The sequence below is a fragment of the Dactylosporangium sp. NPDC049525 genome (genome assembly GCF_040676755.1).
In the GTDB taxonomy this organism is placed as follows: domain Bacteria; phylum Actinomycetota; class Actinomycetes; order Mycobacteriales; family Micromonosporaceae; genus Dactylosporangium.
The window spans coordinates 58,493-104,383 of the sequence record NZ_JBFAPO010000042.1 but is presented as its reverse complement, the minus strand read 5'-3'; the positions used below and the strand labels follow the sequence as shown (position 1 = coordinate 104,383).

Sequence of the window (45,891 nt, the reverse complement as noted above, 5' to 3'; positions counted from 1 at the left end):
CGACCCGACCACCGCCCCGGGACCCGGCTGGCTCTACGCCGGCGTCGCCACGAAACGAACACACGACACGCCATGAGGTCCAGCCCCGTCACCGCGACTCGGTGTCGCCACGGGCGGCACCCAATATCCAGGGTCCGGTGGACCCGCTTCGCGTCACAGAAAAAAGTCCAGTCGCTCTGCTCATGGGTGCCCTTCCGGGGGGAGAGTGCGAAGCGCGACCGAACCGGCGAGGGCCGCTTCCCGTAACGCCGCCATCGCTGACTGGGAGCGGAGGACCGGCGTCGTTGTGGCGAGCTCGAACGCGGCGACCGGCAGGGAGTCGCTGCCGAGGATCGGCATCGCGACCGAGTCGAGTCCGGGGATCGGCGACCGCTCGGCGTGTGCGAACCCGTCGTGGAGGATGGCTCGTCGCTCCGACGCGCTGGGCAGGACCGCGCCCTGCCCGGCATCCGCTTCGGAGCGGCGCTGGCGGGGTGCGGTCCCTGCGGCGAACGCGAGCAGCAACCGGCCCGAAGGGGTCGCGCCGGCCGGTACCCGATCCGGTACGCCGGGGATGAGGGCCGCGTGCGCATGGCCGTGCAGCGTCTCGACGTACACGACCTCCTCGCCTCGCAGCAGGGCCAGCCTCGCGATGCCGCCCGTGTGCCGGTGCAGATCCAGCAGGTACGGCATGAGCCGCTTTCGCACGCCGCGCGGGCCGGACATCACCATGGAGGTCAATGCGTGCATCCGCGGTCCCAGCACGTACCGGTTCCCGCGGCGGGCCACCATGCCGTGCGTGCTGAGCGTCTGCAGGATCCGATAGGCGGTCGACTTGGGAAGCTCCGTGTCCCTGGCGAGATTGCTCAACGCAACTGGGTGGCCCGACGACGCGAGACGTTCGAGCAACCGGACCGCGCGGCCGATGGCGTCGGCGGATAACGCCGAAACCTCCGAAATCGGCGTCATCGGCGTATCAGCCACAAATGGCACCTTTCCGTGCGAGCCGCCAAGGATCAAGTCGGGGCAGACAGCCTCCGGCGATCACGAGGCGATCGACGGAAGGAGCAGTTCGACCCCGGCCCAGATGCGGCTCGAATTGTGCGAATGGAAGGCGGCACTCGGGTAGTACGTGCGGTTGCGGCCCTGGAGCGCCTGGAGCCGGCGGTAGAAGCCTGCGGCGATCGCCTGTGGCGGGACGTGCAGCGCGAACGGGACGTGGCCGGAGAAGACGGCGAAGTCCTCGAACACGACGGGATATGTGCCGGCCGCCGCGACCCTTTCGATCTCGGCTCGGATGCTGCGCCGGACCAGCGCTTCGGGGAGCAGCGACGGGCTGCCGAACTTGACGTTGTAGAGGCCGGGGATGCCGGTCGGGCCGACCCCGTACAGGCCCGGCAACCGCGGCAGGTTGAACGGGGTGCCCGCGGCGGCGTCGCTCAGGCTGAGGCCGGCGGGCAGGCCGGACAGGCGAACCACGCCGGTGTAGTACGCGCCGCTGATGAACTGGCCGAACAGCGACCGCTCGGCGGCGTCCAGGTCGAAGCCGGCGAGGTTGCGCGGCAACGGCGGGATCGCCACGACGAGCCGGTCCGCGACGATCAGGCGCGGCCCGCGCGGGGTGCTGATGCGGACGCGGACCCCGGACGACGACCGGTCCACCCGCAGCACCTGCGAGTTGAGCAGTACATCCGGGCCGAGAAAGCCGGCCGCCCGTTCGTACAGCAGGCTGTTGTCGTGCGCGGCGGTGGTGAGGAACGAATTGTTGAGGATGTTCCTGACGACGCCCTGGCCGACAGTGTTGATGGAGTAGAGGGCGGGCAGGTCGAGGATGTTGCCGAGGCCCTGGCCGTATCCGAACACCACCGGCACCACCGAGCCGAGGTCGTACTTGGCGACGAAATCGGCGAAGGGCGCCACCAGGTCCCTGGGGACCGGGTTGGGCGGGTCGAGCACCGTGTCGATCGGCCCGTACTGGCTGATCAGGTCGTAGTAGGCGGGCAACGCGGTGGGCGGGTGCGGTGTGTAGTCGACCGGCCGCCCGGTGCGGAAGTCGACGTAGCGGGTGGGTCCGGGCGCGCCGGTGAGCGGGGCGAGGGCGATGCCGAATCGGTCGAAGTAGGCGTGTACCAGCGGGTCGTCCTCGAACACGATGACGCCGATGTCGACGGTCCCGCCGGTGGCCGGGTCCTGGTACGTCTCGGTGTGACCGCCAAGGCGATCCTTGGCTTCCACGACGACCACGCTGCGGCCGAGGTCGCGCAGCCGAACGGCGGTGTAGGTGCCCGACGACCCGCCGCCGATCACGCAGACGTCTCTGCGGATGACGTGTTCGTCGTGCCGCTGCTGAGCCTCGGCCGGGGAGGGGTCGATGGCGGCGGCGACCGGGCCGACCGCCGCCGCGCCCATCAGCTTGAGCAACTGTTCCCGGGTCAGCCTCATGCCGGCCTCCTTCTGCAGAGAAAGCATTCGCGTGCCGCCGGAGACGGCGCGTACACCGGGAACAACGGTCGATCCGACCTAATGGTTTCGCCGCGATGCAGCGCGAAGCGGCACTTGCGCAAGGCGATCAACAAAACGTTCCACTCGCCGGAACAAATACCTTCGGTTGGCCAATCTGCTCACCAGGTGAATCTCAGTGATGTCTGGCTGGTGATGCGGGGATCGCGGCCGACGGCCTGGAGGACGACCGTGGCGGATCGTTCGTTGCCGAGGCGCGGCAAAGCCTGCACGTAGTATGCGTCGCCGCTGATACGGCCGAGCCAGATCGGCGTCCCGCGAGGGCGGGTACGGGTGATGTCGTAATACCAGACCTGCGGGTTGAAGTCCCACAGCAGCCGCAGTTCCGCCGACGTCCTGTCCCCGTTGACGGCGGACTTCGCGATGCGGAAGTTCCGCGGTGCGGGGAGGTGGCCGGAATGGTGCTTCGGGTCGGAAATGCCGAGACTGCCGATGGTGACGGAATAGCCGGTGACCGGCTTTTGCCGTTGTGCGAGCTTGACCCCGACCGAAATGGCCGCGATGTGCTTGCCGGTGTGTCCGGCGAGGGACACGGTGGCGCGGGTCCAGCCGCCGGCCGAGGTGATCTGCACACCGTCGTGGCGATCGAGACGGTGCCACACGGTCCGCTTGCTTTCCTTCAGGATCAGGCCGAGATACAGGTCGCCGGCGCGGGGCTTCGGGGACCGGTACACCAGTTCGGCCCGGGTGGTGCGGGTCACTTTCAGGTCGGTCTTGAACAGGCGTACCGCGGTCGGATTGCCGGCGGTGAGATCACCGGCGATGGTGAGCGAGGTGCCCCCGTCGTACGCGATGGTGTAGTCGTATCCGGCGGTGAGCAGTTGCGCCGTCGGGGACGCGTCGAACGCCTCGGTCCACCACTGCCAGGTAGGCAGGATGTCCTGGATCCCGGCGCTGAACCACGGCGTGGACGAAGATGCTGTACCGCCGAGATAGAAGGCGGTGCCGGTGCCGGTGTTGAAGCGGGAGAAGAACGGCACATCGCCGATCACGGAGCGCTCGGTGATGTAGTTGGCGACGCCGTAGGAGCCGGGGCTGGCTGGGACGGCCGGGTTACGGGTTCCGCCGGACCAGAACTGCAGTTCCGCCTCGTAGGCGGCGGACTGGAGATCTGGGAGTCCGGGCGTCGAAGGGTTGAGTGCTCCGGATGTTTGGGACAGCTCCACCGAGCGGCGTGCGGGATCGAACAACGCGACGCTGGCTTGCGGCGTGCCGGTGCCGTTGGTCGGGATGACCAGTTCGATGGTGTTGTCCGCCGGCGGGATGGTAGGCGCCGGTGTGATCCCGAGCCCGGTCCGGTCTTCGAGTTGCAGGCCGAAGAAACACACGCTGAAGGGGTCGAGGGGAATGGAAGCGCACTCTTGCACCGCTTCCTGCACGTGGATCTGCCCCCACCAGTAGTTGATAAACATCGAGTCCGCGCCGGCCTGCGTGATCCATCCCGCGTTCTGCGAGTTGAAAGTGTTCTGGTAGCCCGGGTAGTCCCCGTCGACCGTCACGGCGTCGTACCACTGCACGGTGAAGGTCTTCAGCCGCTGGGCAGCCGCACGCTGTTGCAGGTAGGTGATGAAGGCCATCATCGAATCGACCTGACCGGTGAGATCCTTCTCGACGTTGAGGAAGTAACCGTCGAACCCGAAGTACTTCGCTAGGTCGACCAGCTTGTCGGCGACCGGGAAGTGCCCCTTGGCGTCTTTCTGGAGGAGCCCGTCGTTCTCGTCGACGTACGGCTGAAAGAGGATGCCGATCGACAGGGCCCCGGTCCGGTGCACGAGATCGGTGTAGGCGGTGGTCGGGATCGCTTGCGCGCCCTGCCAGCCGCCGACGATGTCCTGGTACTGCTGGAAGCGCGTCACGAACGCGTCGATCGTGTCTCCGTAGCGCATGTACTGGTAATGCGCGTTGAACGGGTCCGTGCCGATGTCGGAGATCGATTCGTAGTACTGCGAGAGGTTCGTCGCCAGCGGCCGGGGACTCAGTTTCGGCTGCGCCTGCGTGGGAGCGAACGGCGCGATCCTGGCGGCGACCGGGACACGTGATCGGAAGTACCGCGCATCCGGGTCGGTCTCCGGGTCGTACGCGAGCAGAACGGCGATCGCCTCGGCGCTGTTCACGTCCAGACCCGAATGATTCTGGGCGACACCCGGAAACTGCGGTGCGATCGTCAGGTCTGGGGCGGAAACCGGTCGCGCACCGGCCGGCCGTGCCGGTGACAGCGCGAGAGCTCCGCCCACGGCGGAAGCGATCGTCAGGAACGTACGGCGATTGAGCCTCATGAAACACCTTCCTGATGCGCTGGTGAAGCACGCCGTGTCACGGGCGGGTGCCAGACCCAGGGCCGGTCCGGCACCCGCCTGTCGTGGTCAGCGGCGGGTGACGGTGATCGTGTCAATGGAGACGTTGTTCAGCGGGTGGGGGTCGGGGCTGGGCGACGCGGCCGCGGCCAGCACCGGAGCCCGGCCCGTAGCGCTGGCCTTGACGGTGATGGAGAACTGGGCCGAGGCGCCGCTGGCGAGCGTCGGCAGGGTCCAGGTGAACAGGTTGGCGTGCCGGACGCAGCCCGCGGTGCAGGACACCTCGGACAGCGCGGGCGGCAGCAGGACGCCGGTCACGACAGTGTTGGCGGTGGCGGGTCCCGCGTTCTTCACGGTCAGGGTGCAGGTGCCGGTGCGGCCCACGGTCAGGTTGTCCGGGCAGGACAGCACCGCCGAGAGGTCCGCGTTCGGCGACGGGGTGGTGACGGTGACCGTGTACGGGCCGGCGGTGGCGGCGCCAGCCACGTTCGTTGCGGTGACCGCGTAGCTGAACGTGGTCGTGCCCGCGGGCGGGGTGCCGGTCACCTGCCCGGTGTTGGGGTCGATTGACAGCCACGACGGGGCACCGGATGCCAGGGCGTAGGTCGGCGCCGGGGTGCCGGAGGCCTGGAAGGTGTAGTTGTAGGGCTGCCCGACCACCGCGGTCAGCGGCGGGTTGTTCATCACGAACGCGGGTGCCTGGTTGACCGTGATGGCGGCGGTGACGGTCGGCGCCGCGCTGTAGTTGGCGTTGCCGGCCTGGTTCGCGTCGATCACACAGGTGCCGGCGGCTGTGTAATTCACCGTTGCGCCGTTGATGCCGGACACCGTGCACACCCCGGACCCGGAAGATGGGTTGACCGTGAAGACCACCGGGTTGCCCGAGCCGCCGCCGGTGGCGGTCAGCGTCGCCGACTGGCCGACGGTGCCACTGGCCGGCGGGGTGAAGCTGATCGACTGGGATACCTGCGGCACGGTGATCGACAACGGCTTGGTCGCGGTCAGGTGCGGTGTGCCGGCGTCGGTCACCTGGACGGTGAAGTTGAACGCGCCCGCCGCGGTCGTCGTCCCGGAAATGACCCCGGTCGAGGCGTCCAGCGACAGCTCGTCTGGCAGCGACCCCGACACCACCGACCAGGTGTAGGGCGTGGTACCGCCGGTCGCGGTCAGCGTCTGGCTGTACGCCACGCCGAGCTGGCCGTTCGGCAGGCTGGTCGTGGTCACCGCCAGCGGGGCCACCGGCGTGAGCACGGACACGTTGTTGCTGCCTTCGTTGACCACGTAGGCGACATGTGTGTCGGGGTCAACCGCGACCGCGATCGGGTCAGCGCCCACAGGGACCGTTTCGATGACGGTGTTGGTAGACCCGTCGATCACCGACACGGTGTTGTCGAGAAGATTGGTCACGAAGACCGCGCCGGTCGTTGGGTCCACCGCTACCCCGTCCGGGTTGTTGCCGACACCGATGGTCGCGGTGATGGTGTTGGTCGCCGAGTCGACCACTGAGACGGTGTCGCTGAACGGGTTGGTGACGTAGACCTTGCCGATGCCCGGGCTCACGACCACATCCTGGGTGCCGCCCTGCGATGTGTTGCCCACGTCGATGGTGGTGGTGACGGCGTTGGTGGATCCGTCGACCACCGCCAGGTCACCGGTGTCGGTGGTCACATAGACGGTATTAGTGCTTTGGTCCACCCCGATCCCCTTCGGGAATATGAGGTCGATGCTGCCGGTGATGGCGTTGGTAGCCACGTCGATCACCGACACGGGCTGGTTGTTGTGGCTCACGTAAACCTTGCCGGTGGTCGAGTTCACTGCCACCGCGGTCGGGAAGCTGAACTCGTCGTGGAAATCGATGGTGGCGGTGACGGTGTTGGACGCCCCGTCGATCACCGAGACGGTGCCGTCCTCGGCGTTGGACACGTAGACCGTGTTCGTGACCGGATCCACGGCCAACCCCTGCGGGGTGCGGCCTACGCCGATGGTGGCGGTGACGGCATTCGTATCCGCATCGATCACGGACACGGTGTCGCCCTGGTTGGCCACGTAAACGGTGTCAGTGACCGGGTTCACCCCCACCGCGATCGGGCTCGCGCCCACACCGATGGTGGCACTGACGGTGTACGGGCTGGCAGCGGCCGCTGCGGGCACGGCCGTGAGCCCCACCACCGCCAGCGTCACGGCCAGCACCCCCACAACTGCCGCCGCCCGCCGCCGGCGTTCCTTGCGGGTACCAGCCAGACTCGGCAACTGAATCATGGCTTGCCTCTTCTTCCTCCCCGTAGCTGTCCGCCGTAGCTCGATCAAGACGTTCCCCTTTCCTCACGCCGCTCCAGACCTGGCTGCCTGATCACCGCACCGGCCTTCGATGAAATGGCCCGAAGCCAGGCCGAGACCGATCAAGCCGGCCAAGCGAACAACACCCGCCTGGACACCAGGAGCGACTATCGTGGGTCGACGGTGCGGCGCGACACCGAACCAGGCGGGACGGTACAACCGCCAACCGCTCCATATACAGGGGCATCGTTCCGCTACACGGAACGGCTGATGAACTGGCACGTGGGTGTGCCGCCTGACGGAACGTCCGGAGGCTGCGAACGTCCGAACTTCGGTTGAATGACCTTGCGAACCTCAGCAGTACGCAGCCGTCGCTGCCGGGATGAGCTGATCGATGACGCTCACCGTGATCACCGCGGCGGAGGGGGCGTGCGAGCAGGCGTCGGCGACAACGGCGCGCTCCGGCACGACACCAAGCCGGCGAAGCAACCGCTACGACACCGAGCTCGCCCGACGCTACCGCTCGCCGCGTGAGCGTCGGCTCGACCCGGCTTTACCCTGCGCCGGGTATGGATCGCCACGTGGTGCGCCGGCCACGGCTCGTAGGTGATGTCCCTGGCCAGGATCGAGGCGATCATCGACGCGCTGCGCGCCGAGCGCTACCGATGGCGGCCGGTCAAACGGGTCTACATCCCGAAGAAGAACGGGAAGCTGCGCCCGCTGGGCCTGCCGACCTGGTCGGACAAGCTGGTCGCCGAGGTGGTGCGTCTGCTGTTGGAGGCGTACTACGAGCCCCAGTTCTCCGACCGGTCTCATGGTTTCCGTCCCGGCCGGGGCTGTCACACCGCGCTGAGCGAGGTGGTCGACGGCTGGAAGGGAACGCACTGGTTCGTCGAGGGTGACATCTCCGATTGCTTCGGCAGTTTGGACCATCAGGTGATGCTGTCGATCCTGGCGGAGAAGATCCACGATGGCCGGTTCCTGCGGCTGGTGTCCAACATGCTCACGGCCGGGTACTTGGAGGACTGGCGCTGGCACGCCACGCTCAGCGGCTCGCCGCAGGGTGGCGTGGCTTCACCGATCTTGTCCAACATCTACCTGGACCGGTTGGACACCTTCGTCGAGCAGACCCTGCTGCCTGCCCACAACCGTTGCAGCCGCCGTCGGACCAACCGCGCATACGAGATCGTCGAGAACCAGATCGCGAAGGCCACCCGGCACGGCGACCGTGAGGTGGTGCGAGCGCTTCGGCGTCAGCGCCGCCGGTTGCCCAGCCAGGACCCCAACGATCCGGACTATCGACGGCTTCGCTACTGCCGGTACGCCGACGACTGGGTGCTGGGGTTCGCCGGACCCAGGCACGAGGCCGAGCAGATCAAATCGAAGGTTCAGGCGTTCCTGCGCGACGAGCTCAAGCTGGAACTGTCGGAGTCCAAGACGTTGATCACCCACGCCACCAGCCAGGCGGCGCGGTTCCTCGGCTACGAGATCAAGACGCAACACTGCGACACGAAGATCACCCGACGGCGGCGAGCGATCAACGGCGCCATCGGACTGTTCGTGCCCAGGGACGTCATCAGGCAGAAGTGCGCGAACTACATGCGCGGCGGCAAGCCGGCCCAACGGGGTCCGCTGCTTCACGACCAGGACTTCACCATCGTCGCGAAGTACGGCTCCGAGTACCGAGGGCTGGTCCAGTACTACCTGCTCGCCCAGGACGTGTTCCGCCTGGAACGCCTGCGCTGGGTCATGGAGACCTCGATGCTCAAGACCCTCGCCGGCAAGCACAGGTCCACCGTCACGAAGATGGCCGCAAAGCACCGCACGGTCATCGAGACCCCCGACGGGAAACGGACCTGCTTCCAGGTCACCATCCCCCGGGACCAGGGCAGGAAACCACTGGTCGCCTGCTTCGGCGGGATCCCGCTCAAACGCCGACGCACCGCGGTCCTCACCGACCTGTCACCGGTCATGGCCAGCACCAAGCGAAACGAGCTGATCCTGCGGCTCCTCGCCGACTGCTGCGAGATCTGCGGCTCACGGACAAACATCGAAGTGCACCACGTCCGCAAGCTCGCCGACCTCAACCGCCACGACCGGCCCGACAGACCCGCATGGGTACACCTCATGGCCAAACGGCGCCGCAAGACCCTCGTTATCTGCCGTGACTGCCACGAGGACATCCACGCAGGCCGCATCAACGCACCCACCCGGCACCGATCACTGGAGAGCCGTGTGTCGCGAAAGTGACCAGCACGGTTCGGGAAGGGGCCGACGGAAAAGGATCCACACCACGGGCACCTCGCCGGCGGCCTACTTCATTCGGCGAGCGGCCTGGGAAAACGGACCAGCGGCAACGCCGGCACCGCGTCCCAGGCCGACTCAACCAGGAACTCGGGTTCGGCTCCGGGATGACCTGCTGGCGGCGCCTCGAGGAATGGAACGCCGCCGGAGTGTGGCAACGGCCGCACGAGCTGCTCCTCGCCGAACTGCATGCCGCGGGCAAGCTCGACTGGTCCCGGGCGGTCATCGACTCCTCCCACGTACGAGCCGCGCGACGCGGCCCAAAAGCGGTCCGAGCCCGGTCGACCGCGCCCGAGCGGGCTCGAAGCACCACGTCCTGACCGAGGGCGCCGGCATCCCCCTCGCCGCATCACTGACCGGCGGCAACCGCAACGACATCACCGAACTCCTACCACTGATCGACAAGATCCCACCCGTCCACGGCCGGCGCGGGCGTCCCCGGCGGCGGCCCAAGGAGATCTTCGTCGACCGTGCCTACGACCACGACAAGTACCGCAGGGCCCTCCGCCGCAAAGGCATCCGTCCACGCATCGCCCGCCGTGGCACACCCCACGGCTCCGGACTTGGCGTCTACCGGTGGGTAATCGAACGAACGATGTGCGCCGCGAGGCGCTCTGTTGTATCCCCGGTTCAGCCGGGAGGAACTCGAAGGGAGGTTCCTGGGTCGACTGGCTGACCTGGATCCGAAAGGTGAAGGGGACAACAGCATGCCAGATTGCCCGACGGCCGGGCCCAGACGTCAGGGGCGGTGCGGTGGGAGGACCCGCGTGATATGGCGAAAGCTGGATTGCCTGAACCCCAATCTCCAGTCGATGCAAGTTCCCATCCATCGGAAAAGACGTCTGAAACCGGTGCCGTGCTCTGCGTCGGAGTCGATCGTGGCCGACGCACCCTCGGGGCGCGGGGCGACGCCCAGCGAGGGTGTCGAAGGAGATGAGTGGGGCGCCTACGTCACGCTGCAACGTACGACAGAGACGAACGCGGGATCGCTTGTCGGGCGCGAGCCCTATGGCGACGGAGGCCTCGTAGTAGTCGCCGGAGTCACGGCCGGCCGGGGAGGGCGGGAAAGCCGCCTACACGGGCGAAGGGGGCCAGGTGATCGGACACCACCAGATCGTGAGGTATGCGTAATGCAGAACGCCGCAACGGTGCTGAGTGTCCTGCGTGAGCGCGGCAGGCGTGGCCTGCCGGTGAACGAACTGTATCGGCAGCTGTTCAACCCGCAGTTGTATCTGCTGGCCTACGGACGCATCTATGCCAACCACGGCGCGATGACACCGGGGGTCACACAGGAGACCGTGGATGGTATGTCTCAGGAGAAGGTCGGCCGCGTCATCGACGCGATGCGCCATGAGCGCTTCCGATTCGCTCCCGTGCGGCGGGTTCACATCCCGAAGAAGAACGGGAAGACCCGCCCGTTGGGGCTGCCGACCTGGACGGACAAGCTCGTTGGCGAGGTGGTGCGCCTGCTCTTGGAGGCGTACTACGAGCCGACGTTCTCCGACCGGTCCCACGGGTTCCGTCCCGGTCGTGGCTGTCATACCGCGCTGCGGGAGATCGCCAACACCTGGACCGGAACAGCCTGGTTCGTCGAGGCGGACATCGCCGACTGCTTCGGGTCGCTTGACCATGACCTGATGATCGGAATCCTGTCGGAGAAGATCCACGACAACCGGTTCCTGCGGCTGGTGCGCAACATGCTCACAGCCGGATACCTGGAGGACTGGAAATGGGGTGCCACGCTGTCCGGCGCACCTCAGGGCGGAGTCGCGTCCCCGATCCTGTCCTCGATCTACCTGCACAAGCTGGACGAGTTCGTCGAGAACGTTCTGATTCCGGAATACACCCGAGGGGACCGCAGGGCACGGAACCCTGCCTACCTCGAACTACAAAACGAGCTGGCGAAGCCCGACGACGCGGCGACCGGCCACAGGCCCGGCAGCTACGGCGGCGGATGGTCGCTCTGCCCAGCGCCGACCCCAACGATCCGGGCTATCGGCGACTGCGGTACTGCAGATACGCAGACGACCACCTGCTCGGGTTCACCGGGCCGAAGGCCGAAGCCGAGGAGATCAAACAGCGGCTGGCGAGGTTCCTGCGCGACGAACTCAAGCTGGAACTCTCCCACACCAAGACGCTGATCACGCACGCCCGCACCAAGGCGGCGCGGTTTCTCGGCTACGAGATCACCGTCCAGCACAACGACCGCAAGACCACCCGACGCCGTCGGTCGGTCAACGGGCAGGTCGCCCTGCGAGTCCCACTGGACGTGATCAAAGCCAAGTGTGTCCCTTACCTGCGCCGCGGCCAACCCGTGAAGCAGAAGGCCCTGACCAACGGTGACGACTACACCATCGTCGCCACCTACGGGTCCGTCTACAGGGGCATCGTCCAGTACTACCTGCTGGCCGGAGATGTCCACCGACTTCACCGGCTGCGCTGGGTCATGGAGACCTCCATGCTCAAGACCCTGGCAGGCAAGCACCGCTCGTCAGTGTCGAGAATGGCCGCCAGACACAAGGCCAAAGTCCCGACACCGCAAGGGGTTCGCACCTGCTTCGAGGCACGTATCGAACGCGACGGCAGGCAACCACTGGTCGCACGGTTCGGAGGTATTCCACTTCACCGGCAACGAACGGCAACGGTCATCGACCGACAGCCGATCCGGGTCGATCATCCGCAGAAGGAGATCATCAAACGTCTCCTCGCGGACACCTGTGAGGTCTGCCAGCACAAGGGCGAGGTGCAAGTCCACCACGTCCGCAAGCTCGTAGACCTCGGCGCATCCGGGCCGCTCCAACCACTATGGGCCAAAGCCATGGCGAATCGGAGACGCAAAACCCTCGTGGTCTGCACCTCCTGCCACGACCGCATCCACAGTGGACAGCCTGGCCTACCGCACACGCAGTAGTCACTGGAGAGCCGGATGATCGGGAAACCATCAAGTCCGGTTCGGCGGGAGGCCGCGCGGAAAAGGACCAGCCCAGGCTGGCACCTCGCCGCGCGGCCGACCCATCCGCTGGTACCACGGAATGAAACGGCTCCGCATCCGCTGGGAACGCCGCGACGACATCCACGAAGCCTTCCTCAGCCTCGCGACCTGCATCATCACCTACCGACACGTCACCCGACTTTGTTAGGACCTCTTAGGCGGCCTTGGCGACGGCGCGTTCGAGCTCGTCGCGGGTCACGGTTGAGCGGCCCTTGATGTGCAGCTCGCCGGCGCGCTTGGCGAGCTCGGCCTTGGTCATGTCCTTGAGGCCCTTGCACGCTGGCTTACGGGCAGGCGTCTTCGGCGACGGTGCGGCCTTCGACGTCCGCGGCAGGGTCTCGCCGCGGCGCTGGCGGGCGGCTTTAACGCTGCGCCGCAGGACCTCCATGAGGTCCGTGACGCCGGTGGGCTCCGGTGGCTCCTCCGCGCGGGTGATCTCGTTGCCGACGACCTTGGCGTCGATGAGCTCGTGGACGCGATCGGTGTAGGTGTCGTGGAAGTCTTCCGGGCGCCACGGGCGGCGAGGTACTCCTTGCCCCGCATCACCAAGGTCGCGATCGCCGCCCGGTTCGTCTCGGCCATGGCCTCGCGGAGCAGTACGTACGTCTTCGTCGTCTCGTCGCTGCCCGGCTCCAGGTAGTAGCTCTTCTGGTAGTAGGCCGGGTTGATGTCGGCGAGGTCTACGAACCGGTGGATGTCGAGGCTGCGTGAGCGGCCCGACGCGATCTGGTCGAGCTCGTCGGGGTCGAGCATGACGTACTGCCCGCCGCCGATGTCGGCGTCCTTGACGATGTCGGTGAGGTCCACCTCCTTGCCGGTGCGCTCGTTGACCCGGTGATAGCGGATACGGTCGCTCGTACCCTGCTCGAACTGGTGGAATGACTCCTGCTCGTGGGTCGCCGGGTATATCGCCACCGGCACCGACACGAGCCCGAACGAGATCACTCCGGTCCAGATCGACCGCGCCATCGCTGCCACCTCCGTCTCAACCATGCGCATATCCGTGACCAGAGGCGTCGAACCGCCGCAGGTCACCGGGCGAGCCGTCGGCGGCGCTCGACGGCGTCGTGGAAGCGCCGCTCCGCCTCGCGGGTCTGCTTCTGAATCCGTCTCGCCTCGGACCGCAGGGCACGGACCGTCTGGTCGGTCTCGGCCTGTCGGCAACCGCTTCCTCAAGCCGGTCCCGCAGCTCGGCGACCCGCGAGGCCGTCTGTTCGGCGGTGCTCTGGGCCTCATGGAGCGCCTGCTCCGCCCGTTCGCGCTGGGCGGTGGCCTCCTCGACGGCGACGCGGGCCTCGGCCAAGTCGCGATCCGCCGCGGCGAGCCGCTCCTCGTCGGCGGACCTCGGCGCAGCGCGTTTCGTCCCGACGGGCGTCGCCGGTTTCGCTCGGGCAGCGGTCGACGGGAAGCCGCCGCTGGACAGCGTTGCCGTGAGCCGGCCCCCGCGGACCTCCTCGGCGGCACCCGGATCGGCCAGCGCTGCGTGCAGCGCCTCCTCCACGCCGCGGGCGGTGTCCTCAGAGACCGGGTGCCCGGCGGCGCGGCCCAGGCTGCGGCCCTGCTGGACCAGCGCGTGCACCACTCGCCGTTGCTGCCCGGACAGGTCCTTCAGCTGCTCAGCGTCCAGCGAAGCGGTCGCCTCACGCAACGCGGCGCCGAGATCGAGCAGCTCCGCCATCTCCGAGGGGTACTCGCGGACCATCTGGTTGACCAGCCACGCAGCCAGGTTCGGCTTGGCCAGTCCGCGGATCGCCTCGGCCAGTTGCCCGTCGCCGTCCTGCCTCGCCCGCTTGGCTTGAGCATTGCGCTGCGCGGTGGACTGCTCCGGCGGCAGCCGTGCAACTCCCCGGCGATCTCCTCCATCGTCACGCAACATCACGTTCCCGCCCACACCGCACACAAACTCCGGGCTCGAAGACCTCCGGGAGCTGCCACGCCACCATGCGCAGTACGCGGCGATCCGCGATGCCTGCGCGGGAACCACACGGGTGGAGTCGTCGATCATGCCTTGGCGGCTTGACGGCATCACCGTGACGTCGGCGCGTCGGGATGGATCAGCAGGTGCCACTGGACCGGCAGTGGTGGGTCGAGGTCGGCGCGGTAGCGCACAGCTTCAGCGCGCTGGTTGCCGGCGACTACGACATGGTCGGCCTCGCCTGCGAGTAGCCGTGCCGACGTCGGCCCGGGCCACCCGGCCACGACGTGATTCCAGGCCCGAGCGAGTTCTTCCGCGGAATGCGGCCAGGGCCGCTCGGTCAGCCACTGGGATCGACAACCCCGAACATCCGCACCGTTATCTCAGGCTGACAGAAAGTAGCGACGTCGTGCGTGCTGTGGGACACTGGCGACATGGCGCTCTCGTTCGAGGTGTATCGGCACGCCGCTGGGCAGGTCCTGCTCCAACTACGGGGTGAGCTCGACCAGGACACGGCTACGACGTTCCACCAGGCGTTGGCCACGGCACTGGAGACGGTGCCGAGCGAGCTGCTGCTGGATCTGAGCATGGTCACGACGGTCGGGATCGGCGGGATCAGCGTCCTGTTGGCTGCACGCCGCGCCGCAGATCAGCTGCATTGCGGGTTCCGGTTGTCCGCGGCCAGCCAGGCGGTCGATCGCCAAATACGCGCCCGGGGGCTCACCGACCAGTTCCCCGAATCCGGTGATCGCTAGCGGGGGGCCCGATCACGACCGCAACGACGCGGTCCAGTATTGGTGCTACGTCGTCTCCCGGGCGCATCCGGTGATAGCCGAGCGTCGATCGGCGGTACACGCCTACCGCAGCGCCGCCTGCCGCAACGTTCCGCTGTGGCGGCGCGGTCATACACGCCGCAGCCGGGTCGACGGTGGTGAGCAGCGCTGCGCTTCGCGCGAGCCTCGCCATTCACCGCACCCGGGCAGCGTCCCGGCCTGCTTGTGATGCTGGGGACCGTCGTGCTCGACAACACCGACTACCACAACCTCGGCGCCTTCTACTTCCTCACCCGCGTCGACCGGGTTAAACACGCCAGACGACTCGTCTCCAACTCAACCAACTGGGCTACCAGGTCAACCTCCACCCCATCCAATGAGGTTCGTTTTCGACTCAGACCCTCGCTTGGGGACGCGTTGGCTCGTCGCTGCGCGGCGCTGGCGCCGTTGAGATTCGCGCGTCTCGATGGCAACGTGTGTCGTTCGAGTCAGCAGACATCATGGCGTGAAGCAGCTTGGTCGCGGCCTCAGTGGTGGTCACGCCGCGTCGGCGGCGCTGGTGGCCGGATCGCCGGCGCCGTTGATTGGCGTAGCGGCTGGACCATGACCGAGCAGGCTCGGGGCTACAGGCGGGTCACCACACGCAGTGCCCAGCTCACGGTCGTGGCCATCTCCTCCCGCGCTGCTCGGAGATACTTCCGTGGATCGACCAATGTCGCATCCTGTTCGACCGTGCGCCGGATGGCGCCGGTGAAGGCCACGTTGAGCGCGGTACCGACATTGATTTTCACCAGGCCGCTGGTGACGGCCTCGTGCAGTTCGTCGTCGCCCACGCCGGACGAGCCGTGCAGTACCAGCGGGACGTCGACGGCGGCCTTGAGTCGTTTGATGAGATCGTGGTCGAGGCGGGCGTCGCGCGTCACCATGGCGTGGGACGACCCGACGGCAACGGCCAGCGCGTCTACGCCGGTCGCGGCAACGTAGGCCGATGCTTCGTCCGGGTCGGTTCGTGCGCCCGGCGCGTGGGTGCCGTCCTTGCCGCCCACCTCACCGAGTTCGCTCTCCACCCACAGGTCATGCGCGTGCGCGCGGCGCACGGCGTCGGCGGTCGCCCGCACGTTGTCGGCGTAGGGCAGCCTCGACGCGTCATACATGACCGACCCGAACCCGTTCGCGGCTGCCTGGTCGAAGAGCTCGTCGCTTTCCACGTGGTCGAGGTGCAGGGCGACCGGCACCGCAGCAAGCTCGGCGACGCGGCGGGCAGCAGCCGCGATCGGCCCGAGCCGGCCGTGGTGGAAGCGGACGGCGTTTTCGCTGATCTGCAGGATGACTGCGCAGCCGGCGGCCTCGGCGCCGGTGACGATCGCTTCGGCGTGCTCGACGGTGATCACGTTGAACGCGCCGATGCCGACGCCTTTGCGCTGCGCGTCGGCGATGATCTCACGGGTGGGGCTGAACATCTGGCTGCGCTCCTCCATGCTGGCGATAGCTTCGGTACCTGTCGATGTCAATGGCTCCCGCGACCGGGGCAGCGACCGCTGCGGCGGACAGCGCGACGGCGTCGGCGAGCAACTCGGGCCACGGGGTGCGATCCCGCTGGCCCCGAGCGAGGGCCGCGACGCACGCATCGCCGGCGCCGGTCGGGTTGCCGGCGACGACTTCGAGGGGCGTGGCCCGCCACGATCCGGCGCCGGTGTGGGCGATCAACCCGCGATGCCCAAGGGACACGACGAGCGCGGTCCCGCCGGCCGGCAGGTCCGACAGGTCGGCCAGCTCCTGCTCGTTGGGCTTGGCCACGTCCGGGCCGGCGGCGATCCCGTGGCGCAGCGGCGCTCCGCTGGTGTCCAGCACGGTCGGTACGCCGCGCTCGCGGGCCAGCCGGATCAGGATCGCGTAGGCGTCGTGCTCGAGCCCACCGGGCAACGAGCCGGACAACACCACCACGGTCGCACGGCCGAGCAGCTCGCAGAAGTGGCGTACGAACGCCGTCCACTCCGGCCCGGTGACGGTCGGCCCGGGCTCCCAGAGCCCGGTCGCATCGGCGGCGTCGACCACCGTGACCGTCCGCCGCGTCTCCCCGGCAATCGACACGAACGCGGACGGCAGGCCGCTCGCGTCGACCAGCGCCTGAACGGCGGCGCCGGTCGTACCGCCGAGGAAGCCGGTCGCGAGCACCGGCTCGCCCAGCGTGTGTAGGACGCTCGCCACGTTCAGGCCCTTGCCGCCGGGCCGTTCGGCGATCGCACGCACCCGGTGGGTGGTCTGCGGGACCAGCGCGTCGACGGTGTACGTCAAGTCGAGCGCCGGGTTCAGTGTCACCGTCACGATCACTCGGCACCTCCGGCAGCCGGGAGGGGGCGGCTGCCGCGCTGCCGCAGGTCCAGCTGGCCGGCGACGTCCGGCGGACTGTCGTTCATGCACGGGAATTATGCTCGTTTCTGTTCGGCAGACAATCTCTACCGACTAAGTGAGCAGTTTCTGTTGCGCGTTTGTCCGCACCAAACGGCGCTGGAGGCCGGCGGGAGTTCCTACCCCGACGGCCTATAGTTAAGAAACCGGCGTATTCCAGGGCATCATCTCCTACTAGGGCCCGGCCTGACGGTCACGAACACCCTTTGACGCATCGCGCGCAAGTGGCCTATCGTGACGCGCGTTCGATCAATGCTGGAGTTGAGCGTCCATGCCGCACGGTTCCCCGCGTCGCGCCGACCGTGTGTCCGCCATCCTCGAGCGCGTCTTCAGCCGGGGCTCGGTCGACGCCCGGCACCTCGCCGAGAAGTTCCAGGTCTCGCCCGCCACCATCCGGCGCGACCTGCAGGCACTGGAAGACCAGAACCTGCTTTCGCGGACCCACGGCGGCGCGGTCGCCGTCGACGTGGCCAGCGAGCTGCCGGTGCGCTACCGGGTAGGCCAGCACCGCGAGGAGAAGATGCGGATCGCCAAGCGCGCCGCCGCATTACTGCCACGCGGGCCACTGACCCTCGGACTGACCGGCGGTACCACCACCCACATCCTGGCCCGGCTGCTCGCCGACCGAGTCGACCTCACCGTGGTCACCAACGCGATCAACATCGCCTCGGAGCTGGCGTTGCGACCCCGACTCAAGCTGATCATGACCGGCGGCGTTTCCCGCACCCAGTCGTATGAACTGGTCGGCCCCATGGCCGACCAGGCTCTCGCCGGCCTCAACATCGAGGTCGCCGTGGTCGGCGTCGACGGCATCAGCGTCCGCCGCGGCCTGACCACCCACGACGAGATCGAGGCGCACACCAACGCGGCGATGATCCAGCGCGCGGACCAGGTGATGGTGGTCGCCGACGGTTCCAAGGTGGGCCGGAACTGCCTCGCCGCGATCTGCGCCATCACCGACGTGGCCGTGCTGGTGACCGACGAGACCGCCGACGCCGCGGGCATCGAGGCGATCCGCCGCGCCGGAGCCGAGGTCGTCGTGGCGACCCGGTGACCGTGCCGGACACGCGGGATACACCTGAACGCCGTCCCGGGCGAGACCGCAGCCCGCCCGGGACGGCGCCGGTCAGGTCAGGCGTGCGTTGTCGACGAAGGTGTCGCCGGACTGCTGCTTGTACGTTTGCAGCGAGACGATGGCCGACGTGCCCTGCGCGACGAAGGCGATCGTCTTGCTTTCGTAGCTGGCGGCGTTGTGCGAGCTCACCTCGAGTGTCTGTGCGCCGTTGTAGACCCGGGCATACACGTATGGCAGGCCCGGGGACGAGCTCTTGAGGTCGGCTGTGAACGTGTAGGTCGTACCGGGGGTCAGCCCGGTGACCGTTTGCGTGCATTCAGCGGTGTCGCGATCGGATGGGGTCAATTTGAGTGCGTTGCCGGGGATGCCGGCGCCGGTGGCGACGGTCGCGGCGGCCGTCGGGCCGGTGGCCGAGCAGGTCCATCCGGTGACGCCGGTGTTGCTCGCCTGGAAGTCACCGTTGACGATGCGGTTGGTCGCCGGGGGCTGGCTCGAGGTGGTCTGCGTCGGCGACGCGGTGGCAGTGGGCGACGATGTGGTCCGGGTCGGCGAGGGTGACGGCGCCGAGCCGAGCTTCGGGTACTCCAGCTCGTTGGCCCAGTCCAGCGGGTCGAGACCGTCGTGGTACCAGTCGACCGGTTCGGACGCGTATGGGGTGATCTTGACGCTGCTCACCTCGGCCTGGGCCGCGTCGAAGCTGGCCGTGCCGGCCCAGGTGTTGGGGAACCACGTCGCGATCCACAGGCGGCTGGCCCGGGTCGGGATGTGCGTGGTGCTGGTGGCCATCTTGACGCCGTCCACGTAGAAGTCGACCCGCTTGGCCGCTCCGCCGTCGGTGGCGTTGGTGTGCCAGTCGATGACGTAGTCGTGGAACTGGCCGTCGTTCTGCGGGTTGAGGACGTTGTGCATCATCTGGATGTTGGACTCGTTGGTGTTCTCGCCGGTCCACGTGTTGAACATCGCGCTTCGGAACGAGAAGTCCGAGGTGTAGGGGCCGCTGCGCCCGGGGAACTCGATGTCGATCTCGTGGTTGACGGCGTAGTACCCGTCACCGGGGTTGCTCGGGTCGGGGCAGCCGACCGGCAGGCACTGGAATGTGTAGTCCGGCCAGCCCAGTGAAGCCGGCTGCACCGGCTGCGACTGGCCGGCGTACAGCTCCTGGTAGTTGTAGGTCCAGATGGCGGTGCTGACCCCGGGCGCGTTCGCGACCTTCATGCGGATCTCATACCGGCCGGGTCCGTAGTAGTCGGCGGTAGCGATGGCCGCGCCGACCCGCTTGCCATCGGTACGGGTCGACGGTGGTCCACCCTTGACGCGTTTGTTGAGCCCCAGCGGCAGACCGTTGTACTCGTCGCCGTGTGCTTCGAGCACCACGTTGCCGTTCTGCAGCTTGACGTTCTGCGGGTGCACGCCGCCGTTGTAGCTCTGGTTGGCGTCGTACTGCCCGCCCCAGTTCTTCTTCGGCAGGACCCAGACCGCCGGGTCGAGCCCGTTGCCGAAATTCGCGTTGAGCGGTGTCTTCGCCGGGCGGTGGTAGGCGTTGGCCCAGCCGTCGTTGGGATAGGTCTCCTGGGTCCAGTGGTCGCCGATCTCCTGGGTGACTCGGCCGTTGGTCGCATCGCGGACGTCGGTGCCCCGCTCGTGGTACGGCGTGATCTTCACCGAATCGACTTCCATGACAGCGGTGTTGAACGTGGGTGAGCCGGCCCAGGTCGGGAACCACACGCCGAGCCACAGACGGCTGGCCCGGGTCGGGATCTGCTGGGTGCTCGTCCATTTCACGACGCCGTCGACGAGGAAATCCACCCGCTGAGCCGCTTTGCCGTTGCCGGGGGCAGCCGGGTCGTTGGTGTGCCAGTCGATGGTGTAGGTGTGGAACTGCCCGTCGGTGGGCAGCGGGTTGGTCAGCTGCTGGTTGGGCGCGGTGTCACATCGGTACGTGACGAACTGGCCGTTGACACTGCTCGCGTTCTTCCACACCGCTTCGATGTCGATCTCGTGGTTGACGGTGTAGTAATAGCCGTCGTCCTCGTTGCCGACCGTCGGGCAGGTGGACGCAACGTCGGACTGCCGTGGGTAGTACTCCTCGTAGTGGTAGGTCCAGATGGCAGATGTGACGCCGGGCACCGGGGGGAACTTCGCCCGGATTTCGTACTTGCCGGACGCGAAGTAGTCCCGGGTCGCGATCGCGGCGCCGACCCGGCGTGCGCCGCGCAGGTCGTTGTCGGAGTTGTCGCCGTTGAGTCCGATCGGCCCGGTGCCGGTGTACTGGTCGCCGTGCGCCTCAAGCCGGAGGTTTCCGCCGGAGACGGAGACGTTCTCGGGTACGACTCCGCCGTTGACCGGTGAGTCTCCGCTGGACCGGGGCCACTGCTTGGCGGCGATGAGCCACTTGCTGTTGTCCACCGTCGTGCCGTTGAAGTCGTCCTGGAACACGTTGCTGAGGCTTGGGTTCCAGTTGTACGCCTGGACCCGCGTCGCGGTGATGAGGCTTGCCGCGACCAGGGCGAGCACGGAACCGATGACCGTCGCCCTTCGCCGGCTCAGCGTCATCCGACCGATCTTCATGGTGCTCTCCTCGGGGTGTGGAGTCACCCCGACTATCCGTTGAAGTCGTCTCCACCGAGGGAGCAGTCAGCGCGTCGCCAGCCTACGAACGGGACGCCGAGGTGTCAACGGATGTAGAGGCATGCCAAATAATGATCTGAACATTGACTGAACTAGCAGTGATGAGCACACTTCTGGCATGTCCTGCCCGATTGGCAGGCAACGGGGGCGCCGCCAGACGACCTGGCGTCCCACCTTTGTTGGTCCCGACGAGACCGTGGAGGCCGATCGCCGATCCGAAGCAGCATCAGCGCATTCTGTCCGTGCGGACGGCCGGTCCGCACGGACAGAACCATGTCTGGGTGCTGGCGGAGCGCGATAACCGGCCGGTCGCCGAGGAGCCTCGGTGTCACCGGGACAATGTTGCAACTTTTGCAATCGCATGTTGACAAGTGACGTAAAGCTGCGCACGATCAGCATCCACATGCACAACTGAGCATCGCAAGCGCCTTCCGTGCCGCTGGATCGGATCCGGCCGGAGCGCACCCCTCATCCACGGACAGAACAGGTGGTATCGAAGATGCGGCATCACCACATGACGCGCCGGCGTTTGCTGGCCGCTGCCCTCGCCGCCGGACTGCTGGCACCACTGGCCGCATGCGGCTCGGACCAGACCTCCGACGGCGGCGCCAGCACCGAACTCGTGTACTGGTCGATGTGGAAGCAGGGCGAGGACCAGCAGAAGGTTCTGCAGGCAGCGCTCGACGACTTCCAGCAGCAGACCGGCATCAAGGTCGACGTGCAGTGGGCCGGTCGTGACGTGCTCAAGCAGGTCGCGGCCCGGCTCAACGCCGGCAACCCGCCGGACCTGACCGACCAGGACGCCGGCTCCATCAAGGGAACCCTGGGCAAGGTCGACGGCGCCCGCGACCTGTCCGAACTCTACAACTCCACTGTGGACGGTGAGACCAAGAAGGTCGGGGAGATCATCCCGTCCGGCCTCGTCAAGCCCTACCACAACGCCGCCGGCAACCCGATCGTCGCACCGTACGAGGTCATCGGCTCGACGATGTGGTTCAACGGTGCAGCCCACCCCGAACTCGCCACCAATCCCCCGAAGACGTGGGACGAGTTCATCAAGCTCCTCGACCAGCTCAAGGCGAAGGGCCAGACCCCGCTTGCGCTCGACGGCGACATCAAGTTCTACGACGCCTACTTCACGACGTGGTCGATCGTGCGCCACGGTGGCGTCGGGCTGCTGTCCAAGGCGGCCACCGACAAGACCGGCGCCACGTTCGACGACCCGGCGTTCCTCGAGGCCGCGAAGGACGTCGAGCAGCTCATCAAGGGCGGCTACCTGGTGAAGGACTTCAACGCCACCAAGTTCCCGGCGCAGCAGAACGCCTGGGCCTCCGGCAAGAGCCCGACCGACCTGCTGCTCATGGGCACCTGGGCGCCGAGCGAGACGGGGCCGCAGGCAAGCACGGGCTTCACCTACCGATCATTCCCGTATCCGACGGTCGCGGGCGGCAAGGGCAACACCGCAGCCGAAGCGGGTGTCATCGGGTTCGCCATCCCGAGCAAAGCCAAGCACGCCGACGCCGCGGAGAAGTTCATCGCCTACTTCCTCAACAAGGACCGGCTGGCGAAGATCGCCACGGACGCGAAGAACCTCACCCCGCGCAGTGATGTCGCTCCACCCGACGTGCTGGCGGACTTCAGCAAGGAACTGACCGCGGCCGGCGACAACATCTTCCTGCCGTACGACGACGCCGGAGCGGTGGCGCCCGACTGGGTCTCCAACGTCTGGGAGCCGCTCAACGGCGACTTCTTCAACGGCAAACTCGACGCCGCCGGCTTCATCGCGAAGCTCAAGGCCGAGACCATCAAGCTCCAACAGGGCGCGTGACAGCGCCATGACCACAACCACCGTGGCGGCCCGGCAGCAACGCTCCCGGGCCACCCGGCCGGCCCACCACCGCGACGGTCCACTGGGCCGCCAGCGCCGACGGCTCTACTGGCCGTTCCTCGCGCCGGCGTTGACCCTCTACCTCGCCTTCGTCATCGGCCCGGCGATCTCCGGCGTGTGGATCAGCCTGCACAGCTGGCGCGGCGCCGGCGACGAGATGAAGTGGGTCGGCCTGGCCAACTATCGCCGGCTGTGGAGCGACGACATCTTCCGTACGTCGTTCCTCAACTCCCTGGAGATCCTCACGATCTGCGGGGTCGCGGTCTTCGCCATCGCGTTCATCATGACCGTGGTACTCCGCGAGATGCGTGGTCGCTACGCGATCCGGTCACTGTTGTTCTTCCCGTACATCGTCTCGCCGATCGCCATAGGCGTGGGTCTCGGTCTGCTGCTCGACCCGCAGGGTCTGGCCAACGCATCGCTGCGGGCGGTCGGACTGGACATGCTCGCGCGGCCCTGGCTCGCGCCCGAGCATCTGTTCAGCACCATCCTGATCGGCATCGTCTGGGTGAGCACCGGCTTCTACGTCGTCATCCTGATGGCCGGCGTCGACCGGATCCCCAAGTACTTCTACGAGGACGCCGAACTGGCCGGCGCGAACCAGTGGCAGCGGTTCCGCCACGTGACGCTGCCATTGAGCTGGGACGTGGTCTCGGTCGCCGCCGTCCTGTGGGTGATCAACTCGATGAAGATCTTCGAGTTCATCTATGCCTTCGTCGGCACCGGCGACTCCCCGAACCCCGACACCCGCACCGTACCGATCCAGCAGTTCATCGTCACCACCGGCGGCCGCTCGCCGGCGTATCTCCTCGGGTACGGCTGCGCCATGGGCGTCGTGCTCGTTGCTGCCATTGCCATGTTCGTCGTCCTCCTGCGTCGGGTGATGCGTCGTGACACGATCCAGTTCTGAACCGCTTGTCGCCCCGAGCCCGCCGCCGCCTCCACCTGCCACGGCCGGTCCGGCCCCGACCGGTACGGCGCGCCGCCGTGGCTGGCGCCCGGTCGCCCGGCTGTCGCCGGTGCTGACGCTGGGCCGGGTGTTCGTCCTGTTGTGGGTGGCGTTCAACATCTTCCTGCTGGTGTGGATCGTGCTCACCTCGCTCAAGCGCAGCAAGGACGTCTTCGACGCGCCGTACCAGCTGGCCGCCGCACCGCAGTGGGACAACTACGTCAGCGCATGGAGCGTGGCCGAGTTCGGCACCGCATTCGCCAACTCCGTGTTAATCGTCGGGATCTCCGCCGTGCTGGTGGTGGGTCTTGCCGCACCGGCCGCCTACATGCTGTCCCGCGCTCGAACCAGGTCGGCCGGCCCGCTCACCACGTTCTTCGCCATCGGCATGGGCATTCCGTTGCAGGCGGTCATCATCCCGATCTTCGTACTGATGCAGAACATCAGCAGCTTCTGCAACGAGCAGTTCGGGTGGTGGGACGACCGGCTCAGCCTCGGCATGATCTACGTCGCCACGTCGCTACCGTTCGCGGTCTTCCTCCTCACCGGCTTCTTCCAGTCGCTGCCCGAGGAGCTCGAGGAGGCCGCAGCGCTGGACGGGGCATCGACGCTGCGCATCTTCGGGCGCGTGATGCTGCCGCTGGCCCAGCCGGGCCTCATCACCGCCCTGGTGCTCACCACCGTATCGCTGTGGAACGAGACCCTGCTGGCGCTGGTGCTCATCGTCGACACCGACCAGCAGACGCTCCCCCAGGCGCTGCTCGGCCTCTACGGCACGATGCAGTACACGTCGAACTGGGGTGGCCTGTTCGCGGGGCTCGTCGTGGTGGTGCTGCCAGTCGTCCTCGCTTACTGGTGGGCCGGTCGCCGGATCATCGAAGGTCTCACGGTCGGAGCCGGCAAATGACGCGGGTATTCCTTTCCACACTCACACTGCCGACCGCGCCGATGAAGGGCGACAACCCGCTGCCACCGCTGCGTCCGCTGCGCGACATCCACGCCGGTATCGACGCCGGCGCCGCCGACGCCGACATGGCCGCGAACCTGAGCTACGGCCATGTCACGTCGTTGCTGCCGTACACCAACCAGGACGGGTACGGCCGCGACCTCGCCGACGTCACCCACCGCACCGTGGTGCTGGAGAACGAGCACCTCCGCGCCGAGTTCCTGCCCGGCCTGGGCGGGCGGCTCTGGTCGCTGGTCCACCTCCCGACAGGGCGCGAGCTGCTGCACCGCAACCCGGTGCTGCAGCTGGCCAATCTCGGGCTGCGCAACGCGTGGTTCGCAGGCGGAGTGGAGTGGAACATCGGCACCATCGGCCACACACCGTTGGGCTGCGGGCCGGTCCACGCCGCCCGCACGCTGCGGCCGGACGGCACGCCGGCCCTGCGGATGTGGGAGTTCGAGCGGCTGCGCGAACTGGTGTACCAGATCGACGCGTATCTGCCGCCGGCGTCACCGGTGCTCTACGTGCACGTGCGCGTCAGCAATCCCGGGCCCGACGATGCACCGATGTACTGGTGGTCGAACATCGCGGTCCCACAGACACCCGACACCCGGGTCATCGCGCCGGCCACCGAGGCGTACCACCTCTCGTACAACTCGGTCCTGCGCAGGGTCCCCATCCCCGGCGACGACCAGGACGAGACCTACCCGGCGCGGGCACCGATCGCGGCCGACTTCTTCTTCGACATCCCAGCCGGCCGGCGCCGCTTCATCGCGGCGTTGCAGGCCGACGGGGCCGGCCTGGTCCAGACCTCGACCGAGCGCCTCGCCGGGCGGAAACTGTTCCGCTGGGGCAACGGCCTGGGCGGACGGAACTGGCAGAGCTGGCTCTCCGGGCCCAGCGCCGAATACCTCGAGATCCAGGCGGGTCTCGCGCGAACGCAGCTGGAGCATCTGCGGCTGCCGGCCGGGGAGAGCTGGACCTGGCTGGAGGCGTACGGGCTCCTGGCCGCCGACCCGACCGCGGTCCACGGCAGCGACTGGCAGGCGAGCCGGGACAGTGTGGCGGACGCGCTCGACCAGCTGGTGCCGCCGGCCGTGATGGAGGCGGAGCTGCGGGCGGCCGGCTCGTGGTCGCAGCAGCCGCCGGTCGCGCCGTTGCACCAGGGCACCGGATGGGGCGCGCTGCAGCGGCGACTCCATGCCCACCTCGGCGACCCGGCGCCGCACCTGCCGGCGACGCCGTTCGACGACCACACGCTCGGCCGCGACCAGCAGTCCTGGCTGGCGCTGTTGGAGACCGGCGCCATGCCCGCCCCCGCCCCGTCGCTACCGCCCTCCTCGTACGCGGTCGGCGACGACTGGCGGGAACTGCTGCAGAAGAGCACCGCCCAGCACGGCGACCACTGGTTCACCTGGCTGCATCTGGGCGTCGCCCTGTACCACCGAGGCGACATCGACCGCGCCCGCGACGCGTGGCAGCGCTCCAACGGGCTCGCCGAGAATGCCTGGGCGACCCGCAACCTCGCCGTGCTCGACGAGCTCGCCGGCGACCCGGCCGCAGCAGCGCAGCGGCTGCTCACCGCCCACCGCATGGCGCCGCGGCTTCGCCAGCTGACCGTCGAGACCCTCCAGACGCTGCTGCGCGCCGACCGGCCGACCGACGCCCTGACGTTGGTGGACCGCGTCGACCCCGAGCAGCGAATGCACGGCCGGGTACGGCTGCTCGAGTGTCAGGCCGCGCTGAACGCGGGCGACCTGGCCCGGGCCGGGTCGCTCCTCGACCGCGGCATCATCGTCGAGGACCTGCGTGAAGGAGAGAACACCCTCAGCGCGCTGTGGTGGACATACCACCAGCAGCGGTCCGCAGCGGCGGGCCTGGCAGACGTCCGGCGCGACCACCCGCTTCCCTGCCGCTACGACTACCGCATGCACGACTCGCAGTAGTCGCACACCCGACCAGTATCACCAGTGGGCCTTGCGCCCGCCTGAAGGAGCAACCGATGAGTCACGTCGAGCGAGAAATCGCTAGCCAACCCGAGTGCTGGAAAACCGTCATCGACACGGCCGGCCAGAGCAGCGCGGCACTGCCGTCACCCGGTGAACGGGTCGCCGTCGTCGGCGCCGGCACCTCCTGGTTCATGGCCATGGTCTACGCGCAGTTGCGGGAAGCCGCAGGGCACGGCGAGACCGACGCGTACGCGGCCTCCGAGTTTCCCACCACTCGCCGGTACGACCGTGTAGTCGCGATCACCCGGTCGGGGACCACGACCGAGGTGCTCGACCTTCTCGCCGGCCTGCCCGACGGCACGCGGACGACGGCGATCACCGCCGTCGCAGCGTCTCCGGTCTCGGCCCGCGCCGAAGCAGTGGTGGCACTGCCGTTCGCCGATGAGGAATCAGTGGTGCAGACACGCTTTGCCACCAGCGCTACGGCGCTCCTGCGAGTCCATCTTGGACATGACCTCACCGGGGCGATCGCCGACGCGGTCACCGTGCTCGACGAACCGCTCCCGGTGCATCCGGCCTCGGTGGAGCAGGTCACCTTCCTGGGCACCGGTTGGACCCTGGGTCTCGCCCACGAGGCCGCCCTGAAATGCCGTGAGGCAGCCAACCTGTGGACCGAGGCATACCCGGCGATGGACTACCGTCACGGCCCCATCTCGATCGCGGCACCCGGTCGCATCGTGTGGGCGTTCGGAAGCCTCCCCGACGGCCTGACGGCCGACATCCAGCGCACCGGAGCGACGTTCCTGCACACACCCGACCGCGACCCGCTGGCCGAGCTCGTGATGACGCAACGGGTCGCGGTCGCCGTTGCCGTCCACCGCGGGCTGGATCCCGACGCGCCACGGCACCTGACCCGCTCGGTGATCCTGCGATGACGGACCGGACACAGGTCGGCAACGGCGGCGACGTGGTCGTCGCGGTGGACGTCGGCGGGACCACAATGAAAGGGGCATTGGTCGACCGGTCAGGTACCGCACACTGCAGCACGCGCGTGCCGACCGATGCCAGCAGCGGTCCGGACGCGGTGCTGGCCCGTCTGCTGTCGGTGGTGGCGGCGCTGCGCGAGGACGCGGTGAGGCTGGGTCTGCGCACGGTCGCTGCCGGCGTGGCGGTGCCTGGGATCGTCGACGAACGCAACGGCGTCGCCGGGCGGTCAATCAACCTCGGCTGGCGGGACGTACCGGTTCAGGCGATCCTGCACGACACGCTGCGACTGCCGACGGCGGTTGGGCAGGACGTGCGGGCCGGTGCCCTGGCCGAGGCCCGGCTCGGCGCCGGCCGACGCGTCGGCAGCATGGTGTTCGTACCGATCGGCACCGGCATCGCGTCCGCGACTGTCGTGGACGGCCGGGTGCTCACTGGCGCCCGGTACGCGGCAGGAGAGATCGGCCACGGCACACGGGCCACCGGCTCGCCGTGCGGGTGCGGGAGCTTCGGCTGCCTGGAGCAGGTCGCGTCGGCCGCTGCCCTGGCCCGCCGGTACCAGGAACGGACGGGCCGGACCGCGACCTCGGAGCGGCTCAGCGCCGACGTCGCGGCGGGCGAGTCTGACGCGGTCGCCGTCTGGCGCGACGCCATCGAAGCGCTCGCCGATGTGCTTGCGATCACCATTGCCGTCGTCGATCCCGACACGGTCGTGCTGGGAGGTGGCCTGAGCGAGGCGGGAGAGACGCTGCTCACCCCGCTGCGTGCCGCCATCCGTGCCCGCCTTACAGCGGACCGCACGCCGTCCGTCGTCCGAGCCGAGCTCGGCGACCAGGCCGGCTGCCTGGGTGCCGGGCTGCTGGCGTTCGAGCTCCCGAGCGCCTCGCGCGGCACGACGACCTGATCACCGCAACGAGGTCGCTGTCCGTTCTGGCAGGAACGTTGCAGTATGTTTGCGATATTCTGCAACAACCAGAACGCCAGCGAGCAGGGAAACCAGTGAACCGCTACGAAAGATGGAACAAACTCGTCGAAATGTTGGCCGATGCCGGCCAACTTGAAATCGATGAGACAGCGGCACAACTGGGCGTCTCAACAGCCACCGTGCGGCGCGACTTCGACGAGCTCGCAACTCAGCAACTGCTCACCCGGACGCGCGGCGGCGCTGCCGCACACAGCGTGTCGTACGACCTTCCGCTGCGGTACAAGGTGGCTCGACACGCGCCGGAGAAGCAGCGTATCGCCGCGGCCGCGGCCGCAATGGTGGCACCCGGGTCGACGATCGGGCTGAACGGCGGCACCACGACCACTGAGGTTGCCCGCTCCCTCGCCATGCGAACCGACATCAGCGCCGACCAGCACCGGCCACCGATCACGGTCGTCACGAACGCGCTGAACATCGCCAACGAGTTCGTGGTCCGTCAGCACATCCGGGTCGTCGTCACCGGCGGCGCCGCCCGCCCCCAGTCGTATGAACTGATCGGCCCGATCGCGTCGGGCATGCTCGACACGGTCGCGCTCGACCTCACCATCCTCGGCGTCGATGCGATCGACGACCAGCACGGTGCCAGCACGCACAACGAGGGCGAGGCGGCGGTCAACCACATGCTGGCGGCCCGGGCCGGTCGGGTCGTCGTGGTGGCGGACGGCTCCAAGCTCGGCAAACGGGCCTTCGCCCGGATCTGCACGGCATCCGAGGTGGACACGCTGGTGACCGACAGCTCCGCCCCGGATGACCTTGTCGCCCGGCTCACCGACGTCGGCGTCAAGGTCATCACGGTCTGACCCCCCTCCAACGTGGGGCTGACCGCGTCGCCAGCCCACAACCTACGCACGTGCCCCGCCAGACCCGGCTTTCAACACGGCCAGCTCACCATCACCGCGCAACACAGCTGCGTCGGCTACCAGGCCTTCATCGGGCCGCAGGAGTGAGTACGGCTCGTGAAACGCGGTCTCCTCTCCGCCGACATCGAGCACGTGGAACCGCTCGGCCAGGCGCACGACCTTGGCCAACGGACTCGACTTGCCCATCCCGGGCCCGCCGGCGATGGTCACCACCGCGGCTTGCCCTTCTGGGCCGACTCGAGCGTTCGCCGCACCGCGCTCAGGTCATCGGCGTGCCACCTCATACTCGCTCCCGGCGTGCCGGTCAGCCCGGTGCCGCACCCCTGGCCCGGCGGGCATCGCTCGGTGCCCACCGGGACCGGGCTTGGCGGTTAGGTCGCACGACGTGACCTCGTCGCCGCACACTCCACATGCAACGACCGGTACAGCGGTGTGGTCGCCGTGCTGAGACCGGATCGGCGGGCCACCTCGGGGGTGCGCCACCGGTCGCCCCACGCGGTCAGCGCCACCAGGATCGAGACGAGCTGCTGCCCGGCCTCGGTCAGCACGTACCAGTCGCGCGGCGGACGATCGTGGTGGCGCTCACGCCGTAGCGCCCCGTCGTCGACAAGGCCGTTTGCGCCGCTCGGTGAGCAGGTTACGACGCACCTAGGTCTTCGGCAAGATCGGCGAATTGGTCGATGCCTAGGCAGACATTCCGCAAGATCAGCGTGGTCCACCAGTCGCCTTTTCACGGTCCGGGGCGACCACGCCGGTATGCGCCGTGCGCTGGCCCGGGCGTTGGAAGTGGTGGGGCGGCGGTCCGGGGTATTCCACAGCGGGCCGTCAACCGCCGCCTGCCGCAACTCGAACCGCGCGTCCGGCAGCAAGCGGAACAGCCTCTCCGACCACGCGGCCAACGCCGCCCGAATGCTGCACGTCGCACCCAGACTGGTGTCGCCCTGGAATGTCATACGAACGTCAGAAGCGAGTTGGTCGATGATCGCCTGACGTCGGCGGCCACCGTAGGGCCCGACTCCACGCAGTGCCGGCAGCTGTCGATTCCATGCCCATGTCCCGTCGGAAATGATCAAAGTCGGCTTGCCGCGGTCCAGGTCCCGTTCATCAACGGCGACGCCGCCGGCGGCGTGCCGATCGGCAGTGATGGGCAGCAAGCCGACCAACTCGTGTGCTGCGCGCGAACGCAGCACCGCCGCGGCCAGCGGCCAAAGCGCTCGACTACCGGCAGCACTGCTCCATGACGGCGTGGGTGCGCCTGAGTTCGGGGTCCCGACCGCAGGAACTGTTCGAAATGGCCAGGCGCTTTGCGCGCCGATCACTGTCAGGCTCGCGGGTACCGGGTTCAGAAGCCCGGGCTGGTCGTTCGGACGTCGGGCGGCCGAACTCATCGCAGAGAGGAGACTGCACCCTGAACGAACTCACGTCCACCCGGCGGACGCGGCGGCTGCTCGTCGCGTCGATCGTCGCATCGCTCCTGGCGATCGCACTCACCACCGTGGGCGGCGCTCCGGCACAGGCGAACACCACTGACTACGACGGCATCCCCATCACCTACGCCGACGTCAAGCGGTGGCGGGTCACGCCGATCCACGCCTTCGAGTACCAGCCCTATACCGCCGAGATTCAGATCCCATCGCCGGACTGCTACTACGGATTGCCAGGCATAATCCTGGGCTGTCAAGTCCTCCCGGCGGAGGGGACCGGGGTGACGGTCAGCACCACACCCGTGTGCCCGGGATGTACTGGGAGAAATGGCGTCCCGCAGTACAACAACACCGTACGCGATCAGGTATGGACGCTCATCCCGTCGGGCAAGACGACGGTGAAATATTACGGCAATGGTTCGGACTTCTACAACCCGAACACCTGGGGTGCCAAGCAGGTGGACACGTTCCGGATCGCCCAGGCCTGATTCACCTACATCGATAGAAACGACGTCGAACCCGACACGTCCGTGGCGGCTCTACGGTGCCTCGAAGTACCCGCGAACACCACGCCCGCCGTCGGGATGAACGTTCAGCAGAGCAACTGCGACAACATCTCCGACCCACAGGACAACCAGCTGTGGGTCCGGTGGGACGAGCCCGCCTATCCAGGCTACTCCCACCTTGTGCCCTTGAACGCGCTCAAGGACGGCAAGCAGATTCAGGACGCCGTACGCGTGTCGATGCCCACCGGCGCGAGCGCGCCCACACAGGGAGGTCAGATCACCCTCCAGAAGGCGTTCACCCCGTACACCGTCCAATCGTTCTCCTTCCCCTGGCTGGCCTTCCCCGACCTACCGGATCTCGGCCATGTCTATGACTACATGTATTTCGGGTGCGGACTCTGCGCGAGCGGAGTGTGATCCTCACGCCGACGAGTCGAATGCCGTAGATCGGTGGCGCCCGGAGAACCTTTCCCGGGCGCCACACGCTCGCCCGCCCGATCGTCTCCGACACGGACACCGAGCCGTCGAACGCCAACACCACTTAACTGCGCCGACCCAACCCCGCACGCCCTGGGACCGTCCTTGCCTGCTCGGCGCTGTGTTCCCTCAAGACGTCCCACTGCGCCGGTTGCGGCGAACGCCGGCAGTTGCGGTGACCTGGGTCGACGACGAGCTCAACACGACCGCCTCAAGTGCGCCGAACGTCCACGCCGCCACCCGGCCTATCTGTCGGCGGGTGCGGCCTTGCGGACCGGCATGAGAGTAAGCTCCGGAGGCTCCGTCTACTTGATCGCCCGGATCGATACTCCTCGCGTAGTAGTCGCCTTCACCGGCCTCCTCGGCTGTTTCACGTGGTGGTCCTGCTAGTCGCCCTGGCTGGACAGCGGTCTGACGGTCGCGGTGCAACGATCGACTTGGCGAAGTACAGGCCTACCTCGCGTCCGTTCTTGGGACGCCGGTTAATTATATGGCCTGTCAGACCCCGCTCGCCGCGTTCACCTTTGAGTGGGAAAGCGCATGCGCAGGGCATTCCGCAAAGCGCGTAACCTATGGCTTACATCGATCGTTGTTCTCGATGTCGCCCGTGCCGCATCGGGACGACGAGGTCGTCGTAACGATGAGATCTAGTGTCAGGCAGTGAGATCTAGTGTCAGGCAGAAGGAGACAGGAGTGGGACTGGTGCGGTCACGCCCCGGCTCGCTGGCTGGGCGAGAGATGACATTGATGAAGATTTGGAGCCGCACGTGGCCGATGCGCGGGCGTCGCCGACCTCGGATATTTCGTCGTTGTCCGCCGACGCCATCGGACGCGCGGTTAGGCTGATCGAGGGTCTCGCATCGTCGGGCCAGCCTGTTTCGTTGAGCAGTCTCGCCAGGGACACGTCACTTCCGAAGTCAACTGCCTATCGGTTGTTGCAGACTCTCAGCCGGCACGAAATGGTGGCCCGCAGCCAGAGTCGGTACATACTGGGGCCTCGGATGCACGCATTGGCCGCCATGGTGACGGCCGGCTCCCGTAGCGTGAGTCAGCATCTCATGCCGTACCTGCTGGATCTGCATCGGCATACGGGCGGCATCGTGCGATTGGCCGTTCTTCGGGGCAAGGACGTCGTGTACGTCGAGACGCTGCACGGTCATGCGCACGCGGCCCTCATCCCCGAGGTGCCCGATCGGATGCCAGCTGCCTCGACCGCCTCAGGTCGGCTGCTGCTCGCGTTCACCATGGGGACCGCACCCCGCCAGCGCCGCCTTGGCGCTGATTCCGCCAGCCGCGCCGATGCACCGAACGCGTCGGAGCGGGGCGCCATGCTCCGTGACGGGTTCGCTCACACCGAACGGTCGCCGACACCCGGACTCGACTCGGTCGCGGTGCCGGTGCTAGGTGACGGCTCCGTGCCCGTCGCCGCCTTGGAACTCGCCATGACCACACCTGTCCTTCGTTCCCACTCGGCCATGGCGGCGTTGCGGGAAGCGGCGCTCGCGGGCTCGGACGCGCTGCGTACCCTTCCCATGCGTCCGCCTCACCGGCGACGGCCATCATACGAGCCGTAGCCAGCAGTCAGTGCTTGCCAGCCCAGAACACGACCCGTCGGCCGATCAGGGCGACCGTTCTCCGTTGAGGAGCGCGTCGGGCACCACAAGGATGACGACGATGGCGGCAGTGTTCGCGCTGGTCCGAGCGACCCATCAGTTCCACGCCCAGTCCTTTCTGTCCATTGAGGAACTCGGCCACGATCGCGACTAGGAGTGCACAGACGATGCCGACGGAAAGGCCGGTGAATACCGGCGGCCAGTTTGACGCCGGGTTCGAGCCCGACTTCGGCGCCGCCGCGTATCGTCCCGGCCGCTGCTGTCGGCCGCGGTCCAGCTGGCAACGATTGCGATCACCTATCTGCGACGGGAGCCGGAGCCACCAGCGACTATTCGATCACCGGCTGGCAGCTGCGCTGGGATGTGCCGTGCGCGCTAACGACGCAGGGCCAGTCTCTTGCTCTGTCTGGTCGACGCGGCGCCGACAGAACCGGCCATTCGCTCATTGCCTTGAGCGCGGGCACTGGCGGTTACGCGGGTTGGTCCGGTCGTGACGTTCCAACCCGCGCATCACCACTCCGTGCCAGTTTGGCCATGCTGGCCTACGCGCAGTTTGTCGAGTCGAGCGGCCCTGTGTCCACAATGTACAGTAGGACAGCGCGCAGACCGGGTGGTCGGGATCGCGCACCGGGGCGAGAGTGGCCAGCCAAGCCGCACGTTCCGGCTTGCCGGCCCGTTCCTAGAACCCTTGGTGGCGAACGCACAAACCTCGGCGGGCTCCGCCGTAGCGGCAGCCTGTCACAGCGCAGACCGTGAGCTCCTTGCGTCCGAGCCCTTCAGGCAACGCCGTCGCGGCGAATGCCTCGACGTCCGGGCAGCCGTCGTCCTACCACTTGCAGTAGTGGCCCTTGCACAGCCCACGGGTGCGCGGTTGGCGGACGCAGCCGGGCACCCGGCACGGTGCGCGCGGTCCGGCGAAGTCTCGGGTGATGACCGATTTGTTTGCACGACCTTCGCTTCACCACGTTCACCACTACACCGGGATGCTCGCCGCGATGACGGTGGGGATGCTGGTCCTCGGCCGGTTCTGGACCCCTGCCCGGGTCGACCTGGCCGCCCTCTGGATGGCCACCACGATGTCCATGGGGATGGCGGTCTGGATGTGGCACCGCGGGCACTCCGGCGCCGCGATCAGTGAGATGACCGCGGCCACGTACGCGCCGTTCCTGCTCCTGCTGATCCCCTGGTGGGCCGGCCTGATCCCCGACGCGGCGGTGCTGATCGGCGGCCACCTGCCGATGCTGCCCGCGATGGTCGTGCCGCTGCTGCGCCACCCCAGTCCCCATGAGCCGCGCACCACCGGGTGTCTGAGCCGCTGGCCCACCGTGCTGGCTCTGCTGTGCACAGCGGACCTGCTGATCCATCCCGGTGCGCTGTCCCCCTGGACGATGCTGGTGCTACCACTCGGCTACCTGGTAATCGGCGCGGCCCGCCGGAGACTGCGCCCGCTGCTCCGGCTGGAACTCGCCGGGCTGGCCGCGTACCTCCTGCTGATCCTCGCCGCCGTGGTCGCCGGTCCGCAGCTGAGCAGCATCCTGGTCGGCGCCGGCTGGCTCGGGCATGCAGGCTGGGACCGGTGGCATCACCGCCGGGACGTGGCGGTGAACGAGGGCGACCTGCTCGACGGCGACGGCGGCGACGCCGACGTGATCCTCGCCGGCGACGCCTGCTACGACCCCGAACTCACCGTGCGGGTAGCGGGTCCCTGAAGCGCGCCGCCGCCCGCGGCGCGCGTGTCGTCGTCGGTGACCCCGGCCGCGGACATCTGTCCCACCGGCGGCTGAAGGTACTGACCAGCTACCGGGTACACCGCTTAGGCGCCGCCGAGGATGAGGAGTTCACCGAGGTGTCGGTGCTCGGCCCCGCCGGGTAGCGCTCAGCGCCTACCGCGGCCGAGCACCTCGATGAACCCAGGTGGATCGGGCCCCTTCCGCTGCCGGACAGGTGCTCGGCGGCGGTGAGGTTTGGCCCGGAGGACATCGGCCTGACCGGTCGTCAGCCTGCCACCAGGTCCATCCGGAGGAACTCGGTGATGCGCAGCAGCCTCGGCGGGCGTGCCACCTCATCGGGCAGTGCCTGGAACGCCTCGTCTTTCCCGATGAGGCGTGGGGCGGCGAGTTCCACCTCCCTCCCGCCGACCCGCAGCCGCGCACCGCCAGCTGCCAGGACGTTTTGCACCCAATCCGAGCGCGATCCGTACACCAGGACGAACAGGTAGCCGCCGTCGACATGACGCGCATCGAGCGGCGTGCGGTACGTCGCGCCGGAAATCCGACCGACGTGAATCAGCACCGACTTGAACCGTGTCACTAGGGCATTCCGGCGCTTCCGCTAGCCCGCAACGCCCGTACCAGCTGCGATACCGCCGAACGTGCCGTCAGACCACAGTTACCTGTGGAACGCGGGGGGTGGTGTGGGTGACTTTCAGGTCGGTTTTGAAGAGGCGGACGGCGGTCGGGTTGTCGGTGGTGAGGTTGCCGGTGATGGTGAGTGAGGTGCCGCCGTCGTATGCGGTGGTGTAGTCGTATCCGGTGGTGAGGAGCGGGGTCTTCGGGTGGGCGTCGAATGCTTCGGTCCACCATTGCCAGGTGGGTAGGAGGTCCTGAATTCCGGCGCTGAACCACGGTGTCGTCGAGGCGGATGTCCCGTCGAGGTGGAAGGCGGTGCCGGTGCCGGTGTTGAAGCGGGAGAAGAACGGAACGTCGCCGATCACGGAGCGTTCGGTGATGTAGCTCGCGACGCCGTAGGTGCCGGGGCTGGCCGGGACGGCCGGGTTTCGGGTGCCTCCGGACCAGAACTGCAGTTCCGCCTCGTAGGCCGCTGATTGCAGGTCCGGCAATCCGGGTGTTGCGGGGTTGGGTGCTCCGGGCTGCTGCGACAGCTCTACCGAGCGGCGTGCGGGGTCGAACAGTGCGATGCTGGCCTGCGGCGCGCCGGTCCCGTTCGTGGGGATGACCAGGTCGATGTCGTTGTTCGCGGGCGGGACTGTCGGGGACATGGTGATGCCCAGTCCGGTGCGGGCTTCGAGTTGCAGGCCGAAGTAGCACACGCTGATAGGGTTGAGGTGAAGGTCCGCGGACTCTTGGACCGCGGTCTGCACCTCGCTTTCCCCCGCCAGTAGTTGATGAAAATCGTGTCTGCGCCGGCCTCGGTGATCCATCCCGCGTTTTGGTTCTGTCGCTGATCTTGTGATGTGGACAGATCGCCCATGAAGATCGATGTATTCGCGATCATGCTCGGCGTGTTCTGTCCTGGAAGAGCTGTTGCCGCATCTTGCGGGCTTGGTGATCGAGCGGGTCGAACGCGGGCCCGGGGTGGTGGTGCTGCAGGCGCGGGTGCGGTCGGAGACGGCGGTGTGTGGTGGTTGTGGTGTGGCGTCGGGGCGGGTTCATGGCCGCTATCGGCGTCGGCTTCGAGACGCTGCGGCGGGTGGTGTCGGTGTCGAGGTGCGGTTGTGGGTGCGGCGGTTCCGGTGCCAGAACGTGGCCTGTGCGGCGGTGACGTTCGTCGAGCAGGTGACGGGCCTGACGAGGCCGCATAGGCGCTTTACGCCGCTGTTGCAGGGTTTGTTGACGCAGATCGGGTTGGCGTTGGCTGGTCGGGCCGGGGTGCGGTTGGCGGCCGCGGCCGGGTTGGTCGTCAGCCGGCACACGTTGCTGCGGCTGGTGCGGGCGTTACTCGAGCCGGTGCTCGGCCCGGTCCGCGCGCTTGGCGTGGACGACTTCGCGTTCCGGCGGGGTCGGCATTACGGCACGGTGCTGATCGATATGGACACGCGCCGGCCGTTGGACATGTTCGACGGCCGGGAGGGTGACGATCTCGCGGCCTGGCTGCGGCAGCATCCCGAGATTGAGGTCATCTGTCGAGATCGTGCGAGTGGCTATGGGGAAGGCACCCGCCAGGGCGCGCCGCAGGCGGTGCAGGTCGCTGACCGGTTCCATCTGTGGCCAGAACCTGGGCCAGGCGGTTGAGAAGACGGTGAACGAGTATCGCGCTCATCTGGGAGAACCGGCGCCGCCGGTCGCGGTCGTCGAGGCTCCAGCGACGGTCCAGCCGTTGCCGGAGAAGAAGATGGTGACCCGGTTTCGGGAGCAGTACGTCGCGGCGCATGCCTTGGCCGCGAGAGGGCTTTCGAAGGCCGCGATCGGCCGTGAGCTCGGGCTGCATCCGGCCACGGTCCGCAAGCTTGTCCTGGCCCGTTCGGTGGAGGATCTGATCGCGAAGTCCGAGCAGCGGGAGCATCTCGTCGATGACTACACCGAGCATCTGCACCGCCGTTGGCACGAGGGCGAACGCAACGCCACGGCACTGTTTCGGGAGATCAAGGAGCTTGGCTATCCGGGTGGTGAACTGGCGGTCCAGCGGTATCTGCGAAGGTTCCGCCACGGCCGCGGCCACGCTCCGCAGCCGGGCCCGAAACCGCCGTCGGTCCGGAAGGTCACATCCTGGATCATGACCCACCCCGACCATCTGAAAGAGGAGGAGAGGATTGCCCTGCAACGAATCCGCGGCCGCGACGTCGCGTTGCGCCGGCTCGTCGACCACGTTCGGGCGTTTGCCGTTATGATGACCGGCCGGCACGGTGACCGTCTCGAAGACTGGATTGTCGCGGTCGAACGCGACAATCTGGCACCGCTGACGTCGTTCGCCCGCAACCTTCGCCGCGACTTCGACGCCGTCCATAATGGACTATCGCTGGCCTACAGCTCCGGGGCGGTTGAGGGCACAATCAACCGGCTCAAGATGGTGAAGCGGCAGATGTTCGGCCGAGCACGACTGGACCTGCTCCGCAAACGCGTCCTGCTAGGTCGATGACGACGCAAGGGTGTCACAAGATCAGCGACAGAACCAAGATCAGGGACGGTCAGGTCGCGAACCGGCCGATCTACGTCGCCATGGCGGTCACCGTGGACGGGCACCGCGACATTCTCGGGATTGCCGGGGCGGTGCCGGGTGCGTGGTGGCGTTTCCGGTGCAGTGCTTACTCATGTAGTCGCGTTCGTGACGCTGGCTGTTGTGCGCACTCGCGTGAGCGGAAGAGGCCGGACGTCTTGCTGGCTACGCAGTCCAGGCTCGGCTGCTGATGCTTGACGACGTCGTTCCGGCCCCCTGCCACCTTCGGCCTCGCGGTCGTGCCGCAAGGAGACTGCATCCGATCGACCCCGGGGTTTATGGTGGCTGCTGAGACCGGTTACGTCGCAGCGGTCGCCGGGTCGGCGGCCATGACGGACCGGTCTCGCCGCTGACGGCCGGAGGTGCTGGCTGCCCACTTGGCCGGGTCGCAACGCTGCTGCGATCGGATCACCGCGAACGCGAGCCGGTGGGCGCGGTGCGCGACGGCGATGGCGGCCACCATCGGCTTCTTCCCCGCGTCGAGCATTCTGCGCTTGTAGGCGGCGAAATCGTTGTGGTGCAAGGCGATCCCGGTGCCCAGGGCGATCATCGCCTGCCGTAACTCGACCGAGCCGATCTTGCTGATCTTCACCTTGGCGGTGCGCCGTCCGGCCGACTCGTAGCTGGTGGGGGCCAGGCCGGAGTAGCGGTAGCGGTAGTGGGTTGACTTCGTTGGATGGTTGTACGGTCGGGCTGACGCAGGTGGTGGTGTTGGTCGGACTGTGTGAGGTGTTGGTGTCCGTTGACAGCGCAGTTGAACTTCGTGCCACTGAAGATGGTCCGCAGCCGTTTCATGCCATCGAAGTTGCACTACCGCTGGTCAGGGGTCCATCGTCAGGGCCGTCGGCCACGACACGTCGCGTAGGCGGCACTAGTCGGCGCTTTCTACGTTGCCATCCAATCTCGTCCGCGCTGGTCAGAGCCTTGAGGATGGATCAGGTCTGGTGTCAACGGACAGTTGGTGGCTCGGTTGGTGTGTCCACCGGCGGCGGGCCCGTTGGAGGCGTATGCGGCGTTGTTTGATGGGTTGTTCTCGCGGTTGGCGCAGCGGCGGGGGTTTCGGAGTATCTGAGTGGCCTGTTGGCGCCACGCGATCGGAACAAGACGTTGACCGGCCTGGCCGGCACCGAGCCGGTTGTGGGTGCGCAACACGCGGCGGCGCAACGGTTGCAGTACTTCCTGTCGGAGTCCACCTGGGACGCCGGTGCGGTCAACGGCCGGCGGCTGGAACTGCTGCAGGATGATTCTGCTACCGCCTGGCACGCCGGTGGTGTGTTGGTCATCGACGATTCCGGTGACCGTAAGGCCGGCCGGCGCACGGCCCATGTCGGGCGTCAATGGCTGGGCCGCTACGGCAAGACCGACAACGGTGTGGTCGCCGTGACCACGTTGTGGGCCGACGAGCAGGTCTACTATCCGTTGCACGCTCAGGCGTACACCCCGGCGTGGCACTTCTCGAAGGGGCGCACCGATCCGGGTTTCCGAACCAAGCCGCGCATCGCCGGGCAGCTGGTGGCCGAGGCGGACACGGCCCGTGTGGCCTGCCGGGCGGTGGTAGCCGACTGCGGTTACGGCGATCACGACGAGCTGCGCGGCGAACTGCAGCAGGCCGGCTGGGGATTCGTGCTGGCACTCAAACCGGCACGGGGCGCGTGGCAGTACGGCGCCGAGGCATACACCCCGAAAGACGCCGCTCGGGCTGTGCCGTGGAACGGGCCTGACGATCCCGGCAGGTGGAGCCGGGTGCAGCGCCGGTTCCGTGACGGGCACACCGAAACGTGGTGGGCGACCGACGCATCGTTGGGCTGGTGGGGACCGGACGGGCAGACCCGCCTCGTCGTGGCCACCACCGACCCGGCCACGTTGCCGGACAAGGCAACCTGGTACCTGGCGACCATCCTGCCCCGCCCCCGCGGCCCCCATGACACCCCCGACAGCCGGCACGAAGCCGCCGATCTGGCCGAGGTACTGCGCCTATACGGGATGCGGAACTGGATCGAGCAGAGCTACAAGCAGGTCAAGGACGAGCTCGGCTGGGCCGACTTCCAGGTCCGCTCCGCCGTCGCGATCGAGCGCCACCAGAACCTGGTCCACTGCGCGTTCTCGTTCTGCTGGAAGGCCTGGTTCGACCATCACTCCCATCAACTATCCACACTGGACACTCCCAGCGAACCGAACGCGGACCCGTCACCCGACGGGCCCGTAGAGAGGGGCCCTGCACCGCCCCGGCCGGTGACACACCCATGCTGGCCCAAGACCCTCCGCGCGGTCCGCGCCTGGCTGACCCCGTGGCTGCGGCTGCAACGCTGGTGGAAAGCCTGGTCCGACAAGCCCCCACCCACTGAACTCCAACAACTCCTCGATGCCTTGGCCCGCGGCCACGGCATCGACCTCTACCTACCCCCATGAAGTCAACAAACTACCGCTAGACGTGGCGCATGAGGGCGACGGTGGCGGCTTGGGCGACGAGATCGGGTTTCCCTCGAGTGGGTGTTGGCCCGCGGTAGTGTAGCGACAGGACGCCACGAACTGCGTTGTGGGCGGTCAGCAGGGGGTACGAGCGGACGGCGCGGGTACCTGCAGCGCGAAGGATATCGAGGGTGGGCTGACCGACGAAGATGGGGCTGCGAGTAACGTCGTCGATGAGCACGGGTTGCCGGGTCGCGAGTGCAGCTGCACAGGCTGTGGGCTGGGTCTGGTCGACGGTGGCGAAGGCCGTCAAGAATTCCTCGGTGAAGCCGTGATGCGCCTCGATCCGCAAGGCAGCAGCGGTGACGTCGTAAAGTTGCAGGTCGCAGGCGTCGGCGCCGCCCGCGATAATGCCGGCGTCGACGATCGCCGCCATGACTGTCGCCTGGTCGGATGAAGCCAAGAAGTTCTCGTCTAGCAGTACGAGGGGGTTGCGGTAGTGGTGGCCGTGCAGAGCTTGTAGGAGGGCCCGGCGGGTCCGCTGCGTCTGCGAGACGGCCGGGCGTTGGTGCCGCCGGGCAGGGACCGGCGACCGGACCGCCCATGGACCTGCGGGTGTAGTGCGGTTGGAATGTTGTGCCGTCGGGTCCGTCGGGGATGCCGGTGACGGATCGCGTTGCAGCAGGAGGGTGGCTCCGGTCAGGTCGAGGACCGATTTGATGTGGGGCGGAGGATTGTCGACGCGCAGAACTGCCGAGCGGGCTTGGGCCAGCCGAAATGCGCACAGCAGATGGCGCACGCCAGCGGCGTTACAGAAGTCGACGTCGGTCATGTCGATCACGATGTCAGCCACGCCGATGGCGAGCAGGTGGTCGACGAGTAGATACATGTCGGGCTCGGCGATCACGTCCAGGTCGCCGGTGAGCGCGATCGTGCACTGCCGGTCGGCGCCGGTGAGGCGTACGCCGGGATATATGCGGGCAAGCGCGGCGAGTTCAGCCGGCGAATGGGTCATGGTCGAACCACCGGAGTCTTCAGGGTGGCCCAGACGACCTTGCCTACCCGGCATGGGGTCGCGCCCCACGCGATGGCATGCGCGGCGACCAGGCGCAGGCCACGCCCGCGGTCGGCCAGTGGGCCGCCAGGATCGTAGGAACCCGGATTCATCAGCGTCGGCAGCATGCTGCTCTGGTCACGTACGGCCAGGTGGAGTATCGCCCCGCGTAGCGAGAGCGTGACGGTGAACGGAGTGGCAGCATGCTCGATCGCATTGAGCGCCAGTTCCGAGACCACCAGCCGGACCGTGTGCAGCAGGTGTTCTAACCGCCAGTCGCTACAGACCTGGCCAATCCAATCGCGGGCGAGCGCCGCCGAGACGTAGTCCGGGGGAAGGTCGATATGGTGCATGACCGGCACCAGCCCGGCGCTGCGTAATGCCATCCTGGCCTGGCGGACCGAGTCGAACGTAGGGATCCTCGAACCGGCCCGGACAGCATCCAATCGACGGCTGAGCCTCGCGGCCCCGGCACACACCATGAGCCGTACGGACGGCGTGACCGCGGCCGCCGACCGCTGTGCGTCCAGCAGTGTCGGAATAGACTCGCCGTGAGGGTCGATTAGGCCAGACAGATCCAGCAGCGCCGCCCGCGGAGCCTCGGCCAGCGCTTTGTCGACTCCTCTGGACAATTCCAGCTGCAATCGGCGGCTCCACCGGCCACGCACTCGGATCTCGATCGTGGCGTCGTCAACGTCGCTCAGATAATCCACGTACAGACCGTTCACAGCAACCCCTGCGGCGAAGGATAGAGGTGTTCACACTAACGATTGCTGCCCGGACCGTTGGCGCCCGCTAGCGTGAATACACTCAATCGTGTTGCTCATCCGTAGCGTCAATGAGGCGCCGCCTGCAGGTCGAGGAAGTCCTTCAACCATGACCTGGCCGACGAACCGGTTCGTCGTCTGCCGCAACCCGGCCGAGGCCGAACGCCAGCGCCGCCACCCCGACCCGCGGGTCCGTACCAAGATCGGTGTTTCCGGCTCTTTGGTTAGTAGGTTTCGGCGACCGGCCAGCGGTCACCGAACGTGATGGCGAAGGCGTTCAATACAGGCTTCCAGCGCATCGTCCATCGGGCGCGACCGACCCCGGTCGGGTCGAGGCTGCGAGTCACAAGATACAGGCATTTCAGGGCAGCCTGCTCGCTCGGGAAGTGTCCGCGAGCGCGGACAGCGCGGCGGTAGCGGGCGTTCAACGATTCGATCGCGTTCGTGGAACAGATGACCCGGCGGATCTCGACGTCATAGTCGAGGAACGGAATAAACTCGGTCCACGCGTTTCGCCACAACCGGATCATCGCCCGATATTTACTACCCCACTTCTCCTCAAGGTCGTCCAGTGCGGCCAGACCGCCTCGACGGTGTCCGGCAAGCCTTTCAGGCCGTCGCAGACGACGAAGAACACATCACGCACGCCCCGGTTCTTCAGGTCGACCAGGACGCTCATCCAGAACTTGGCGCCCTCGCCGCCGGTCCCGGCCCACAGGCCCAGCACGTCCTTGCGGCCGTCCACGGTGACGCCGATGGCCGCGTAGACGGGCCGGTTGGCGACCTGCCCCTCACGGACCTTGACGACGATAGCGTCGATGAACACCGCCACGTACACGGCGTCGAGTGGCCGGGTCGACCATTCGGTCATCTCCGCGACGACCTTGTCGGTATTCCGGGAAACCGTCTCCTTCGACACCGACGCCCCGTAGATCTCCGCGAAATGCGCGGAGATCTCCCCGGTCGTCATCCCTTTCGCATACAAGGACAACACGATCTCGTCGACCTCGGTCAACCGGCGCTGCCGTTTCTTCACAATCTGCGGCTCGAACGTACCCTCCCGATCTCGCGGCACATCGATCCGCACCTCGCCGGCGGCGTCCGAGATCACCGTCTTACCCCGGCTGCCGTTCCGCACGTTCGTCGACTCGCGTCCCGGATCGGCCTGATGCTTCTCGTGACCGAGATGCTCGGTCATCTCCTCGTTCAACGCCGTCTCGAGCACGTTCTTGGTGAACAGCTTCAACAAACCGTTCGGGCCGGTCAGCTCCAGCCCGCGAGCCTTCGCCTCGGCCACCATCGCCGCCGCGGCGGCCTGCTCCGGCGACAGCTGCCGCCCGTCACCGTCGGTCTTCTTCCGTGGACTCACGATCTCCGATGTCATCACTCACAGTGCCCATCCCGCCAGCCCTTCGGCCCGGCGTGTCGGGCCGGAAACACCGCTTCTGACACAGACCCCGACCCGCAGGTCGCGGGCGCTGGCCGAGCTGGTCGACGGCGCATGCATGCGGTAGGGCAGGTCGGCGGGGGATGTATCCGTCGTGTTCGCGCCAGCCGCGGAGCACGGCTTTGACCGGGCGGGGATGAGGCGTACGCCGCCTGTATTGGCACCTGCGGCACGAACACGTGCCGTGGCACTGTCTCCAGCGCCGCCACCACTGCGGGATCGGTCAGCCATCCCGCATCGACCAACGTCCGGACCAGCTCATGCCGGAGCCGGCCCGGCTCGTCGATCACCTCGATACCTGCGGTCATCGATTCGCCGCCGCGACCAGGCCGGCGGGCTCCGCCGCCGTGCACATGTCGACCAGCAGGTTCGTATCATCCTCGTCCGGCGCGCCCAGCCCGGCATGGCGCAGCGCGTCGGTGAACGCGGCGGCCGGGACACCGTGCTGCAGAACGACGGTGATCGCGGTCGCGAGCGCATCCGCGGACCCGGCCACGAACGAGCCATGTACGCCGGCTCGCAGCTCGATCCGGCGTGGTGCACCATCCGGGCCGTGCCCGACCGTCAACACGCCAGGCTGCCCGGCCACCGTGACGTTCACGGTATGTCCGACGGTCCTGCGACCCCGCGGATCCGGCACGCCCATCTTCGCCATTGCCCCACTCCGTTCCATCAAGGCCAGCCGTGCTCACGGGCTGGCGACGTTGCGTAGGTTAAGCCGCGGTGGGCGGTGACGGCGGCAGCCACACCGCCCATTTATCGAACGTGTGTATGACACGTCGAAGGGGGCCGGTGACACGCCGAGCGGCGGTGTGGAGGCCGGCACCCGTGTCGCAGCCCGAGGGTGTGTCGCGCAGTCTGCTGGAGGGTTCTCACGCGTCGGCGGCCTCGGGCGGCCGCTGGTTCATTTCTGCCGGTGGCGTCGCAGACCGGACGGTGGCGCTGATGAGGCGTTCAGCGGTGTCGGTCGCTTGCAGGAGACGGTTCAGGAGCGTCGGTGGGATGTCGCCTGCGCCCAGTCCGGCCTGCTGCACCGTCTCGGTCATGTCCTGCATCGTGCGGTCTGCGACGGGCAGCAGATGGGCGGCGGCCAGCACGTCCCGGGCGATGTAGGCGTCGGTGGTGCCGGTGGCGGTGCCCTCGACCCGGCCGAGGAGCTCGGCGGCGGCGGGGTGGCCGGCGGCGAGGGTGGCGGCTGTCAGCCCGAGCCGGACGTGGAAGACCGGGTCGGTCGTGTCGGGCTCGACCGTGTGGTAGGCGTCGACCATTGCCCCGATGTCCGCGTCGGTGCACTGCTGGAGACGGATGCGGCAGATGGTGGTGAGGCAGGCGGCGATGGCGCGTTCCCACGGTGCGGCCGTGTCGGTGGCGGCCAGCATGGCGAGCGCTGTCTGCGGGTGGGTGGCGATGATCGTGACCTGCCGGCCGTCGAGGAGTCGGGTGCCGACGCCGTGGTGCTGCTCGGCGTGCTGGCTGGCTTCCTCCCATCGGCCGGCGCGGGCCAGGGCGCGGGTGCCGTCGGCGAGCAGGACCGCCCAGAGCCATTGGACGAGTTCGGGGTGCTCGGCGTCGAG

General features: G+C 67.7%; 36 protein-coding genes and 4 pseudogenes (1 of these 40 running past the window's edge). 21 read left to right on the top strand and 19 right to left on the bottom strand.

Annotation, left to right across the window (positions count from 1 at the left end; genetic code table 11):
* Positions 1-180 precede the first annotated feature (180 nt).
* The 4 genes from AB0K00_RS40515 to AB0K00_RS40500 form a co-directional block, all read right to left on the bottom strand.
* The gene (locus tag AB0K00_RS40515; RefSeq protein ID WP_363532403.1) at positions 181-999 is read right to left on the bottom strand and encodes a helix-turn-helix domain-containing protein; all 819 of its coding nucleotides are present in this window, start codon (positions 997-999) and stop codon (positions 181-183) included.
* A gap of 24 nt (positions 1,000-1,023) precedes the next feature.
* Positions 1,024-2,421, bottom strand: coding sequence for an FAD-dependent oxidoreductase (locus AB0K00_RS40510; protein WP_363532400.1), 1,398 nt, complete (start codon positions 2,419-2,421; stop codon positions 1,024-1,026).
* A gap of 179 nt (positions 2,422-2,600) precedes the next feature.
* Positions 2,601-4,775 (bottom strand): hypothetical protein, encoded by a 2,175-nt coding sequence (locus tag AB0K00_RS40505; RefSeq protein ID WP_363532397.1) that lies wholly within the window; start codon positions 4,773-4,775, stop codon positions 2,601-2,603.
* Positions 4,776-4,862: 87 nt separating this feature from the next.
* Positions 4,863-7,052 (bottom strand): putative Ig domain-containing protein, encoded by a 2,190-nt coding sequence (locus tag AB0K00_RS40500; RefSeq protein WP_363532394.1) that lies wholly within the window; start codon positions 7,050-7,052, stop codon positions 4,863-4,865.
* A gap of 627 nt (positions 7,053-7,679) precedes the next feature.
* On the opposite strand from AB0K00_RS40500, the gene AB0K00_RS40495 reads away from it, so the two are divergent.
* The 4 genes and pseudogenes from AB0K00_RS40495 to AB0K00_RS40480 all read left to right on the top strand — a co-directional run bounded on the left by AB0K00_RS40495 (position 7,680) and on the right by AB0K00_RS40480 (position 12,285).
* Entirely contained in the window at positions 7,680-9,320 is a 1,641-nt protein-coding gene (locus tag AB0K00_RS40495) for a reverse transcriptase domain-containing protein (protein ID WP_363532391.1), read from the top strand.
* A gap of 143 nt (positions 9,321-9,463) precedes the next feature.
* Positions 9,464-9,969, top strand: a pseudogene (locus AB0K00_RS40490) (IS5 family transposase); the annotation flags it as partial.
* 595 nt (positions 9,970-10,564) lie between these two features.
* Positions 10,565-11,515 carry a reverse transcriptase/maturase family protein gene (locus AB0K00_RS40485; protein ID WP_363532388.1) on the top strand — a complete coding sequence of 317 codons (951 nt, stop codon included), beginning with the start codon at positions 10,565-10,567 and terminating at the stop codon, positions 11,513-11,515.
* Between the two features lie 128 nt (positions 11,516-11,643).
* On the top strand, positions 11,644-12,285 hold the full coding sequence (locus AB0K00_RS40480) for a group II intron reverse transcriptase/maturase (protein ID WP_363532425.1): 642 nt from the start codon (positions 11,644-11,646) through the stop codon (positions 12,283-12,285).
* A gap of 336 nt (positions 12,286-12,621) precedes the next feature.
* Here AB0K00_RS40480 and AB0K00_RS40475 read toward each other — a convergent pair whose 3' ends face one another.
* Together AB0K00_RS40475 and AB0K00_RS40470 are read right to left on the bottom strand one after the other, a co-directional pair.
* Positions 12,622-13,359 carry a Ku protein gene (locus tag AB0K00_RS40475; protein ID WP_363532385.1) on the bottom strand — a complete coding sequence of 246 codons (738 nt, stop codon included), beginning with the start codon at positions 13,357-13,359 and terminating at the stop codon, positions 12,622-12,624.
* Complete coding sequence (locus AB0K00_RS40470) at positions 13,352-14,371, bottom strand: hypothetical protein (RefSeq protein ID WP_363532383.1); 1,020 nt, start codon at positions 14,369-14,371, stop codon at positions 13,352-13,354. The genes AB0K00_RS40475 and AB0K00_RS40470 overlap by 8 nt, the downstream gene beginning before the upstream one ends.
* 344 nt (positions 14,372-14,715) lie before the next feature.
* On the opposite strand from AB0K00_RS40470, the gene AB0K00_RS40465 reads away from it, so the two are divergent.
* The gene (locus AB0K00_RS40465; protein WP_363532380.1) at positions 14,716-15,036 is read left to right on the top strand and encodes an STAS domain-containing protein; all 321 of its coding nucleotides are present in this window, start codon (positions 14,716-14,718) and stop codon (positions 15,034-15,036) included.
* A gap of 641 nt (positions 15,037-15,677) precedes the next feature.
* On the opposite strand, the gene AB0K00_RS40460 is transcribed toward AB0K00_RS40465, so the two are convergent.
* Positions 15,678-16,514, bottom strand: coding sequence for a class II fructose-bisphosphate aldolase (locus AB0K00_RS40460; protein ID WP_363532421.1), 837 nt, complete (start codon positions 16,512-16,514; stop codon positions 15,678-15,680).
* Positions 16,495-17,379, bottom strand: coding sequence for a 1-phosphofructokinase family hexose kinase (locus AB0K00_RS40455; protein WP_363532377.1), 885 nt, complete (start codon positions 17,377-17,379; stop codon positions 16,495-16,497). Before AB0K00_RS40455 ends, AB0K00_RS40460 begins: the two co-directional genes overlap by 20 nt.
* A gap of 388 nt (positions 17,380-17,767) precedes the next feature.
* Between AB0K00_RS40455 and AB0K00_RS40450 the strand changes: the two genes are divergently transcribed.
* A complete protein-coding gene (locus tag AB0K00_RS40450; protein WP_363532375.1) occupies positions 17,768-18,517 on the top strand; it encodes a DeoR/GlpR family DNA-binding transcription regulator in 750 nt (249 codons plus the stop codon).
* Positions 18,518-18,589: 72 nt separating this feature from the next.
* Here AB0K00_RS40450 and AB0K00_RS40445 read toward each other — a convergent pair whose 3' ends face one another.
* Positions 18,590-21,106 (bottom strand): glycoside hydrolase family 16 protein, encoded by a 2,517-nt coding sequence (locus AB0K00_RS40445; protein ID WP_363532373.1) that lies wholly within the window; start codon positions 21,104-21,106, stop codon positions 18,590-18,592.
* A gap of 574 nt (positions 21,107-21,680) precedes the next feature.
* Here AB0K00_RS40445 and AB0K00_RS40440 point away from each other — a divergent pair.
* From AB0K00_RS40440 to AB0K00_RS40410, 7 genes are all read left to right on the top strand, one after another.
* The gene (locus AB0K00_RS40440; protein WP_363532370.1) at positions 21,681-22,994 is read left to right on the top strand and encodes an ABC transporter substrate-binding protein; all 1,314 of its coding nucleotides are present in this window, start codon (positions 21,681-21,683) and stop codon (positions 22,992-22,994) included.
* Positions 22,995-23,001: 7 nt separating this feature from the next.
* Positions 23,002-23,964, top strand: coding sequence for a sugar ABC transporter permease (locus tag AB0K00_RS40435; protein ID WP_363532367.1), 963 nt, complete (start codon positions 23,002-23,004; stop codon positions 23,962-23,964).
* Between the two features lie 127 nt (positions 23,965-24,091).
* Positions 24,092-24,910, top strand: a complete 819-nt coding sequence (locus AB0K00_RS40430; protein WP_363532364.1) for a carbohydrate ABC transporter permease — start codon at positions 24,092-24,094, stop codon at positions 24,908-24,910.
* Complete coding sequence (locus AB0K00_RS40425; protein WP_363532361.1) at positions 24,907-26,895, top strand: DUF5107 domain-containing protein; 1,989 nt, start codon at positions 24,907-24,909, stop codon at positions 26,893-26,895. The genes AB0K00_RS40430 and AB0K00_RS40425 overlap by 4 nt, the downstream gene beginning before the upstream one ends.
* 56 nt (positions 26,896-26,951) lie before the next feature.
* Entirely contained in the window at positions 26,952-27,833 is an 882-nt protein-coding gene (locus AB0K00_RS40420) for a sugar isomerase (protein WP_363532358.1), read from the top strand.
* On the top strand, positions 27,830-28,786 hold the full coding sequence (locus tag AB0K00_RS40415; RefSeq protein ID WP_363532355.1) for an ROK family protein: 957 nt from the start codon (positions 27,830-27,832) through the stop codon (positions 28,784-28,786). The genes AB0K00_RS40420 and AB0K00_RS40415 overlap by 4 nt, the downstream gene beginning before the upstream one ends.
* Before the next feature lie 95 nt (positions 28,787-28,881).
* Positions 28,882-29,667, top strand: a complete 786-nt coding sequence (locus AB0K00_RS40410) for a DeoR/GlpR family DNA-binding transcription regulator (RefSeq protein ID WP_363532418.1) — start codon at positions 28,882-28,884, stop codon at positions 29,665-29,667.
* Positions 29,668-29,709: 42 nt separating this feature from the next.
* On the opposite strand, the gene AB0K00_RS40405 is transcribed toward AB0K00_RS40410, so the two are convergent.
* A complete protein-coding gene (locus AB0K00_RS40405; protein WP_363532352.1) occupies positions 29,710-29,940 on the bottom strand; it encodes a hypothetical protein in 231 nt (76 codons plus the stop codon).
* Positions 29,941-30,098: 158 nt separating this feature from the next.
* Entirely contained in the window at positions 30,099-30,881 is a 783-nt protein-coding gene (locus AB0K00_RS40400) for a winged helix-turn-helix transcriptional regulator (RefSeq protein WP_363532349.1), read from the bottom strand.
* A 14-nt stretch (positions 30,882-30,895) separates the two neighbouring features.
* Between AB0K00_RS40400 and AB0K00_RS40395 the strand changes: the two genes are divergently transcribed.
* The 4 genes from AB0K00_RS40395 to AB0K00_RS40380 all read left to right on the top strand — a co-directional run bounded on the left by AB0K00_RS40395 (position 30,896) and on the right by AB0K00_RS40380 (position 35,456).
* On the top strand, positions 30,896-31,639 hold the full coding sequence (locus AB0K00_RS40395; RefSeq protein ID WP_363532346.1) for a hypothetical protein: 744 nt from the start codon (positions 30,896-30,898) through the stop codon (positions 31,637-31,639).
* A 204-nt stretch (positions 31,640-31,843) separates the two neighbouring features.
* Complete coding sequence (locus AB0K00_RS40390; protein ID WP_363532343.1) at positions 31,844-32,074, top strand: hypothetical protein; 231 nt, start codon at positions 31,844-31,846, stop codon at positions 32,072-32,074.
* 827 nt (positions 32,075-32,901) lie between these two features.
* Entirely contained in the window at positions 32,902-33,708 is an 807-nt protein-coding gene (locus AB0K00_RS40385) for a helix-turn-helix domain-containing protein (protein ID WP_363532340.1), read from the top strand.
* A gap of 1,034 nt (positions 33,709-34,742) precedes the next feature.
* The gene (locus AB0K00_RS40380) at positions 34,743-35,456 is read left to right on the top strand and encodes a hypothetical protein (RefSeq protein WP_363532337.1); all 714 of its coding nucleotides are present in this window, start codon (positions 34,743-34,745) and stop codon (positions 35,454-35,456) included.
* Between the two features lie 286 nt (positions 35,457-35,742).
* Here AB0K00_RS40380 and AB0K00_RS40375 read toward each other — a convergent pair whose 3' ends face one another.
* A complete protein-coding gene (locus AB0K00_RS40375; protein WP_363532335.1) occupies positions 35,743-36,039 on the bottom strand; it encodes a nitroreductase family deazaflavin-dependent oxidoreductase in 297 nt (98 codons plus the stop codon).
* 85 nt (positions 36,040-36,124) lie between these two features.
* Positions 36,125-36,907, bottom strand: a complete 783-nt coding sequence (locus AB0K00_RS40370) for a hypothetical protein (protein ID WP_363532332.1) — start codon at positions 36,905-36,907, stop codon at positions 36,125-36,127.
* A 124-nt stretch (positions 36,908-37,031) separates the two neighbouring features.
* Here AB0K00_RS40370 and AB0K00_RS40365 point away from each other — a divergent pair, with 124 nt between their 5' ends.
* From AB0K00_RS40365 to AB0K00_RS40355, 3 genes and pseudogenes are all read left to right on the top strand, one after another.
* Positions 37,032-37,718 (top strand): ISL3 family transposase, encoded by a 687-nt coding sequence (locus tag AB0K00_RS40365; RefSeq protein ID WP_363532415.1) that lies wholly within the window; start codon positions 37,032-37,034, stop codon positions 37,716-37,718.
* 7 nt (positions 37,719-37,725) lie between these two features.
* Positions 37,726-38,562 (top strand): transposase, encoded by an 837-nt coding sequence (locus AB0K00_RS40360; RefSeq protein WP_363532329.1) that lies wholly within the window; start codon positions 37,726-37,728, stop codon positions 38,560-38,562.
* A 35-nt stretch (positions 38,563-38,597) separates the two neighbouring features.
* Positions 38,598-38,684, top strand: a pseudogene (locus AB0K00_RS40355) (transposase); the annotation flags it as partial.
* 254 nt (positions 38,685-38,938) lie between these two features.
* Here AB0K00_RS40355 and AB0K00_RS40350 read toward each other — a convergent pair.
* Complete coding sequence (locus tag AB0K00_RS40350) at positions 38,939-39,451, bottom strand: transposase (protein WP_363532326.1); 513 nt, start codon at positions 39,449-39,451, stop codon at positions 38,939-38,941.
* 251 nt (positions 39,452-39,702) lie between these two features.
* On the opposite strand from AB0K00_RS40350, the pseudogene AB0K00_RS40345 reads away from it, so the two are divergent.
* A pseudogene (locus AB0K00_RS40345) lies at positions 39,703-41,049 on the top strand (IS701 family transposase); the annotation flags it as partial.
* A gap of 16 nt (positions 41,050-41,065) precedes the next feature.
* Here AB0K00_RS40345 and AB0K00_RS40340 read toward each other — a convergent pair.
* The 5 genes and pseudogenes from AB0K00_RS40340 to AB0K00_RS40320 all read right to left on the bottom strand — a co-directional run.
* Positions 41,066-42,064, bottom strand: a complete 999-nt coding sequence (locus tag AB0K00_RS40340; protein WP_363532323.1) for an STAS domain-containing protein — start codon at positions 42,062-42,064, stop codon at positions 41,066-41,068.
* Positions 42,061-42,816: an ATP-binding protein gene (locus AB0K00_RS40335; RefSeq protein ID WP_363532321.1), complete on the bottom strand. Its 756-nt coding sequence runs from the start codon at positions 42,814-42,816 to the stop codon at positions 42,061-42,063. The genes AB0K00_RS40340 and AB0K00_RS40335 overlap by 4 nt, the downstream gene beginning before the upstream one ends.
* 278 nt (positions 42,817-43,094) lie before the next feature.
* A pseudogene (locus AB0K00_RS40330) lies at positions 43,095-44,254 on the bottom strand (IS256 family transposase).
* A gap of 367 nt (positions 44,255-44,621) precedes the next feature.
* Entirely contained in the window at positions 44,622-44,918 is a 297-nt protein-coding gene (locus AB0K00_RS40325; RefSeq protein ID WP_363532319.1) for a hypothetical protein, read from the bottom strand.
* A 271-nt stretch (positions 44,919-45,189) separates the two neighbouring features.
* Positions 45,190-45,891, bottom strand: the 3' portion of a protein-coding gene (locus tag AB0K00_RS40320) for a hypothetical protein (protein ID WP_363532316.1). It continues 465 nt past the right edge of the window; 702 of the gene's 1,167 nt are visible here — the last part of the coding sequence; its start codon lies off the right edge, out of view; the stop codon is at positions 45,190-45,192.

Bases quoted from the DNA above. Each gene is read 5' to 3' on its own strand.
- AB0K00_RS40510 (WP_363532400.1), bottom strand. From the start codon at position 2,421: ATGAGGCTGACCCGGGAACAGTTGCTCAAGCTGATGGGCGCGGCGGCG.
- AB0K00_RS40505 (WP_363532397.1), bottom strand. From the start codon at position 4,775: ATGAGGCTCAATCGCCGTACGTTCCTGACGATCGCTTCCGCCGTGGGC.
- AB0K00_RS40500 (WP_363532394.1), bottom strand. From the start codon at position 7,052: ATGATTCAGTTGCCGAGTCTGGCTGGTACCCGCAAGGAACGCCGGCGG.
- AB0K00_RS40495 (WP_363532391.1), top strand. From the start codon at position 7,680: ATGTCCCTGGCCAGGATCGAGGCGATCATCGACGCGCTGCGCGCCGAG.
- AB0K00_RS40475 (WP_363532385.1), bottom strand. From the start codon at position 13,359: ATGGTTGAGACGGAGGTGGCAGCGATGGCGCGGTCGATCTGGACCGGA.
- AB0K00_RS40470 (WP_363532383.1), bottom strand. From the start codon at position 14,371: ATGATCGACGACTCCACCCGTGTGGTTCCCGCGCAGGCATCGCGGATC.
- AB0K00_RS40465 (WP_363532380.1), top strand. From the start codon at position 14,716: ATGGCGCTCTCGTTCGAGGTGTATCGGCACGCCGCTGGGCAGGTCCTG.
- AB0K00_RS40460 (WP_363532421.1), bottom strand. From the start codon at position 16,514: ATGTTCAGCCCCACCCGTGAGATCATCGCCGACGCGCAGCGCAAAGGC.
- AB0K00_RS40445 (WP_363532373.1), bottom strand. From the start codon at position 21,106: ATGAAGATCGGTCGGATGACGCTGAGCCGGCGAAGGGCGACGGTCATC.
- AB0K00_RS40440 (WP_363532370.1), top strand. From the start codon at position 21,681: ATGACGCGCCGGCGTTTGCTGGCCGCTGCCCTCGCCGCCGGACTGCTG.
- AB0K00_RS40435 (WP_363532367.1), top strand. From the start codon at position 23,002: ATGACCACAACCACCGTGGCGGCCCGGCAGCAACGCTCCCGGGCCACC.
- AB0K00_RS40425 (WP_363532361.1), top strand. From the start codon at position 24,907: ATGACGCGGGTATTCCTTTCCACACTCACACTGCCGACCGCGCCGATG.
- AB0K00_RS40420 (WP_363532358.1), top strand. From the start codon at position 26,952: ATGAGTCACGTCGAGCGAGAAATCGCTAGCCAACCCGAGTGCTGGAAA.
- AB0K00_RS40415 (WP_363532355.1), top strand. From the start codon at position 27,830: ATGACGGACCGGACACAGGTCGGCAACGGCGGCGACGTGGTCGTCGCG.
- AB0K00_RS40380 (WP_363532337.1), top strand. From the start codon at position 34,743: ATGACGGTGGGGATGCTGGTCCTCGGCCGGTTCTGGACCCCTGCCCGG.
- AB0K00_RS40370 (WP_363532332.1), bottom strand. From the start codon at position 36,907: ATGGATCACCGAGGCCGGCGCAGACACGATTTTCATCAACTACTGGCG.
- AB0K00_RS40340 (WP_363532323.1), bottom strand. From the start codon at position 42,064: ATGACCCATTCGCCGGCTGAACTCGCCGCGCTTGCCCGCATATATCCC.